The following is a 56,844-nucleotide window of genomic DNA, read 5'->3' as shown; positions in this document are numbered from 1 at the left end:
CGCGCGATCAAGTCGGGCGAGGCAGAGCTACTCATCGCTGGAGGCGTGGAAAGTATGAGCCGTGCTCCCTTCGTCATGCCGAAGGCCGATAGCGCATTTTCACGCAAGGCGGAAATCTTCGATACGACCATCGGGTGGCGGTTCATCAATCCCCTGATGAAAAAGCAGTACGGCGTGGATTCCATGCCAGAGACAGGTGAGAACGTCGCTGAAGATTTTAACGTCTCGCGGCAGGATCAGGACGTATTTGCACTTCGCAGTCAGAAAAAGGCGGCAGCTGCGCAGGAGAATGGCCGTCTTGCAAAGGAAATAGTGCCGGTCACGATCCCACAACGCAAGGGCGAACCCGTCATTGTTGACCGAGACGAACACCCGCGCGCCACGAGCCTGGAAGCCTTGGCAAAGCTGGGTACACCGTTCCGCGAGGGCGGCACTGTGACGGCGGGCAACGCTTCAGGTGTCAACGATGGCGCGGCAGCGCTCATCATCGCGTCAGAGGCGGCCATCAAAAAATATGGCCTCACGCCGATTGCCCGCATTGTCGGCGGCGCTACGGCGGGTGTTCCTCCTCGCATCATGGGTATTGGTCCAGCTCCGGCGACACGAAAGCTTTGTGCACGTACCGACATCGCGACTGATGCGTTCGATGTGATCGAACTGAACGAGGCATTTGCGTCTCAGGGGCTGGCAGTCTTGCGCGATCTCGGAATTACCGACGATGACCAGCGTGTCAACCCGAACGGCGGTGCGATTGCTCTTGGACATCCGCTCGGCATGTCCGGCGCGCGTATCGCCGGCACGGCAGCGCTTGAGCTATCTCTCAATGGCGGCAAATTTGCTCTCGCAACAATGTGCATAGGTGTCGGGCAGGGGATTGCCATTGCGCTTGAACGCGTTTGAGCGCGCATGAGTGACAAATCCGACGTTTTTTCGCTCGGATTTGTCCTCTCCTGAAAAGCGCGCTACTTTTTCATTGTCGAGCGACTACAATATTGCTCGCGACTAACGATCAAGCTAGCATACCCCCATTACAACAACGTCGGGAACAACCCGGCGAACCAAAATGGGGAACATGTCGATGAAAATTGCTCGCCTTGCCCTTATGGGCACACTTCTCGCAACCGCACTCTATACCGGGTCTGCTGCCGCTCGCGATCTGACAGTCGTTTCCTGGGGCGGCAACTATCAGGATGCACAGCGCGAAATTTACTTCAAGCCATTCTCCGAGAAGACAGGCAAGCCATTGCTGGATGAGTCATGGGACGGCGGGTATGGTGTCGTTCAGGCTAAGGTGAAAGCAGGAAAGCCCAATTGGGATGTCGTGCAGGTAGAGGCGGAAGAACTCGCCCTTGGTTGTGCGGACGGTCTTTATGAAAAGATTGATTGGGACAAGCTGGGCGGCAAGGACAAGTTTCTCGACAGCGCAGTCAATGATTGCGGTGTCGGTGCGATCGTGTGGTCGACCGCAATCGCCTATAATGCGGACAAGCTGAAAGATGGTCCGCAATCTTGGGCCGATTTCTGGGATGTGAAAAAGTTTCCGGGCAAGCGTTCCTTGCGCAAAGGCGCCAAATATACACTTGAATTCGCACTTCTCGCTGATGGAGTGAGCAAGGACGAAGTTTACGATGTTCTCTCGACACCGGAGGGTGTGGATCGCGCATTCAAAAAGCTCGATGAACTGAAGCCAAATATCGTCTGGTGGGAAGCAGGGGCACAGCCGCTGCAATTGCTGGCCTCGGATGAAGTGGTGATGGCGTCGGCCTATAACGGGCGCATCACGGGCATAAACAGGAGCGAAGGCAAGAACTTCAAGGTGGTCTGGCCGGGCAGCATTTATGCTGTCGATAGCTGGGTGATCCTGAAAGATGCGGAAAACAAGGATGCGGGGCTGGATTTCATTGCTTTTACCAGCCAGCCTGACAATCAGGTGAAATTGCCGAAATATGTGGCTTACGGTCTGCCGAACAAAGAAGCGGCAAGTAAAGTGCCTGCGGAGTTCGCATCCGATCTTCCGACAGCGGAAGCCAACCTGAAAGACGCTCTTCCGCTCAATGTCGATTTCTGGATCGACAATTCCGAAGAGCTGACGAAGCGCTTCAACGCCTGGCTTGCGCAATAATTCGCAATTATGACCCCGTCCGCGCGACGCTGGCGGGGTTTCCCTGTTTTCCGGAAGATGGAGTAATTCATTGACGGACTGCCGCATTCGCTTCGAGAATATCAGTAAATCATACGGTGATTTCAAAGTTATAGACGGTTTGAACCTCGATATTGGCAAGGGCGAATTCGTGAGCCTGCTTGGCCCTTCCGGTTCAGGCAAGACTACGCTTCTGATGATGCTTGCGGGGTTTGAAAACCCGAGCAGCGGGACGATTTATGTCGATGGAAAGGCCATCAATGCGGTTCCATCGTATAAGCGTAATATGGGCGTTGTTTTTCAGAACTACGCGTTGTTTCCGCATATGACAGTCGGCGAAAACGTCGCCTTTCCGTTGCAGATGCGTGGTATTGACAAGGGAGAGACCGGCACGTTGGTGGATAAGGTGCTCGACATGGTGCAGCTTTCCACAATGCGCGAACGCAAGCCCTCGCAACTATCCGGCGGGCAACAACAGCGAGTTGCCCTTGCTCGTGCACTTGTTTTTGAACCAAGTGTGGTCTTGATGGACGAACCGCTCGGTGCGCTCGACAAGCAATTGCGCGAACAGATGCAACTCGATATCCGCGCGCTGCACAGCCGATTGGGATTGACGATTGTCTTCGTCACTCATGATCAAAGTGAAGCGCTGACCATGTCCGACCGGATCGCGGTCTTCAACAAAGGAAAAATCGAACAGATTGGCACACCGCGTGCGATCTATGATGAGCCGCAGACACGTTTCGTCGCCGAATTCATAGGTGAAACCAATCTAGCCGAAGGAACGATTGAGCGGGTGGAAGGCGCCTCCGCCTTTATTCGTCTGAACGACGGCGGCACGCTAACAGCATCATCAAAGGGAGCGTTGGCGATCGGGCAGAAAGTCCTCCTGTCCATCCGCCCCGAGCGTATTGAGCTCGGCCTCGAGAGCGGTTCTGATAATCTGCTGCGAACGCGCGTGATTGATAGCGTCTATCAAGGGGATCATCTTCGTATTCAGCTTGATGGTAGTGCTCATGATTTTATAGTGCGCCTCGACAGAAAGGCGCGCGAATGGATCCCCGGCACCGAGGTTGTCGCCGGTTTCAATGCGGCTGATTGCTGGACTATCGCCGCATGACGATTTTATCCGGCAAAACTGTTCGTGCGATATTTCTGATCGCGCCTCTGGTTGTCTTTATAGCCCTGTTTTTCCTGTGGCCGCTTGGGGTGATGATGAAGCAAGCCGTATCCGATACGGCGGTATTGCGTGTCCTTCCTCAGACAGCCGAGGCTGTAAGTCGGTGGGATGGGCAATCGGAACCATCACCGGATATGAAACAGGCCCTTGTAGCGGACCTGAAATCCTCGACAGATCAACAGGCAGTCGGGGATATGGTTCGTCGCCTGAACAGCGCTCAATCCGGCTTTCGCACGTTGATGAGCAAAACGCTTTCAGCCATCGAAAAGGACGCCCCTGTTCCAGATCTCGAAATGATCGACAAGCGCTGGAGCCGGCCGGAGTTCTGGCGGGCGATTGCCAATGCGCTTTCCCCGACAACTGATCGCAACTTGCTCGCAGCGGTGGATATGGAACGTGACGCATCCGGTGATATTGTCTCAATGGCACCTGGTACCTCGGCCAATCGGGCGATTATGCTGCGTACCTTCTGGATCGCTGCGCTGGTGACGCTCGCCTGTGCAGCGATTGGTTACCCCTATGCCGTCCTGCTGGCATCATCTACGGGCTGGATCAAAAGCGTGCTGTTTGCTGCAGTTTTGCTGCCGCTCTGGACATCGCTACTGGTACGAACCGCTGCCTGGTTCATACTTCTGCAGGATAAGGGACTCATCAACGATACGCTGATCTGGTTCGGCATTACCGATACGCCTTTTCCTCTGATTTTCAACAGGGCAGGTGTGGTGATCGCCATGACGCATGTGCTTTTACCGTTCATGGTGCTTCCAATTTATAGTGTGCTCGTATCGATCCCGGGCAATCTCATGCCCGCTGCCGCATCTCTTGGCGCGCCACCGTGGAGAGCTTTCCTGCGGGTGCTGCTGCCATTGAGCATGCGCGGTATCGTTTCGGGCATGTTGCTCGTGTTCATGAGCGCAATTGGCTACTACATCACTCCGGCGCTAATCGGTGGACCGAGCGATCAGATGATAAGCTCGATCATCGCCTATTACGCCACCGGTTCGGCCAACTGGGGCATGGCTGGTGCACTCGGGCTCGTGCTGCTCGTGGCCTGTCTGATACTATACGCGGTCTACGGGCGGCTCACCGCCGACAATCCCCGGAGGGCATGAAGATGGGGCGCTTCGCGAGAATCATATTCGGTGTAGCTGCTGTGACCTTTCTGATCGCACCTCTGTTTGCAATCCTTCCGCTGGCTTTTACCTCAAGCGTGTTTCTCACCTATCCAGTGCCTGGCTGGTCCGCGCGCTGGTTCGAGGAGCTCGCGACAGCTGAGGTTTGGCGGCGCGCAATTGTCAACAGCCTCATCATTGGTTCAGGGACAATGATATTGGCAACCGTGCTGGGTACGATGGCTGCGCTTGGTTTGCGCAGCAGGATTTTGTTTTTTTCCGGCCCCATTAAAACGCTGTTCCTCTTGCCTATGGTCGTGCCTGCCGTTGTTCTGGGCGTCGGCATGCAGTTGCTGTTTGTCCGGCTCGGTATCGCGAATTCCTATCTCGGCGTGATTGTTGCTCACACCGTGATTTCGATCCCTTTCGTTCTCGTGAGCGTTACGGGCGCTCTGGCTGGTATCGACCGGCGTGTCGAATTGGCGGCCGAGAGCCTTGGCGCATCCCCCTTGACCGTGTTTCGAAGAATCACGCTTCCACTCGCCATGCCGGGTATCGCTTCCGGTGCGGTGCTGGCATTTGCCACGTCATTGGATGAAGTTGTGCTGACGCTGTTCGTGGCCGGTCCAAATCAGCGCACCCTGGCGCGCCAGATGTTTTCGACAATTCGTGAAAATATAAGTCCGGCTATCGCTGCTGCAGCCTTTCTGTTTATTGCTGGAACCGTGCTTCTGGGACTTGCGGCGATAACACTCCGTAGAAAGCGCACGGGCGGAGCAGTCTCCATTTGAGGCTGCCACGATATTCCTCTGGGGCGGTACTATTCCCCGTGCGTTAGCGATCAATTCGCGTCGAGAGGATGATGGACGACATTGTGCGCTCGACCCCTTCCAGCGCGCCTATGCGATCCAGAACTGCGTCGAGCTCCTGTATGGACGGAGCTTCCACTACAACGATCATATCGAAATGTCCGCTGACAGAATGAAGCGAGCGGACAGCCATCATGCCGCGCAATGCTGTTTCGACTTTTGGCGCGAGCTTGGGCAGGGCAGTCACTAATACGTGGGCGCGCACCAGATCACGCTCGAATTCCGGAGCGATTCGCACCGTATAACCCTCAATAACCCCTCGCTTTTCGAGCTTCTCGATACGGCTTTGCACGGTGGTGCGAGACACTCCGAGGCGTCTTGCGAGGTCGGCTGTCGAGGCACGGGCATTTTCGCGGAGGAGTGCGATGAGGGTCAGATCGGCTTCTGTCGTCATAATGCATATTAGATACGTCAATATGTGCAAACAAACAACGTCATATCGTCGGTTTGTATGCTTCTTTTTGCATGGAACTATGCGATTCTTGCATATCCGAATTGCATTCCAAGGGGAAATTTACATGAAAGAGATCGTTGTTGTCGGTGCAGGCAAAATCGGTGCAACCATTGCCGATCTTCTCGCTTCCACAGGCGAGTATGCCGTTACCGTTGTCGACCGCTCTCGGGCGCAGCTTGATGCACTGGAATCGGGTGCAGAAGTCAAGACACAGGCACTCGATATTGAAGATGCGAAGGCTCTCGAAGCTGCTCTGACCGGCAAGTTCGCCGTATTGAGCGCTGCTCCGTTCCATCTGACGACCCGCATTGCAGAAGCTGCGGCCAAGGCAGGCGTTCACTATCTCGACCTGACTGAAGACGTGGCGAGCACGCGTCGTGTCAAGGAACTGGCCAAGGAAGCCAAGACCGCCTTCATTCCACAGTGCGGCCTTGCTCCCGGCTTCATCTCCATCGTTGCCTATGACCTTGCGAAGCGTTTCGACAAGCTTGACAGCGTTCGTATGCGCGTTGGTGCACTGCCGCAGTATCCCTCGAATGCTCTGAACTACAACCTGACCTGGAGCACCGACGGCGTCATCAATGAATATATCGAGCCGTGCGAAGCTATCGTGAACGGCGAACTGACCGAAGTGCCCGCTCTTGAAGAGCGCGAGGAGTTCTCGCTTGATGGTGTCACCTACGAAGCTTTCAACACTTCAGGCGGCCTCGGCACGCTCTGCGAAACGCTGGAAGGCAAGGTGCGCACGCTCAACTACCGCACCATTCGCTATCCTGGCCACGTGGCGCTGATGAAGGCGCTTCTCAACGATCTCGGCTTGCGTCATCGCCGTGAAGTGCTCAAGGACATCTTTGAAAATGCCCTGCCAACCACTCTTCAGGACGTGGTAGTTATTTTCGTAACTGTTTCCGGCACCAAGAACGGCCGTCTGGTTCAGGAAACCTACGCAAACAAGGTCTACGCCGCTCCTGTTGGCAAGATCATTCGCTCGGGCATCCAGATTACGACGGCCTCGGCAATCTGCGCCGTGCTCGACATGCTCGCCAAGGGCAATCTTCCGCAGCAGGGCTTCATCCGCCAGGAAGACATCACGCTCGAAGCGTTTCTCGCGAACCGCTTTGGCAAGGCCTATGCACAGGAAGACCATTGCGCACGCATGGTTGCCTGATAGCTCCTGCCGCATGAATTGGGCCTGTTGCGCTTGTGCGCAGCAGGCCCGTTTGCGTTTTTGGTGGCGACGGTCTCTGCCCTACCAAAGTCGCAATTGAATAGGATCGCGTTTAGGCGCAAGCCCGATTCAAACTGGCGGATGGAATATGTTCGTCCGCGTGATTGTGTCCCTTTGTGCGCCCGAATTGAGTACGTTCGGGATGCGCTTTGAAGAAGTAGGAAAGTCATGTTGAAATCAGTTGTGCTGGCCGGTCTGGCCTCAGTCTTTCTCGCTTTGCCCGTTCAGGCGAAGGAATGGACGGAAATCCGTATCGCCAGCGAAGGCGCATATCCTCCGTTCAACTATATGTCTCCAGACGGCAAGCTTGAAGGTTTCGATCTCGATATAGCGAATGCGCTTTGCGAAGCGATGGAAGCGAAATGCACGATCGTCGCCAATGACTGGGATGGCATGATCCCCGGATTGCAGGCCAGCAAGTTCGATGCAGTCATTGCTTCGATGGCCATCACCGAAGAGCGCGAAAAGCAGGTGGCCTTCACGGAACGCTATTATACGACCCCGCTTGCGGTTGTCGTGCCGAAGGACTCCGATATCACCTCGCTTGATCCATCAGCTTTCGATGGGAAGACAGTTGGCGCGCAGGCTGGAACCACGCAGGGCAACTACGCGGATGACGTCTACAGCAAGGCGGGTGCGGACGTGAAGCTCTATCCGACTGCCGATGAAGCCAATGCCGATCTTGAAAGCGGGCGTCTGGACGCCATTGCCGCAGACAAGTTCCTCGCTGCCGACTGGCTGAAAAAGCAGGGCGCCAACTGCTGCAAGTTCCTCGGCGATATTCCGGGTTCCGAAACGAAGATCGCGGTTGCCCTTCGCCAAGGGGATGACGATCTGCGCGAGCAGTTCAACGCGGCTATCAAAAAGATCCGTGACGACGGCACCTACGAAACGATCCGCAAAAAGTATTTCGATTTCGACATCTATTGATGCCAAAATTTCATCGGGCGCTCTCTTGATGTCAGGAGCGTCCGGTGCTTCAGTCTCAAAACACACGAGAGGCGGAGCATTGTCCCAAATTGATAAGGCTCCAATAATATAAATATAACAAAGAAATAAAGGGAACGACCATGCTGAAAGCCATCCTATTTGCAGGCGTTGCTTCTGTCATCGCTGCTCTGCCAGTGCAGGCCAAGGAATGGAAGGAAATCCGGATCGCAAACGAAGGTGCGTATCCGCCTTTTAATTTTGTGGCCGCTGATGGTTCGCTGCAGGGCCTCGATATCGACATAGCCAATGCTCTGTGCAAGGCCATGGATGCCAAGTGCACGATTGTTGCTAACGACTGGGATGGAATGATTCCAGGGCTCAAATCGAACAAATTCGACGCAGTCATTTCGTCGATGAGCATTACGGAAGAGCGTAAAAAGGAAGTCGCGTTCACCGACAAGTATTATTCCACTCCGCTTTCTGTCATCGTGCCGAAAGACAGCACGATCACATCTCTGGATGCCGAGGCTTTCAAGGGAAAATCGGTTGGCGCCCAGGGATCGACGACGCAGGGGAATTATGCGGAGGACGTCTACGGCAAGGCAGGCGCTGATGTTAAGCTATACCCCACTGCAGATGAAGCCAATGCCGACCTGAAAAACGGGCGTCTCGATGCTGTCGTTTCAGACAAATTCCCGATCACTGATTGGATCAAGGGCGACGGCGCGGATTGTTGCAAGCTTATCGGCGATATTCCCGGTACGCGGACCGATACCGGCATTGCGCTGCGTCAGGGCGATGACGATCTGCGGGAACAGTTCAATGCGGCGATCAAGAAAATTCGCGACGATGGGACTTATGCCGCGATCATGAAGAAATATTTCGACTTCGACATCTACTGATTGCTTGTAAAAGACACAGCTCTTTGCTGTAAGCAACAACGCGCCGCCTGAAACGGCGCGTTTATTCTTTATTTTTGTGGATGCCAAAAATGCCGATTCAGCAACAAGATGTCATCGTTCTGGGTGCGGGTATTGTCGGTGTGTCCACGGCATTGCACCTGCAGGCGCGCGGTCGTTCGGTTTGCCTGATCGACAAAAGCGAACCCGGCAATGGCACCAGTTTCGGCAATGCCGGCCTGATCGAGCGTTCAAGCGTCATACCCTATTCCTTCCCGCAAGGTTTCTGGACACTCGTCCGCTATGGCATGAACCGCCGCTCGGACGTTCGCTACAACCCATTTTACTTACCGAAGATGGCGCGCTGGCTGTTTCAGTATTGGCGGGAATCGTCGCCAGAGCGGCTGAAGGTCGCGACGAACGCCATGCTTCCTTTGATTGAGGCGAGCGTTCGCGAGCATGATACCTTGGTGGCCCAGTCCGGCAGTGAGAAACTGATCCGGTCGCAGGGGTGGATCGAAGTCTTCCGGTCATCTTCGGCATTTGACGCAGCAGTGCGCCGTTTGCCCGATCTGCAGCGCTTCAAACTATCCTATGACATTCTGGATGCAGCGGCTTTGCGCCATCGCGAGGCGTCGCTTGGCGATGTGGCTGGCGGCATTCACTGGCTCGATCCGAAGACCGTCGTTAACCCGGGAGGTCTGGTCAAAGCCTATGCCGATTTGTTTATCAGAAACGGTGGTGTCTTCGTTCGTGGCGATGCCGCAACCTTGGCGCCGGATGAAAACGGCTGGCAGGTAACGACGCAAGACGGCATTGCGCATGCGCGTGACGTGGTTGTGACGCTCGGTCCGCAATCAGGCCTCGTCTTCAGGAAATTTGGCTATCCCATTCCGCTCGGCATCAAGCGCGGCCACCACCTGCATTTTACAATGAAGGATGGCTCGCGGCTCGGCCATACTGTGGTTGACGAAGAGGCGGGCTATGTCCTTGCGCCCATGGTGCAAGGCGTACGGCTGTCAACAGGCATAGAGTTCGCTTCACCTGATGCGCCCGCCAATCGTATTCAGCTCAGGAAAGACGAGAAGATTGCGCGCCGGCTGGTACCGCAGCTGGGAGACGCCGTCGAAACGACGCCGTGGCTTGGATTGCGTCCTTGCATGCCGGACATGCGGCCGGTTATCGGTGCCGCGCCGAAGCATAGGGGCCTATGGTTCAATTTCGGCCATGCTCATCATGGCCTTACGCTTGGACCTGCGACAGGGCGGCTGCTCGCTGAGATGCTCGTCGGAGAGGAACCGTTCGTCGATCCGAAACCCTATTCAGCAGAACGGTTTCTATAGTTTTGATCTAAAAATTTCGTGACAGGCTTGTCAGTGTCGGTGGAGCGGGGCTATCAATTGGCTCCACTCTCATATCGCGCAGTTGCGAACAATCGATCCGGAAAATCCAGTGAAAATGAAGCCTTTGGGCCGTACCGGCCTCACTGTCACCGAAATTTGCCTCGGCACCATGACCTGGGGCGTGCAAAATACCGAGCCGGACGCTCACGAGCAGCTAGACATTGCTCTTGATGCCGGTATCAACTTCATTGATACGGCTGAGGGATATGCCATCCCCATGAGCCCGGAAAGCTATGGCAAGACAGAGACTTATATCGGAACTTGGCTTAAGAAGACCGGAAAACGCGACAAGATTGTTCTGGCTAGCAAGATTGCCGGCGGCGGCAGGCAGAAGTGGATTCGAGATGGCGCCAGACCAAGCCGCAACAGTGTCCGGGAAGCGGTTGAAGATAGCCTGAAGCGGCTTCAGACGGACTATATCGACCTTTATCAGGTCCATTGGCCGATGCGAGCGCACTATCATTTTGGCCAGAGCTGGACCTTCGATCCTTCCACCACGAACGGCGCTGCAGAAACCGAACAGATGCACGACGTGCTGCTCGGACTCGGAGATATGGTTCGCGACGGAAAGATCAGGCACATCGGTCTTTCCAATGAGACAGCCTGGGGAACAATGCAGTGGCTTCGTCTGGCAGAACAGCATGGCCTGCCGCGCGTCGCCTCGATCCAGAATGAATACAGTCTTCTGCAGCGTCAGTTCGATTTTGACATGGCAGAATTGGCACTCTGCGAAGATGTTGGTCTGCTGGCCTATTCGACGCTGGCCGCCGGTGTGCTGACCGGAAAATATCTGGGCGGGAAGCTGCCTGCCGGTTCACGCGCAGCCATTTCCGAAGAAGGCCTCTGGCGAAACAACGTGCACTCCGAGCCAGCTGTTCGCGCCTATATCGATGTGGCAAAGAAGCACGGTCTGGACATTGCGCAGATGGCGATTGCCTTTACATTGACACGTCCGTTCATGACGTCGGCCATTATTGGCGCTACGACCGTCGACCAGTTGAAGGCGGATATTGCGGCCCACCAGGTTAAGCTATCCGATGATGTTTTCAGCGACATTGAGAAAGTGTACAGACAGTATCCACGTCCGCTTTAAGTCAATGAAAAATGCATGATAGAAGCCCGCCAACTGGCGGGCCCTTTCTATCCGGCAAGATAGATTTCGTGTTTGACGATCCATTGATCGATCGGTGTCTCGCTTGATGAACTGACGATCACCATTCGGTCGAAGCGCAGATTGCGGCCAGCAAGTGACCTTCTCAGGCGAGCCATTTCCGTTTCACGCAAAGCCTTATCAGCGACGCCATAGGCAAGCGAAACATGCGGGAGGAAAGTCGTGATGTCTTTTTCTCCGGATATGCCCAGCGTGTCTTGTTTCAATGCTATTAATGCAGGTGTTTTCTGCAATGCAGCATAGAAGGAGCGGAAATAAGCCTCGGTTCCGGTCACGTCTTCGATCCGAACATCCAGAGGTTTGCGACCGGCCGCAAGACTGAGCACCAGCTGCAGCAGTTCATCTGCTGAGCGCTTCATATCAGGTATCAGTGTCGCGTGCGGTTCAAATAGGGGTGAAGCAAAGCGGCCAGCCAGTTCAGTAACAATGGATTCAAGAAATCGGAAATCATCGAGGGCGGGACGCAGCCAGATGGAATGGAAAGTCATTGCTGGGGCATCCTCCCAATGCCGCGGTCGTTCTTGAGTGGTCTGACGCTGTTGCGCAGAATGAGCGGTAATTCGAGCATAACCATCCGAGGTGCCGCGTTTGGCGCGGCCTGGCGCTCGTCCAGCAACCGGATGATTTCGGCGGAAAGCCGTTCTGCATTCTGATCGAATGTCGTCAGCCGGTAAGCGCCCCATCGTGCCTCCGCAACATTATCAAAGCCAATGACCGAAATATCGTCGGGAATGGAGAGATTGAAGACGTCGCGCGCGCAGTCCATCAAGCCGAAAGCCATGAGATCGTTGACGCAGAAAATACCTTCGACGCGCTCTCTTTCGCCCAGAAGCAGAGAAGCCGCGCCGAAACCTCCGTCATAATCCGTCAATTCGCCACGCTGTACGCTGATGCTCAATCCGAGGCTCTTGCCTTTGGCGGTGAAGGCTTCCTCGCGTTCAACGAGATTGAGGCTGCCGACATTCGACGTTATGAGGCCCAGTTTTTTCATGCCCCGTGCCGCAAAGATCTCTACAGCGGTTTCGGCGGCAAGCCGATTATTGATGTGGATGTGGTCGGCTCCCTCTTCTGTTCGCCCGACGAGAATAAGGGTCTGGCCGTTTCGTTGGGCAAGCTCCACAAATGACGAGGAAGGCATGCCGGAAAGAACCACCGTCGCTTCCGCACGATAACGCAGCAGTGTTTCATGCGCGGCAGAGAGGTTCTCTCCGTGTTGGCCGGTTGGAATCAAAACAGGCACGCTGCCGCGCGCTGCGAGCCGACGGGAGAGTGCCGCGATCTGGCGTGAACGAAAAGGGCTATCCGGGTCTGCGGCAATCATGCCGACGATACGGCTGCGATTGGCGAGGAGGCCGCGTGCGAGGTCGTTGACCTGATACCCCAGCTTTTCTGCAGCTTTCAGCACTTTCTCCCGTGTTGCAGGCGAGACGCTAGCGCCTGGCGTAAAGGTGCGGGACACGGCGGAGCGCGATACGCCAGCCTCAAGAGCGACTTCATGAGCGCTGATAAACCGCGGCATGCTGTCCGCGATTTCCTGTTCTCGCTGGGTATCATTATCTGGCATTTCATCGCCCTACTTTTGAAAGGACATCGGCCCTGAGGAAGCGCTCGACCACGAACATGAAGGCAATCGACGGCACCAGCAATATCAATGCGCTGATCGATGCGATTTGATAATTGCCGCCGGAACTTGCTGTATAAAGCAGCAGGGGCAGGGTGGAAATATCCGGAGCGCCAACGAAATAAGTGCCGGTGAACTCGTCGAGCGATTCAAGAAAGACGAAGATCGCGCTTGCGAGGAGGCCGGGTGCGGCTATCGGCAGGGTGATGTCAAAGAATGTCTTGAGCGCTGATGCGCCCATTGAGCGAGCCGCCTCTTCAAGCTCGCGATCAATTGCTGAAAAGGCCGCCGTGGCGATCCACACCGCATAGACCAGACCGTGCGTGACATGTACCAGAACGACACCTGTAATCGTACCATTCAGGCCGAATGAGTAGAACATTTGGGCAATGTTGACGTAAACGGGCAGGTTGGGAAAAGCCTGCGGTATCAGAAGCGTCAGCAGGATCAGCCCGCGAAATGGCAGTTTCAATCGTGCGAGAGCATAACCGGCGGGAATGGCAAGGCCGAGTGAAACGATCACTGTCAGGGCTGCAATGATAACGCTTGTGCCAAGCGATGAGAGCGCATTGCCGCGAGGCGAAAACACATTTGCCCAGAATGAGAATCCATATTGAAGCGGCAGTGTGTGCGGGAAATACCAGCGCTCAGCGACAGCCCACAGGAGCAGGTTCGCGAGCGGTCCGAAGATCGCCAATGCCAGCAGGCCAAGCAATATACCGCGCGGTATCCAGCTCCAGTCGAAGAGGTTGCTCATTCAGCGTGCTCCTTCATGGTCTGGCGGAGGTAAACCCAGGCGACGAGGCTGGTCATGAGCAGTGAAATCGTACCCAGAGCATTTGCGACACCGTAATCTCCGTAGGCGTTGATGCGGAATGCCATGTTCGCCGTGATCATCGTCGGTGATTGCGCATTGATCATCAACGGCACGGACAAAACGGACATCATGGTGACAAAGCTCAGTATCAATCCAACGAGCAATGTCTGGCGGACTTGAGGAAGCACGATCTCGATGAGAATGCGCAGCCGTCCGGCACCGAGATTACGGGCAGATTCGATTGTGTTGCGATCAATGGATGCCATAGCACCCGCCAACAGCAGTGTGACGAATGGTGTCTGTTTCCAGACGAAGGCGATGACGATACCGCGCCAGTCCAGGAAGCTCATTGCCTGTAGCGGTGTGATCGCTCCGGTTTCGATGAGCAGGCTGTTCATCAAGCCGTTTTTGGCAAGAAAGGTGCGGAGTATCTGGCCAACGACGATGAAGGGGATGAAAAGCGGCCAGCGATAGAGCCAGCGCAGAACGGTAACTGCCCGCGGGTTGGAGCCGAGTGTCAGATAGCCACCGATAGCAATAGAGAACAACGCAATCAGCAGCGAAGACAGTGTGACGATGACAAAAGTGAAGATGATGTCGCTTGAATAAAGCTCGAATGCTTTGACGAAATTGCCGGTCCCCCATTCACCGGAAACATGGAAAGCTCCGGTGATTGCGCCGAAAAGCGGCACGATGAACAGCAACAGTACGATCGCCAGCGCGGGCGCGACAAGAAGAATCCCCGTCAGTCGATGCGGCATTCGAAACCTCATGAAAGTGAGCGTAGGAGCGCTCAGACTGAAGCCTCAGCCGAGCACTCCAATCAAAGTGGAGGCTTAGTTGCCTACCTGACGTTCATACGCTTCCAGAATCGCAGTGTTATAGGGCGCGATCGGGAAAGGCTTTCCAAATTTCGCAAGGTCGTCTGGTGAAATATCGGTGAAGAGCTTGTTCCAGGTATCGCCGTCCAGCTCTGCCTTGACATGATCGGCGTCGATGCCCGGATACCAGTTGAAGCGCTTGACGATGCCTTCGGCCTGCACCTTCGGGCTTGTCGCCAACGCAACAAACTTTTCGGCCAGTTCCTTGTGCGCACTCTTTTCCGGGATCACATAGTGCATCGGCTGTCCGGGCATGCCGGGTGCAGGGAGGACAAGTTTCATTTCCGGGGGCAGCTGTCCATTTGCCTTCCACGAATAGAACATGTCTACCCAGACCGGTCCCATCGCGATTTCGCCGCGGCTCAGCATGTCGAGCGTACCTGCGTTGCCCGGTGTCAGGGTGGCGTTCTTTGTAAAGTCCTTGAGCGAGGCAAATGCCTTATCCCAGTTCTTTGCTTCGCCCTCTTCAAATGGACCCTTCATAAGCTTGTCTGCGTCGCCGCCATAGGCATAAATCCAACCCATGACGAAGCTTACGCCCGAAGCGCCGCCCTTTATCCCGTTGTAGCCGAACTGTTTCGGATTTTGCTTGGCCCAGGCGACAAGCTCGTCATAGCTTTTCGGCGGGTTGGCGACGAGCGCAGGATTGTAAGCAAGAGCGGTCTGGCTGTTGAACATCGGCATGACATAGCCATCGACATCTGTGCCGAGCGCCATTTTTGCATTATCGCGGGTCACCAGCTTGCCGCTGTCGATTTTGCCACGATAATTTTCGAGGAACTTTGCTGTTACCATCGGCCCGACGAATTTCTCGTGGACGACAGCGACGTCAGTGTCCCACTTTTCCACGCCAGCTTTCGACTGGGCTTCGAAGCGCTCGAGAACCTTCTGCGATCCGGCATCGCCAGGACCGGTTCCGACCACGCGAACGGTCGTGCCGGGATTCTCCTTCTCGAACAACGGTCCAAGATACTGATTGATGTAATCGACCATGTTCTGGTCGCCTGCCGTGATGACAGTAAGTTCGTCGGCGGCGGCCGGTGCAGCGGTGAGGCCGATTGCCAGTGCCACGTTCAGGATAGTTCTCATGAAAGGACTCCTGTCTGAGACCGGGATTCCGGTCATACGATTGAAAGCAGATGCAGAGCATCCGGTGGTGATGTCGATCGGGAACGGTGGCTTTCACGGGCACGAGCCTGCCCGTGAAATCGAGCTTGAAACGGGTCTTACCCGTATCTGTATAGAAAGGAGGTCGCGACCTGGATGCACAGCCGTGCATTGCAAGGTTCATCAAAATCCCGTAGTTCATTGTTCTTGGACCCTCCAAATTCAATGACAGGCGCTGACCACGGAGCGACAGCCCGCTGATTATCTGTCGAACAGAAACAGGGCATGCTCCGGTATGCGGATTTCTACATTTGCTCCAGGTCTATGGCTCTCCTGAGCGTCGACCATGACATGCCGTTCTCCCACACGGATCATGTGCCGCCAAAGGCCGCCGGGATAACTGGTTTGTTCGACCGTGCCATTCAAGACCAGTTCGGGTGTTGGAGAGTTCCAAGCGGTCCCGGACTCGGTGAGACGCGCTGCTTCGCTGCGGAAACGTGCCGATGCCAGGCCGTCGGAAAGATTGCGGCGACCCGCGGAAATAGTGCTGGCCTTGTTGTTGGCTCCGGCTGCGATCTCTATGCGATCAGCCTTGATCTGGATCGGTACTTCGACCAGATTTTCCGCGCCCATGAATGCTGCGACGAAATCCGACGCCGGATGATTGTAAACTTCCTCTGGTGCGCCAGCCTGAGCGACTTCACCGTTATTGAGGATGACAATACGATCGGCCATAACCATGGCTTCCTCCCGATCGTGCGTCACATGAACTGCAGTGATGCCGAGGCGTCGCTGCAAAGCGCTGATTTCATGGCGAACCGATAGTCTGATGCGTGCATCGAGATTGGAAAGCGGCTCATCGAGAAGCAGGATATCGGGCTGAATGGCGAGTGCGCGCCCGAGGGCGACACGCTGGCGCTGTCCGCCGGAAAGGGCGGCAGGTTTGCGTTCCAGCAGCACATCCAGCCCCAACAGGCGCGCAATGTCTTCGACCTTCTGCTTGATAGTTTGCTTCGCCACGCCACGGATGCGCAGCCCGTAACCCATATTCTGCGCGACAGTCATATGCGGCCAGAGCGCATAAGACTGGAAGACAAGCGCCATGCCGCGCTTGTCTGGAGGCAGTCTGGTCACATCCCTTCCGTCGACCCGGATTGCGCCGCCGGATGGCATGTTGAAACCCGCAATGGCCCGCAACAGAGTTGTCTTGCCGCAGCCAGAGGAACCGAGAAGCGCGACGAACTCGCCCTTTCTGACGGACAGGTTTACGCCTTTGAGAACTTCATTATTGCCATAGCGAACGCGCGCATCCGCCACCTCCAAAAACGCTGGCATAAGCGTCTCCTCCCCAGGATCGCCGGCTGGTTTTATTTTTTCTGCACAGCCGTGCAAAATGGATTGAAGCATCTTTAAGCAACCTCGACAAGCCGCAAAACTGAAATTGCGCGGGAAAAACTGTCTCGAGTTCCATTATGGAACGCTGTTAGGACGCTATTTAGCGAGATTTCATAACAGCTGTATGACGCAAAGCCGAAGACGTGGACAGCTTTGCAAAGCTGTCCACGTCTCACGCCAGCAGGTCTGACGGAGAGTTTAGGGCCGGTTTGTTACCAGCGTTCAGTCATACTTCTTTTGCGCGCTCCTCAAATTGGCAGTTTGCCGGGCAGAATAGGCAAACGCTGCGAGGAACATCACGGTCATCAGCAGAACGATTGTAGGGGCGGGCGCGCTGTCGATGAAGAAAGACAGGTAGACGCCGAAGAAGGCTGCAATGACCGCAATCGCCGCGGCGAGCAGCATCATGGTGCTGAACTTTCGTATAAGCAGAAACGCAATTGCACCGGGCGCAATCAGCATGGCAATGGCCAGAATGATACCCACCGCTTTCAGAACGCCGACAATCGTCAACGAGATCAGGCAAAGCAGGCCATAATGCAGCAGGCGGACCGGCAGGCCGACTGCGCGTGCTTGTGCCGGATCGAATGCGTGTAGCAGGAAGTCCCGCCATTTGACGACAAGGATGCCAGCGGTGAGTGCGGCAATAACGGTCGTTTCGACCAGATCAGACAATGTTATGCCGAGCATGTCGCCAAACAAAATGTGGTCGAGATGTACCGTCGAGCGGATTGCAACATAAAGAACCAGACCGAGGCCGAACATGCCGGAGAATACAATCCCCATCACCGTATCCTGCTTGATACGGCTGTTTTCGGTGAGATACCCCGTTGCAAGAGCACAGGACATGCCCGCTACAAACGCTCCGAAGCCGAAAGGTATTCCGATGATGTAGGCCACGACCACACCCGGAAGAACGGAATGGCTGATCGCGTCGCCCATCAATGACCAGCCCTTGAGAACCAGGAAGCACGACAGCAATGATGTCGGGACTGCGATGAGCACTGAAATGGCCAGTGCGTAGCGCATGAATTCGAACTGAAACGGGGAGAATAGGATTTCCAGAGCGGTCATTGCTGGAACTCCCTAAGAGCTATTGCGGCCTTGCGCCGTGCTGCCAGCAGTCCGTGCTTCGGAGCAAGAAGGAACACGCTGAGAAAAACCAATGTCTGGAGCACAACGATGATGCCTCCCGTCGCGCCATCAAGAAAATAGCTCACATAGGCCCCGACCAAGCTTGTGACGGAGCCAATCGCGACAGCGATCCAGAGCAATCGCGAGAAGCGGTCTGTCAGGAGATACGCGGTTGCACCGGGCGTGACTACCATACAGATGACGAGGAAGGCACCGACCGTTTGCATGGCAGCGACAGTGGATGCCGACAGCAATGTGAAAAACATGATCTTCAGCAGAGCGGGCCTCAGTCCTATCGAACGCGCATGGTTCTCATCAAAGAACACCACCATCAGGTCTTTCCACTTCAAAAGAAGCAGCGACAGGGAAACGAAGCCGATAATCGCCAGCTGCAATGTATCCCCCGGGGTGATGGCGAGGATATTGCCGAGGACGATAGTTTGAACGCTGACTGCCATTGGCTTGAGCGAAATCATGAAAAGACCGAGGCCGAAGAACGAGGAGAAGATCAGGCCGATGATGGCGTCTTCCTTCAGCTTTGTCCTTTGGTTGAGGAAAAGCATCGCCGACGCCGCAAGGCCACCCGAGAAAAACGCGCCAATGGAGAAGGGCAGGCCGAGCATGTAAGCGCCGGCAACCCCAGGCACAATGGAATGGGAAAGGGCGTCGCCAATCAGCGACCAGCCCTTCAGCATGAGATAGGCCGAAAGAAAGGCACACACGCCACCCACCAGGGCGGAAACCCACATTGCATTGAGCATGTAATTATAGCTGAAGGGAGCAAGCAGTATTGTCATTGTCTTTGGTTCCCTTTGCTGACAAGGGAGGCGTCATTCTCACAAATGACGAACGGGCGCTCATCGTCTGTGATCACGGTGATCGCAGCGCGGCTCGAGCGATCACTCATGTCAAGGGCGAGATGGCGGAGTACGCCCCCGAATGTTCTTTCCAGATTTGCCTGTGTAAAGACATCAGCCGTCAGTCCATAGTCAAGAACCGTACGTTTCAGCAGTACCGTTCTGTCGCAGAATTCGGGAACACTGCCGAGATTGTGTGTCGATACCAGCATGACGCGCCCCTCGTCACGAAGACCGCGAAGAAGAACGGTGATCGCTTGTTCGGTCTTGACGTCCACGCCGGTGAAGGGTTCGTCAAGAAGAATTACCCGCCCATCCTGGGCCAGCGCTCGCGCGAGAAATACCCGTTTCTTTTGTCCGCCGGAAAGCTCACCGATCTGCCGATGGCGAAACTCGAGCATGTTCACCCGGGCAAGGGCATTTTCTACTGCTTCCCTGTCGGCCCGGCGGGGAATGCACAGCATGCCCATGTGGCCGTAGCGCCCCATCATGACGACATCTTCAACGAGAACCGGGAAATTCCAGTCGACATCTTCGCTCTGCGGTACATAGGCCACCAGATTGCGCTTCAATGCAGCTTCGACCGGCATACCAAGTATGGATATTTCGCCTTTGGCGAATTTAACAAACCCCATGATCGCCTTGAACAGGGTCGATTTTCCAGAGCCGTTAACGCCTACGAGCGCCGTAATTGTTCCGGTCGGAATAGCAAAACTGGCACTATGCAGAGCCGTGTGGCCATTCGGATAAGTGACGGTCGCGTCTTTTACACTAATTCCGCCTTCCGGCACCGATTGAGGAGTTCTCTGAATCTCTACAGGAAAACTCATTGCGTAAGTCCGTCAGCGATCGTGCGTGAGGTAACTTTCAGAAGGTCAATATATGTCGGCACGGGACCATCCGGTTCAGAAAGTGAATCGACATAGAGAACTCCGGCATATTTTGCACCGGTTTCGCGGGCTACTTGCTTCGCAGGGGCGGGGGACACAGTGCTCTCCGAAAATACGGCAGAGATGCCGTTTTTACGCACCCCATCAATCACTTTGCGAACCTGCTGGGGCGTGCCCTGTTGGTCTGCATTGATTGGCCAGAGATAGAGTTCCTTCAGGTTGAAATCCCGCGCGAGATAGGAAAAAGCGCCCTCGCTCGAAACCAGCCAGCGCTTTTCCACTGGGATTGCCTCCATCTCTGCCCGGATCGGATCGATAGCGGCCTTGATCTTTGCCTTGTAGGCTTCGGCGTTTGATGTGTAGGTAGCAGCATTGGCCGGATCGCTTTTGACAAAGGCGTCCCGAATATTATCGACATAGATCAGCGCGGCATTCGGGGACATCCATGCATGGGGATTCGGCTTGCCGCTGTAAGGTCCTTCGGAGATATCGATTGGCTCCACGCCGTTGGATACAACTGCTTGTGGAACATCCTTGAGACGCGAAAAGAATTTTTCGAACCATAGTTCCAGCCCCAATCCGTTCCAGAAGACCAGTTTTGCATCCTGTGCTTTTACCAGATCATCGGGCGTTGGCTGGTAATTGTGAATCTCGGCGCCTGGCTTGGTAATCGATTCCACGACAGCTGCATCGCCCGCAACATTCTGCGCAATGTCGGCAATAACGGTAAATGTCGTCACGGCCTTGAATTTCTCCGCCAAGGTACCGCTTGTGCTTGTGCAGAGAAGAGTTGCGCTCAAGAGGCCAAGTGAAGTTATTCGTAAAACACGGTGCCGCATATTCAACTCCTTGTTGCTAGTAATTTGCAATTGCATAAAAGATTGACGATCGAACGACAAGTGCTATTGCGAATTATTTGCATTAAGGATTGCATTTAACGTTTAAGATTCCGATTGCAAAACTCTTTTACTACACGTATAGATTGCACACATCATAATTGGTTGTGTTGTTAAGATGTTCCTTTGTTGCCGGGAGAGGCGAGGGCGCACAGTCGTCTGATGACCCGGATTTATTCTCAATTCTTAGATCGGATGAACGGGGCGAGGATGAGCTAAGTGATTGACTTATTGTTGATTATTTAAGGGGAGCAGAGCTGAAGAATGCTTGTATATGAACCACATATGAGTGGAACCAAATGGGGATTAACCTGCGCCACCACTCAGGTCGGACCAGTCAACTATCACGGTAACGGGACGACTTTCCTCGTTTTGAGAGAACATGTTGTCAATTTAAGGTGGTATTGTTTTCAGCAGACGGGCGAAAATACCAATTGCGCGGCTGGTACTGTTTTTATCATCCCGGATTCTGTGAAGCTGTCAATCTGCTGGCCCGAACCCATAGAAATATTGACAGGGCAGTTTGATGGGCATCTTCTTCGAGATGTTTCTTTTGATAATATTTTAAACCATGAGATCAACAACTTGGGGAACGTTATAAAGTTCCTGTGCAAGGATTGCTTGCCGATATCGAATATGATCTGGGACGAGATTCGCTTGCGGGGCGGGCAGGACGAATCTTATCTGCGTGCGCTTGGCTTGGTTCTTATGCATACGATAGTTCGCAGTGCGCCAGATAGTCAGGCTACCACCGACAGCAAAACCGGACTTAACAAACCGGCGTGCCATCGAATAGAAACTTACCTAACCCAAAACTTTCGTAAGCCACTTTCTGTCCCGGATATGGCCGCAGTGCTGGGGATTTCAGCCAGCCATTTTTCAACATGCTTTCGAAATAGTTTTGGACAGACACCTCATCAATATCTGATGAACTTAAGGCTTGATGAGGCCGAGCGGCTGCTTAAAAAGACGCCCATGTCGATAAGAGAAATTGCGGATCACTTGAATTTTTCGAGCCAGAGCCATCTCACGACCGCTCTGCGAAAGCATCGACTGTTGACGCCGGGTGAACTGCGCAAATAGGCCTCAAATGATTTCCCGGTCGCTGTCTCCTTGGTGCTTGCTTCGGCTTGATATCGGGGCAGCTGACGCGTCTGCCGGCTTCCGCTTCAGCCATTTACGCCAGATGTGAATTTCACTTCGGCGGCGCCAGCGACGGACGCGATGAGAATCGTGGGAAAGAACGATAAATCCGAGGGGAAGCATCCAGAAACCTAGAATTGGAAGAAAGCCAAGTGAGCCGCCGACGACGAGTGAGCCGCCAAGCATACGACGCATCATGACTGATTGGGGCATCGGGATTCGCCGACCAAGAATCACAATGGCCTTTCTTCGGGGTGTTTCGGCATATTTATCACTCACAGGGGCATCTCATAGGCTGATATGTTACAATTCACAGGCAGAAACCTCCCAGAGAATATAGGGTTTCGAAGGCAGAATGCAAAAAGATGAAAAAAATGGATTTAGCCCTTTGCAAACGCGAAATCCTTTTGCTATATGCCACCTCGCTGACGCAACGAGCACCTGTTCCCCGGTAGCTCAGCGGTAGAGCAACCGGCTGTTAACCGGTTGGTCGCTGGTTCGAATCCGGCCCGGGGAGCCACTTCAATTTGCGAAGTTGGCTAGATTTCATTCAGAATGAAGAACTTGATAATGGTGGCCTCGAAGTCGATCTGACCTCCTGCCATTAAACGTTCCAATCCTCGGTAATTGGGTTCCGCAAAGAGAAGCGCCTTTCCGATAGTTGCGACGGAAGATCGTTACGCTTGCTGAACTCTCGCACCCTCGTGCAGTCGTCCAACCAGTGGCTTGGACTGGCTTTCTCCATCTCGTTTTTGACGGTGAAGGAGCCGCGGTCTCGCTTAGCATTGTGAACCAAATCATTTTTCGTGCGTTGGTTAGCTATCCGTTAACCATTGATTGGAGAATGATAATGCCTTGGTATTTTCGTCTCGAATCCGGCTTCGCAGCTGCTTTCATCCTCGCAGTTTGTGCACACATCGTCGTTCAACTGATCCGATAGGAGTGCGAACCAGGCTGCTGGATCATGGGAAAAGCATGCGGCCCATGGCCTCATTCCGCTAATAGAGCGATCATAGAATTAGCGGAATGGGGATGAGATTGACCGAGAACATAGTTTGGTTGACTCCGTCGATGCTTGGTCGTCGGGTGGTCTCTTTTTATAATTGTGCTGCGCAGACTCCCTACAAGGAGAGGGACTGTTTGCACTTATTTTCCGTCGCCGCTATAAGCTGGAAACCGCTTTATTCGGGAGCCTCTTATGCGTCTGCTGTTCAGTTTTATTGTATTGGGTTTAACTTTAATTTCCGCATCCCCGGCTCTTGCTGGCGCTAAAGAAGATGCTCTGGCGCTTCATAAGGCTGTCGTATCGGGGATGATGACCTATATCGAGTTGGGCGAGAATTCTGAGGGGCGTTCCAGGGAACTGGGAATCGCGATGGAGGAAAAGGTGACGACTCCTGTCGCACGTGCCCAGTCTGACTGGCGACAGGTCGTAAACGCGAATGAAAGCTCCGCGGATTACCAGACCTTCCAAAGCTGTGACGTTGCTGCTAGTTCGCTTCTAAAGGTTTCACACACGATATCCGAGTATGTCAAAAGCGACAGCGCCGAAGAACCAGATTACGATCCCTTGTTGACGAAATTCTCAGAAGATCTGACTGAATGTGAAAAGAAACTCGGCGTTCCGCTGACCTTCTAGCGGCGTATCGGGAGCTTCAACCAATACAGGGAAAGGAACATTTTCACTCCGAATTCCGTTGAAACCATTATTGGTCCAACTGTTGGAGTGAAAAATGAAACGCATACTTCTTGTAGTGCTGCTTTTAGTCTCTCCGAATATGTCTTTTGCCCAGGAGTCTGGGATGCCGACACAATCGGGCACGCAGGAGCCCGAAGTGCCGGGCAATCCGCCACCCGCCCCAGGGCAGCCGCCCTCCGATCCTGACGGTGTTCACGTTCCGAAAACGTCCGAATCACAAAAACAGGACCGGGTTCAGAAGCCCAAAAAGGATGCATGCACTCGAGGGCGGGATGCAAAGAACTGTGTCGAACAGCAGCGTAACCGTAAATAACGCTCATGTTGCCTATGGCAGTGAGCAGCACCTACTTACATATGATCATTTCGAAAAAGGCTTCGGGTCGGAAGATAACTTGTCGGTCAACAGACTTAACGTATTGATGACCTGTTGCGGACAAAAACGTGTCGCAGCTGTAAAATCATCCCTGTAACGATTGGTTTATTGTTGTGAGATTTTATTTCCGACTGGGCTGGCAACTAGCCACTCTATAACGTCCTTTCTGTTCATTTGTTCAGCGTGCTCGATGAGGGCTGCATAGATGGCAGCGATGCTTGCTCTGGCCATCACGTTATTCATTTGCAGAATATCGACGGTTTCCCAGCCACATTCTTCAATTGCTGTGGCGACTTTATCGATGAGAAGAGGGTGGGCCACGTTTGAGTTCCGTTATGATAGAAAGAGCATATTTTATCATATGAAACTGGCGAAGAATTTGATTTCAATCAATTGGATAGTTGAAAAGGTGCGCGACAGGCAGGGCAGCGGGATAGGAATAAGCCGCCGGCTCTTGCGGCTTTTCATTCCGCATCGTGCGGATAGCCGGTAGAAACCGTCGCTCGGGGAGTGTGTCCCTACATTTAGCGGTTTCGAACAGATGGTGCACTTCGCTCTGCTAGCGTCATTACCGATAAAATACCGAGGTTGCCTCTTCATCAAAGAAGAGCGCAAAATGCCCAAACCCATCCAGATCATGGAAGTCACAGGGTAGGACATAGTAGGGCTACCTCGTTGGAACAACGTAGAGCGCTCACTGTTGGCGTCTAGTTGCCTCTTTGGATTCGGGTTCCAGCATTGATTGGCGTTTGAAATAAGCGTTAAAGCGGCGCTCGCTACGCATGTGCAACCAATAAGCTCCTATTGGCAGCATAATGATGCCCACACATGTTACACGAAAGATCCAGAACGCTCCCGTGGGGCCAAACAGCCTGGCGAACAAGATCCCGAGGGGCGTGTGGCCTTCAGTTGGATCGACAAAGATAAGGCTGACCAAGCCGATCGGTATAAAGAAGGCCGCGACTAAGCGAATTTTCCAAATGTCACTCATTCACCATCCTACCAGTAGCGAGCTTGCATTCTCATTTGAAACCAGTCTCGGGCGATTTCCGCCGTGCGGTCAGTACGTTCTCTCGCGCCACTAAGCACGTCTGTGATGTTATCGGGTCGTCTTGCTATGTTCTTATTTTGTTCATAGGGCGAACAGAGTCAAGCATGTTGCGTTCCATGTCGCATGGATTCGCCCGGCTTTTTTGTAACCCTTTGTAATTTATGGGAATCAGTTTGCAGTAAGATGAGACAAGGCTAATCATGTCAATGTCGACATGAAATGCTATAAACGTTTGATTTTATTGGTGAGAGAATATTGGAGGCCTCGCCCGGAATCGAACCGGGGTGCAAGGATTTGCAGTCCTCTGCGTAACCACTCCGCCACGAGGCCTTCCGTAAAGCTGTGCCAAATCACTCAGCAAAGCCTTGGCCGTTCCAATATTGATCCAGACCGATCTCGTCAAGCTGTAAGAGGTAAATGTAGAAAATTTCTCCAAAGGTTTCCACGTCCAGGAAAATCAAGGCTGTTCGTCTCGGTCTGGTGGCATTTGGGGGCGGGCGAGATTGCCCTTCGAGAAGGTATAGCCAGTTTCGACAACACTTGACCCGAATTTGTTTCTCAGCCGATCCATGGCATTCTCGGCGACCGCGCGTTTGGTGGCCTGAGTGTCAACGAGATCGGGCGGGTCGGCCCGGTCGCTTGAAGAAAGTTCGCTAACCCCAATTCCCAAGAGACGATATCTCGTTCCATCTAGTTCTTTTTCAAGAAGCTGTAATCCATAGCGGAAGATTCTGTCCGCAAGTTGGGTAGGATCGGAAAGCTGACGATTGCGGGTGCGCAATTTGAAATCGTGAGTTTTCAGCTTCAAGACGACGGTGCGTCCGGCTATGTCGCCTGCTTTCAGGCGCCGCGATACTTTCTCGGCAAGCGCACGAAGCACCGGAATGAGATCATCCGCGCCGGACAGGTCGTTATTGAATGTTGTCTCCGCTGAAACGCTTTTCATGTCATGGTCCGGCTCGACCTTGCGGCTATCCTGTCCTCGGGCAAGGCGGTAAAGGCGCTGGCCCATGCTGCCATAGGCTTTCATGAGCATTCCTTCCTCCATAGTCTGGAGCTGGCCGATAGTCCTGATTCCATCACTTTCCAGTTTGGCAGCAAAGGCTTTGCCGACCCCCCAGATCGTGCTGACGGATCGCTCCCGCAAGAAAGCCAAAGCCTCCGCTTCGCCTATTACGGAAAAGCCGCGTGGTTTTTCCAAATCCGATGCGACCTTGGCCAGAAACTTGCAATAAGAGAGCCCTATCGAGGCGGAGATGCCTATTTCATCCTCTACCCGCTTTGCGAACCGTGCGAGGACGATTGCAGGTGGTGCTTTGTGCAGGCGCTCCGTGCCGCTCAGATCCAGAAAAGCCTCGTCGATGGAGAGCGGCTCGACGAGAGGCGTCAGCTCACGCATCATCTGCCGTACTTCACGGCCCACGCGAGCATATTTTTCCATGTCAGGCTTGAGAACGACTGCCTCTGGACACGCTTCCAGCGCCTTAAACATGGGCATGGCAGACCTTACACCATGAATACGGGCGAGATAGCAGGCGGTCGACACGACACCGCGTTTCCCCCCGCCGATGATGAGTGGTTTGTCCCTCAGCTCCGGATTGTCTCGTTTTTCAACCGAGGCATAAAACGCGTCGCAGTCAATATGGGCAAGGGAGAGCTTGTAAAGTTCAATGTGTCGGAGAAGACGGGGGCTGCCGCATGCATGGCAACGCCTGCCCGAGTCCGATTTTTGCGGCGCAAGGCAATCGCGGCAAACGCCTTTTTCCGGACTGTTGGGAGCAGTGGTGGCAGCCATGAGGACGAACCGTCTGATGAACATAAAAGGAACATCCTTTTATAACATCGAAAAGCTGAAGTGCCATCGGCTTATGTGGCCTGCCGGGTCTTACACTTGACATTGCCGGGAATATCACCAAGTTTAGCAATATGAACAACCGTTTTGCATCCATACTCCATCGGGTTCATCCGATCACGGGATAGCTACCCTCGAGTTCTGCCTAGCGCAGGGGAACTCCGGGGGACGGTACGCCGCTTGTCCAAAAGCGGATTTCAAACAAGCGCTTTCACCAAAATCAATCTGAACAGCTTCGTGCCGAAACCGCACGAAGATTTATTACCTTTCAACAGCAGTGAGCACTCGCCATGAGCGGAAAGAATCGCAAGAAGCCCAATATCGTTGTCAGCGAAATCGACTATGAGCGCCTGATGGGGCTGGCCACAAACGTTTCGGAACGTCTCGAGGAGATTGCCGAGGAACTGATGGCCGAGCTCGACCGGGCAAAAGTCGTGCCTGCCAAGCGCTTGCCGCAGGATGTGATTCACATGGGTTCTACGGTCGAGTTTCGCTCCAATGACGGGCAGGAGCGCCGGGTGACGCTGGTCTATCCGGGCGAGGCGGACATTGCGCAGGGCAAGATTTCCATACTGACGCCAATCGGCACCGCGTTGATTGGTCTTGCACCTGGCCAGTCTATCTCGTGGACGGCGCGCGATGGCAAGCAGCACGAATTGAACGTATTGTCGGTTTCGAATGAAGTCGAGATTGCTACAGCAACTCCTGCTGCTGAATAACCAATAACAAAGCCCGGCTCCGCCGGGCTTTGTCGTCTGGTTTTGGAGCGTGCTGCTAGAGATGCTGGTTCAGCCCGCCAGGCAGGTGCGTGAGGGCTTTCTCTATTGTTGCCGGATCTCGGCCGACTTCTTCGCAGTAGCGCAACAGCGTCGGTTCGTGGGACAGGAAAAATTGCAAGACACCCGCGAGAAAGCCGGGTTCAAGCGCAGCCTGCCGGATGGATGCCGCCTCTATGCCGGTCAGGGCGAGAAAGCGAGGCAGCAAGTCCTTTTCTTGCGCCAGCCACGCTAAAGCTTCAATGGCAATCGCTTCCGCTTCCGTTTGGCTCATCGGCGTTCTCATGTGGCCTCTCCATTTGTTCAATGGCTTTGCCGAATGTGTAACGGTCACTCTGTCGAGGAACAACGGAATTATTTGCCTTTCATCAATGAAATGGGGTTAAACTATTCACAGTCTGAAAAAGCGGCGGCTTCTAAAACATGTCCCTCTGAAATGGGAACCGGTTTCGGGAAAAAGACATGCGGAAGAACAAAAAATTGAGCGTTTCCAGTGATTCCGGAAAATAGTACATGCTCTCGTGGTGATTTCAGTGCACTGACAGATAAGAAGATCGAACAAATGCCGGATTGCTGCAGGGAATAAGACCAAGGAATATTGGATGCCGAAAAGCGTGATGATTGTCGAAGACAACGAGCTCAATATGAAGTTGTTTCGCGATCTTATCGAAGCCAGCGGGTATGAGACCATACGGACGAGAAACGGGCTTGAGGCGCTGGACCTCGCGCGCGAGCATCGACCTGATCTGATTCTCATGGACATACAGCTGCCCGAGGTGTCCGGGCTGGAAGTCACCAAATGGCTGAAGGACGACGGCGAGTTACGGCATATTCCGGTTATCGCTGTGACGGCATTCGCCATGAAGGGTGATGAGGAGCGTATTCGGCAGGGTGGCTGTGAAGCCTATATATCCAAACCGATATCGGTGCCGCGTTTTATAGAAACAATCAAATCCTATCTGGGCGACGCTTAGCGAGAAATAGGGCGAGGGGCATCATGACTGCACGAATTCTCGTCGTTGACGATGTGGATTCCAATGTAAAGCTCCTCGAAGCAAGGCTTCTCTCCGAATATTACGAGGTCGTCACGGCTTATAGCGGCCCTGAAGCCATAGAGATTTGTCTGGGAGGGCAGATCGATGTCGTTCTCCTCGACATATTGATGCCGGATATGGACGGCTTTGAGGTATGCCGTCGTTTGAAGGATGACCCTCGCACTTCCAATATTCCCGTCGTCATAGTGACGTCACTCAATGGGGCGGAGGACAAGATCCGGGGCCTTGAAGCTGGCGCCGACGATTTTCTGTCCAAGCCCGTCAGCGATCTTCAGCTTCTGTCGCGCGTAAAAAGCCTGGCGCGGCTGAAGCTGGTCTCTGACGAGCTTTTCCAGCGGACGGGCACAGTTGCGGACGCGGAGGTGGAAACGCTGCTGGCAAGCAAGATGGGCGGAAACTATGCCGATAAGGAGGAGGTGGCCCGTATTCTCATCGTGGATGAGGATGAACTCGCAGCAGCGCGCCTTCGTGTCATTCTGGGAGAAACTTATCGTGTGGACGTGGCGAGCGATGCCAACACAGCCTTGATCCGGGCGATAGATACCGATTACGACAGCATCGTCGTTTCAGCCAATTTCACATATTATGATCCGCTTCGCCTGTGCTCGCAATTGCGAACCATCGAACGCACGCGGCTCGTGCCGATCATTCTCGTTGTACGGGAAGACGAGGGGGCGCTCGTCGTTCGTGCGTTGGAGCTCGGTGTGAACGATTACCTTATGCGTCCGCTTGAAAAGCTGGAGTTGTTCGCACGCTTGCGGACCCAGATCAAACGGAAGTGCTATAACGATCTTTTGCGGCAGAGCCTCAATCGCACGATCACCATGGCAGTGACGGACAGTCTGACAGGGCTGCACAATCGCCGCTATCTCGATACACATATGCCTGTGCTGCTGACCCGCGCCATGGGGCGGGAGCGGCCACTATCTGTCATCATGCTCGATTTTGATTACTTCAAACGCATCAACGATCAATTCGGGCACGATGCCGGTGATGATGTTCTCCGCGAGTTTGCGGCGCGTCTGCGCAAGAACATTCGTGGTATGGATCTGCTGTGCCGCTATGGCGGCGAGGAGTTCGTCGTCGTGCTTCCCGACAGCGATGTGGAGGCCGCAAGGATTGTCGCTGAGCGAATCCGGGCCGCCGTATTGGAGACGCCCTTTTCTGTCTCTAACGGCAAGCACAAGGTCAATCTGACCATTAGCATGGGCATTGCGGGATTGAGGTTGATAGGAGACAGTGCCGATGCCCTCTTCTCGCGAACTGATGCTGCGCTCTATCAGGCCAAAAAAGGAGGCCGAAATCGCATCGTCTCCTCAGCCGCCTGAAAGTTGAACAACGGGCAGGAAACGAAAAAGCCGTCTCGAAGGAGACGGCTTTTTATTTCAATCGTCTTGTCGATGACGACCGGAAACGAATTACTTGATCTTCGTTTCCTTGAACTCGACGTGCTTGCGCGCAATCGGGTCGTACTTGGTCTTTGTCATCTTTTCCGTCATCGTGCGGCTGTTCTTCTTCGTTACGTAGAAGAAGCCGGTGTCAGCGGTCGACAAAAGCTTGATCTTGATCGTCGTAGCCTTGGCCATATCGAATTACCTGCTCTGTATCTTTGCCGGAGCATGACCTTGCCGAAAACCGGTTCCCAATTCTCGGGATCATGCTCAATGGATGGAAACCTCCAGCGATTCCGGTAATCTCATCCGGCAGCGGAAATTTGGCGCGACACTACGTATTGACAGCGAAAAGTCAAGCCTGCTTCTTCCGCAAAAGCAGTCTTCCTGCTGCAAAGAGTGCATATGCGGCAAAAAACACGCCAAGAGTCATCGGGAATCCTTTGGGACCCAGCATGTCCATGCCGACGCCGACGGCCTGCGGTCCGGCAAGCATGCCGATGGCATAGCAGAACACAAACGCGGCATTTGCGGACGCCAGCTCGCGCCCTGTCAGCTCCGAACCGAGATGCGCGAGGCCGATCGTGTAGAGGCCGGCGACGACGCCGCCCCACAGGAATAGGATGGCCGCCATCAAATACCAGTGCTGCATGAGATAGGGCAGCGCGATCATGCCGATAAGGCCTGTCGTGGCGCAGAAAAGCAGGAGCTTGCGACGATCAGAAATACGGTCGCTGACAATGCCGAGCGGAATCTGCATCAGAACATTGCCAAGTCCGATCATCGTAAGCAGCAGGGCTGCATCGGCTTCCGGATAGCCAATACGCGCGCCGAAGACCGGAAAGAGGGCAAAGCCACCGGTTTCCACGGCACCGAAAACGAAAACGGCCATGGTCGCTGTTGGAACGGCGAAGATGAAAGGCAGGAAGGGAACATGTTCGCCTTCCTCGAAATCGGGGCTGTCACGCCACGCGATTGCGACCGGTATGAGGGCGATCATGATGATGGCAAAGCCAACATAAAAGGGCACGCCTCCCGTGCTTCCAATCTTTGAGAACAGCCATGGCCCAAGCGCAAAGCCCAGAGAAAGGGATGTCGAATAGATTCCAAGCACAAGCCCGCGTTTTTCCGGCGGTGCCGAGGCGTTTATCCAGTATTCGGACAGAACGAAAAGTACCGTCAGTGCGAAATGCAGAACGATGCGTAGCGCGAACCAAGCCCAAAGCGGTTGAAAAAAGTGAAAGCCGAGAAAAGCGCCGCTTCCGATGATAAGCATAAGGAAGATCGCCTTGACCACGCCAAGTCGCGCAGCGATTGGGGCGGCAAGCGGGGCGGCAACGATCGAAGCCAGGCCCGCAACAGCGGTATTGGCGCCGATCAGGCTTGCAGAATGGCCGCGACTCTCAAGAAGAACGCTGAGCAACGGGATGCCCAGGCCGATAGCTGCGCCAACCGCGCTGATTGTAGCTATGGCCGCTGCGAGCGAACGCCAGTGCATCTGGCCCTCTGCTGGCCCGCCGCCCGGTTCTTGCGGGACAAGATCGGCGGATTGAATTTCTTGATTCATGGAGTTCAGATCACTTCGCGGACAAAGCGGCCATGCCGCTTGCAATATTGTACCACCGGCAAGGTGGCAGGCAGTTCAAAGTCGGCTTCTGTCAGAAGCGCGTGCGCTTCTTTCAGAATTGCCTGGGTGATATGAGGGACGTCCAGCTTATCGATTTGGTCGATCGAAACCCAGTCCAGATCCTCCAGTTCCCCGCTTGGAACGAGCGGTTGTCCGTCAAGTTCCGGTATATGATCGCGAAATGCCATAAAAAAGCGAGTATCGAAACGACGGACATTATCCGGAGGCGTTACCGCACGGGCAAAATAACGCAGGCTGCTCAGCGCCGGAATTGTACCGTCGTCGAGGAACGCGGCCCAGTCGCGATGCGCAGGGAACGTAATCGGTGTCGATGCAGCTTGCCCTATACGAAGGCCGGTTTCTTCAAAGGTCTCGCGGATGGCGCATAGGCCGAGCGCCCGGGCACGGCGCAGCGACGCACGGGCCCCCATGCCTGCCATCAGCTTGGCAATATCATTGTCATGCAGTTCTGTAGTTGCAGTTATAGCGCCATCCATTGGGTCTGCCCGACCGCCGGGAAAGACGAACTTGCCGGGCATGAAAACAAGGCTGGCATGACGCCGGCCCATAAGAATGCGCGGCTTGCTGCCGGACCTGTCGACAAGCAGCAATGATGCGGCATCGCGTGGACGCAAAGCTTTTGGTGCTTTGGTTGGTGAGGATGGATGCTGATTCATGGCGGTTATGGTGACGCTTAAGTCACGTCGCCAAATTCGCCTTCACCTTTCCCTCCGAAACCATGCATGTAGAGCGCCCATTGCAGCCCGATGGTCGCTCCCTTGATCGGCTGCAAAAGCAGCAGCGACATGATCACGGTCAGAGGACCCCAGATCGCCATATGAGCCCAAAGCGGCAGATTGGTGGTTGCTTCAACGCCCATGAAGGCGCCGACGACCACGTGTCCGACGATCAAAATGGTCAGGTAGGCGGGAAGATCGTCAGCGCGTTGTTCCGTATAGTCTTCACCACACACGGAACATTGCGCCACCGGCTTCACAAAGGCCCGGAACAGCTTTCCTTCACCGCAATGCGGACAACGTCCGCGAAAGCCCCGCCACATCGCTTCGCCCAAAGGACGCTTTGGGTGGGCGGTTCTGGGGCTGTCGCCACCGAAAACCTGTACATTTTGCGCGGAATTGGCCTCTAGCGTGCTCATCAGCGACCTCTTCTCTTCTGACGCGGAATACCCGCGGGTTTACCCCTCCGTCCACGCATCGTCCGGCTTGCCTTGTGATGCGAGCGGGTCGACATTGGCAGAGGATGCGGTTCCGAAACCATCTCAAAACGAAGCGCGCCCGCGACGGGGAGCGCTTCTACCAGCCGAACCGTTACTGTATCACCGAGCCGGAAGCCTTTACCGCTCCGCTCGCCGACAATCGCATGGTTCGCTTCGTCATATAAATAGTATTCATGACCCAAAGTTGAAATGGGCACCAGCCCATCCGCGCCATATGTCGCAAGGTTCACGAAAAGGCCAGCCCGTGTAACGCCTGTAACGCGCCCCTCATATTCATCACCGAGATGCGCGGCGAGGAAATGAGCGATAAGACGATCTACCGTTTCCCGTTCGGCCAGCATGGCGCGTCGCTCGGTTGAGGAGATCAGCGCAGAGATTTCCTCCAGATGAGCTTCCTCGTCGGTCGTAAGACCATCGCTGCCGAGGCTCAGGGCCTTGATCAGCGCGCGATGAACGATAAGGTCGGCATAGCGGCGGATGGGCGACGTGAAATGTGCATAGCGGCGCAAATGCAGGCCGAAATGTCCGATATTATCTGGGCTGTACTCTGCCTGGCTTTGTGTACGTAGCACGACCTGATTGACCAGTTCCTGATGATCGGAGCCTTCGACGGCTTCAAGAATCCGATTGAACTGCGCTGGCTGTAATTCTGCTCCCTTGGCGAGGCTCAGATCAAGTGTGCGCAGAAATTCACGCAGGGTTTCCTGCTTGGCCAGCGCCGGGGCGTCGTGAATGCGGAAAATAAGCGGCTGACGGCGCGCTTCCAATGTTTCAGCGGCGGCGACGTTCGCCTGGATCATGAACTCTTCGATGAGCTTGTGCGCATCAAGCCGTTCGGGGACGATCACCTTGTCGACCTTGCCGTCCGGCGTCAGCAGGATTTTCTTTTCCGGCAGATCGAGTTCCAGCGGTTCGCGCGCGTCGCGCCCGCGCTTCAACACGGCATAGGCGTTCCACAGCGGTTTCAGGATGCTGTCGAGAATGGGCGCAGTCTTGTCATCCGGCGCACCGTCAATTGCAGCCTGCGCCTGCGAATAGGCCAGCTTCGCCGCCGATTTCATCATGATACGATGGAACTTGTGCGATTTCTTGCGTCCATCCGCTGCAAAAACCATACGGACGGCAAGGGCGGGGCGATCTTCCAGTTCACGCAGCGAGCAGAGATTGTTGGAGATCCTCTCGGGCAGCATCGGCACCACCCGATCCGGAAAATAGACCGAGTTGCCGCGTTTTTGGGCTTCACGGTCAAGCGCAGAATCGGGACGGACATAGGCGGCGACATCGGCGATAGCTACGATGACAATCTGACCGCCCGGATTCTCGGGATCCTTGTCCGGCTCTCCATAGACCGCATCGTCATGATCCTTGGCATCAGCCGGATCGATGGTGAGAAGTGGAATATCACGCCAGTCTTCGCGGCCTTCCATCGTCGCTGCTTTGGCGGCGTCTGCTTCACTCAACGCTTCAGCCCGGAAAACATGCGGTATTTCATGCTCGTGAATGGCAATCATCGACAGGGCTTTTTCGCTGTCAATCGAACCGACCACTTGGCGAACCTTGCCGCGCGGCAATCCCTGACGACGTGAGGAAATCAGGTCTACTTCGACGAGGTCCCCGGCTTCGGCATTTTCCAGATGTCCCGGATCGAGTTGCACTTCCGGCTGCTTGCGGTTTACCGGGTCAAGCCGCCATTCACCGTTGCCGAGCTTGCGCACAATACCGAGCACCGCATTCGTGCGATGCTCAAGGCGCTTCATTACGCGGGCGGTGTAGTCCGGGCCGTCGCGATCCTCATTGCGGAATATTTTCGCCAGAACGCGATCTCCCACGCCGACAGCCGGACCGCCTTCGGAAGCTTTGTTAAGTCGGGTGCGGCGGATCAGGACGACGGGTGGCTTGCCATGACCGGCTTCATCCCATTCCGACGGGCGTGCGAGCAAACCGCCATCTTCGTCGCGCCCGGTAACGTCAAGCACGGTGACGGCAGGCAGTGCACCGGGGCGGGACAATTTGCGGGCACGTTTTTCAACAAGACCCTCGTCAGAAAGTTCACGCAGAAGGTCTTTCAGATAGACCCGCGCATCGCCCTTGATGTTGAAAGCTTTCGCCAGCTCGCGCTTGCCCGCCCGGTCGGGGTTGTCCTCAATATATTTGAGAACCTCTTCGCGGGTTGGCAGAAACGCATCGGGATCGTTTTTCCCCTCGGCGGATTTTGCTTTGGCTGCACGCCGTTCGGTCCGTGCGGACCGACCGGTATCGGATTTGGAAAAACGGCGTGCCAATTGTTACTCCTCTGCCGCCTCGGCCTTGGATCTGGCTTTCGGCTTGGCTGTCGACTTGGCTTTTGCAGGTGCCTTCTTGGCCGCAGGCTTCTTTGCAGCAGCTTTCTTTTCCGTGCTGGCCGAAGCTTTCCGGGCAGGGGCCTTTTTGCTTTTGGAAGAACCAGCCTTCTCGGTAATCAGTGCCAGTGCTTCATCCAGTGTGACATTGGCCGGGTCCTTACCCTTCGGCAAGGTGGCGTTGACCTTGCCCCAGTTGACATAGGGTCCATACCGACCGTCGCGAACGGTGATTGAACCGCCCTCGGGATGATCGCCAAGCGTCGCCAGTGCTGCCGGTGTGGAACGCCCACGACCACCCTTCGATTGTTTGTCGGCCAGAACGGATACGGCGCGGTTAAGGCCGACGGAGAACACTTCTTCGGCATTCTCCAGATTGGCGAAAGTGCCGTCATGGCTGACATAAGGACCATAGCGTCCGATACCGGCGGAAATCATCTTGCCGGTTTCCGGGTGCTGCCCGATATCACGCGGCAGGGACAGAAGTGCAACGGCCTTTTCGTGGTCGAGCGCATCGACTGTCCAGCCTTTGGGAAGGCTGGCGCGCTTGGCTTCCTTGCCTTCGCCGCGCTGAACGTAGGGGCCGAAACGTCCCGTCCGTGCAGTGATTTCCTCACCGGTGAACGGATCCTTGCCGAGCGATTTCGGTTCATCCGCAGCCGCAGCTTCGCCATTGGCGTCACCGCCGAGCTGACGCGTATATTTACATTCCGGATAGTTGGAACAGCCGACGAAAGCACCGTATTTGCCAAGCTTCAACGACAGGGTGCCAGTACCGCATGTCGGGCATGAGCGCGGATCACTGCCATCCTCGCGTGCCGGGAACACCAGCGGCGCCAGCTCTTCATTCAGGGCATCGAGAACATTGGTGACGCGCAGTTCCTTGATGTCATCGACGGACCCGGAGAAGTCGCGCCAGAAATCGCGCAGGACATCTTTCCACGAAAGCTTGCCGTCCGAAATGAGATCGAGCTTTTCCTCAAGGTCAGCCGTGAAATCATATTCCACATAGCGCTCGAAGAAGCTTTCAAGGAAGGCCGTAACCAGACGACCCTTCGGTTCTGGAATGAGCTTGCGCTTGTCGATCGTGATATATTCTCGGTCGCGCAGTGTGGCCAGCGTGGCGGCATAAGTCGAAGGACGTCCGATGCCGAGTTCTTCCATCTTCTTGATGAGCGAAGCTTCCGAATAGCGCGGCGGTGGTTCGGTCGAATGCTGGGTCGCATCGATCTTCTCACGTGCCAAGGCCTCGCCTGAACGAATTTCCGGAAGCTTTGCGCTATCCTCGTCGTCGTCCTCTTCCTCTCGATGATCCATATAGGCGGCGAGGAAGCCATCGAACTTGGTGACCGATCCATTGGCCCGCAGCATGGCCGAACGGGAGCCATTGACCGCCTCGATGTCGACGGTGGTGCGCTCGATATCGGCAGCCTGCATCTGGCTCGCAATGGCGCGCTTCCAGATCAATTCATAAAGCCGTGCCTGATCGTCATCGAGATAGCGGCGCACATCCTTCGGATGCCGCGAGAAATCAGTTGGCCGGATAGCTTCGTGCGCTTCCTGTGCGTTCTTGGCCTTGCTGGAATAATAGCGCGGCTTTTCCGGCACATATTTTGCGCCAAAGCTTTTGCCGATGGCATCGCGGGCCGCGTTGATTGCTTCCGGAGCCATCTGCACGCCATCGGTACGCATATAGGTGATCAGACCGGCAGTCTCACCGCCTATATCAACGCCTTCATAAAGCCGCTGCGCCACCTGCATGGTCCGCGATGCGGAGAACCCAAGCTGGCCGGAAGCGGCCTGCTGCAAGGTGGATGTGGTGAAAGGCGGTCCCGGATTTCGCTTGGTAGGCTTTGCTTCGACCGAAAGCGCCTTGAAGCTTGCGCCTTCCAGCATTGTGCGAATGGCAGTTGCCTGTTCGCCATTCTTGATATCGAGCTTGCCGAGCTTCTTGCCGTCAACAGCGGTCAGTCGGGCAGTAAAACTGTCATTGCGCGGTGTCTTCAACAGCGCGGCAATGTTCCAATATTCCTCACGGATGAAGCGCTCGATCTCCGATTCGCGATCCGCGACGAGGCGGAGCGCCACCGACTGAACGCGCCCAGCGGAACGCGCGCCCGGCAGTTTGCGCCACAGAACGGGCGAAAGCGTGAAACCGACGAGATAATCCAATGCACGGCGAGCCAGATAGGCATCGACCAGAGGTTCATCGATATCACGCGGATTGGCAATGGCATCGAGAACAGCTTTCTTGGTGATGGCATTGAATGCCACCCGCTTGACCGTTTTGCCCTTGAGCGCCTTTTTCTGGTTAAGCACTTCGAGCACGTGCCATGAAATAGCTTCGCCTTCGCGATCCGGGTCGGTCGCGAGAATGATGCCGTCGCTGTCCTTGAGCGCTTTAACGATATCTGCCAAGCGCTTGGAAGAGTTGCTATCCACCTCCCACGACATTGCAAAATCTTCGTCGGGGCGAACCGAGCCGTCTTTAGCTGGCAAGTCTCGCACATGACCAAACGAGGCTAGAACCTTATAGTTCGAACCAAGATATTTATTGATGGTTTTTGCCTTGGCAGGCGATTCGACGACGACGACGTTCATTTAAAGCAGCCCAGATTCGCGTCCCATGGAGACAAAATATCTCCTCTCCGCGAGAAATTCGTTGCCTTCACATGAACAGCAGGCAGCGTTTGGTCAAGAGCAGGACAACAAAAATAACGAAATACAACTCAAGATTGCTGTTAAGTTGAGTGTAACCGGTAGTAGCATAAATTAGAACAAGAGCGATTATCCCGCGGGGAGATAGGTATGGGTGATAGGGTGAGTTTTCCAGACATGGAAGACGATGAGGATGTACAGACAGCGACTCGACACGAGACGCTGACATACATCGAGCAGATGCTGGAGCAGCTCAATTTAATGGCGAAGAATACGGATTATCTGCTGCTGTCGTATATGATCGATATGGCTCTTGTCGAAGCGCGAGAGGCACTTCACAACGAAGCCAAGACATAAGAGGCTCTATTCCAGGGGGATCAGGGCGACCTGATTGCCGGCATATCGTTGCAGGCGCCCGGCCAAGTCCAGTTCCAGGAGAATGAGCTGGACAGCGCCGGTATCCACACCCGTGTGGCGAACCAGCGCGTCGATATCGGTTGGCACGGGCCCAAGTGCATCGATAACAATGTCCCGTTGTTCCTCCGTCGCAATCGGTTCGAACGATTCTGGTTCTTCCATAGCTGGAGACAAGAGATCAGGCTGTGGTGGCGTATCCATCTGATACGCGCTTGATCCGGCCAATGGTCGGAGCGTTTCGATAACATCGTTTGCCTTCGTAACCAGTGTCGCCCCTTGTTTCAGAAGCAGGTTCGTGCCACGGGCACGAGGATCGAGTGGTGATCCCGGCACGGCGAACACTGTGCGTCCCATATCGCCAGCCATGCGTGCGCTGATAAGTGAACCGGAGCGCTCAGCGGCTTCAACGACGATCAATCCCAACGACAAGCCTGCAATGATGCGATTGCGACGTGGAAAGTCGCGTGAACGCGGCTCAGCTCCCATCGGCATTTCGCTTATGAGCGCGCCACCCTGTTCCGGTATTGCCCGGTAAAGGGGAAGGTTTTCGGGCGGATAGGGCCGATCAAGCCCGCCTGCCAGAACAGCCACGGTTCCCGTCTTCAGGCTCGCGCGGTGCGCAGCGGCATCAATGCCACGGGCAAGTCCGGAAATCACCGAAAACCCCGCTTCGCCGAGATCATGCGCCAGACGTTCGGTGAAACGTGCTCCAATCACCGAAGCGTTGCGCGAACCGACAATCGCCACGGGTGGCTTGCTGAAAACGCCAGCATTTCCCCTGATCGTAACCAGAGGAGGCGGGGCTTCACAATTTTTTAGCTGCGGCGGATAATCCGGCTCCCCCATTCCAACCAGACGGGCTCCTACGCGTTCGATGGCCTCAAGCTCGCGTTCTGCATCATCCATGGACATGACACGGATAGGACGTGAACTGCCACCTCTGATATTGAGATCAGGCAACCTTTCGATCGCGCTCGAAGCCGAGCCGCAAAAAAGAATCAGATCGCGAAAGGTAACAGGACCGATATTGTCGGTTCGGATAAGGCGCAGCCAGTTAAGCCGCTGGCGGTCGGAGAGGCGAATTCCTGTTTTTGAATTCGCGCTTTCCTTCATCCCTTGGCTCCGATCTTGCTTTCGGTGCCGTTTAAGAGGCGCGTAATATTCGCCTTATGTTTGAAAATAACAATGACCGTCATGATCGCAAACAGGACTGCGATTGCGGAATTACCCTGGAAATAAAGCGCCATTGGAACAATGATGCTGGCGATAAGTGCCGCAAGAGACGAATAGCGCGTGAGGAGTGCGGTTATGATCCAGACGGCAGCGAAGACCAGGGCACCGGGCCACGCCAAACCGATCAGGATGCCTAGATAAGTGGCTACGCCTTTGCCGCCCTTAAAGCCGATCCACACCGGAAAAAGATGACCGATGAAGGCACCGAAGCCTGCGCCGATTGCGGCTTCCAGGCCATAGCGGGAGGCGATCAGAACGGCGACCGTGCCTTTGAGGGCGTCGAGGATCAGGGTTGCCGCGGCGAGCTTCTTGTTACCGGTACGCAGTACATTGGTCGCGCCGATATTACCCGAACCGATAGACCGGACGTCACCCAATCCGGCGAGCCGGGTCAGGATCAAGCCAAATGGAATGGAGCCAAGAAAATAGCCGAAGATGAGCGCTCCCACGAGCGTCAAGCTGAGAAATCCCGATTCGGCCATGAATGTCCCCTGCTGTTTCTCGATTCCGCCTGCCCGGAATTCTCGGTTGATTGTTCCGGGTTATGCGGTGTTTTTCAAGCCGAATAAACGGTCTTTCCGGCCACTAAAGTGTGGACGACGCGACCTTGGAAACGGGCACTTTCAAAGCAGCTGTTCTTTGAGAGCGAATGCAGGTCTTCCTCGCGTACAATCCAAGGCTCTTCCAGATCGACAATGGCAAGATCGGCCTTGGCGCCCGGCTTGAGCGTACCGGCATCAAGACCGAAGATTTTCGCCGGTGCCGTGGATAGCACTTCAACCAGCCGCATGAGCGAAATGCTGTCATTGTGATAGAGCCGGAGCGCAGCTCCCAGCAATGTTTCAAGGCCGATGGCACCGGCTTCGGCATCCGAGAAGGGCAGACGTTTGGTATCGACATCTTGCGGATCGTGTGCCGAAACGACAATGTCGATGGTGCCGTTTTTCAAGGCTTCGACCATGGCAAGGCGGTCCTGTTCGCTGCGCAGGGGCGGCGAAAGACGGAAGAAGGTGCGAAATTCTCCAATGTCGTTCTCATTCAGCGACAAATGGTTGATCGATACACCCGCCGTTACCTTGGCGCCCCGATCCTTGGCGCGGCGCACGGCTTCTGCCGACATTTCGCAGGAAAGTTGTGCTGCATGATAGTTGCTGTTGGTCAGCGCCGCCAGACGCAGATCGCGCTCCAGCGGGATCACCTCCGCTTCACGCGGACTGCCGGAAAGTCCGAGCCAGCTCGCGAACAGCCCCTCATTCATAACACCGTTTGCGCCGAGGTAAGGATCGCGCGTTTCGCAGGCAATTACTGCATCGAAATCGCGGGCGTAGGTCAGCGCGCGCCGCATGAGCTGCGTATTGGCAATGGTCTGTCTGCCTTCCGTGAAGGCGACCGCACCGGCGTCGCGCAGCAGCCCGATTTCGGTCATTTCTTCGCCATGCAAGCCTTTGGTGATGGCAGCCGCTGGATGCACATTGACGACAGCCGTGTCACGCGCCGTACGCTTGACGAATTCCACCAGCGCCACATCGTCGATGACCGGATCGGTGTCGGGCATCATGATGATGGAGGTCACGCCGCCAGCAGCGGCCGCACGGCTTGCCGAGGCGATGGTTTCGCGATGTTCGGCGCCGGGTTCGCCAACAAAGACACGCGCATCCACGAGACCGGGCAATACTGTCTTGCCATTCAGGTCGATGATTTCTGCGTCTTCCGGCGCGCCCTGATTGCGGGCGTCCGCTCCGGCGGCAACAATCTTGCCATCGTGGATCAAGACGCTGCCGGTTTCATCGAGACCACGCGACGGATCAACGATGCGCGCGTTTTCAAACAGAATGGCGCTCATGCATTTTCTCCATTGCCGAGATTGCGTCGCGGATCGAGCAGGGCTTCCATCACGGCCATGCGCACCGCAACTCCCATTTCCACCTGTTGCTGGATTACGCTCTGCGGCCCGTCGGCAACATCGGAGGCGATCTCAACGCCACGGTTCATTGGGCCCGGATGCATGACGAGCGCGTCGGGTTTGGCATGTTTCAACTTTTCCTTGTCGAGGCCGTAAAAGCGGAAATACTCGCGCACCGAAGGGACGAAAGAGCCAGCCATCCGCTCACGCTGGAGCCGCAGCATCATGACGACGTCCGCATCTTTCAGGCCTTCTTCCATTGAGTTGAAGACTTCTACGCTCATATCGGCCATGCCCGAAGGCAGGAGCGTGGATGGCGCGACGACGCGCACCCGTGCGCCAAGGGCATTGAGAAGAAGAATATTGGAGCGTGCGACGCGGGAATGCAGCACATCACCGCAAATGGCGACGATCAGATTTTCGATCTGACCCTTGGCGCGGCGGATGGTGAGAGCATCAAGAAGCGCCTGCGTGGGGTGTTCGTGCGCGCCGTCACCGGCATTAACCACCGAACAGCCGACTTTCTGTGCGAGCAGCGCAGCAGCGCCCGCCGAAGCGTGACGGATAACCAATATATCCGGCTGCATGGCATTCAGCGTCATCGCGGTATCGATGAGCGTCTCGCCCTTCTTGACCGACGAATTGCCGACCGACATATTCATGACGTCAGCGCCGAGCCGTTTTCCGGCCAGCTCGAACGATGATTGCGTTCGTGTCGATGCTTCGAAGAAGAGATTGATTTGCGTGCGACCGCGCAGCACGGACTTTTTCTTCTCGGGCTGTCTTGAGACAGCGATTTCCTGATCAGCAAGATCAAGAAGGCAGAGAATGTCCAGAGGCGAAAGCCCCTTGATGCCCAGCAGGTGGCGGTGAGGGAAAAGCGGAGGGACCGTTTGATTTGTCATGGCAAGTCACCCGTATAGGACCATGGGGCAGGTCCCGCAACCGTCCTTATAATGGCTTCGGGCGATTCACCAAGAAAAACCGTGATGTCCTGACGACAAATTGCATTCGGGATGGCAAAATTTTAGCAAATCCGATGCAAGAAACGTAAGCTAGAGCATTTCCAGCAAAAGTGTGAAATGGATTTGCGTTCGGAAATGCGGCAAAAACAAATGGATAGAGCGGCTCCAACGATTCCGTTAAAACAGGAACCGCGCTAGATTGAATCACACGATACGGAACGAGCTTTTGAAAACGCACGACGTTACCAACCAGACGCCGCCCATGACGGGCAACAATGCCTATTTGGGTGATCCGCTTCTGATGCAGATTGCGGCGCGTTTCCCGAAGGAGTTGCATACCGATCTGGAGCAGACTGGCCGTTTCGTGATGTCGGCGGAAGCGCAGGACCTCGCGCGTCTTGCCAATACAGAGCTGCCGAAATTGCGCACGCACGACCGGCAGGGCAACCGGATCGACTTCGTCGAATATCATCCAGCCTATCATGCGCTGATGCGCCGTTCCATCGCGGCGGGACTCCATTGTTCCATTTGGGAAGGCAATCCGCTCGAAACTGGTCGCCGTCATCAGGCGCGTGCATCGCGCTTTTTCCTGACAGCGCAGCTTGAGGCGGGGCATCTTTGCCCGCTGACCATGACCAGCGCATCACTCGCCGCACTCATGGCGTCGCCCGAAATCTACAAAGAGTGGTCGCCAGTCATTCTTTCACGCAAGTACGATCTTTCGCAGAAACCCATATTCGCCAAGCAGGGCATTACGCTCGGCATGGGCATGACCGAAAAGCAGGGTGGAACCGATGTGCGTGCCAATATGACACGCGCCACCCGCAATGAAAACGGCACCTATACCGTTACGGGCCACAAATGGTTCATGTCAGCTCCAATGTCCGACGCCTTCCTGACGCTTGCGCAGGCAGAAGACGGTCTTTCCTGTTTTCTGCTCCCGCGTCTTGATCCAGAGGGAAGGGGCAACGGGTTCTTTTTCCAGAGGCTGAAAGACAAGCTCGGCAACAAGTCGAATGCCTCATCGGAGGTGGAATTCGATGGCGCTATCGGTCATCTGATCGGTAATCCGGGTGAGGGGGTCAAGACCATCATGGATATGGTCACGCTGACGCGGCTTGATTGCGCTGTCGCATCCGCCGGACTCATGCGTTCCGGTCTGGCGGAAGCCGTACATCACAGCCGTCATCGGCAGGTATTCGGCAAAGCCCTGATCGAACAGCCTTTGATGCAGCGGGTTCTTGCCGATATGGCGCTTGACGTTGCTGGCGCAACAGCGCTTTCCATGCGGCTGGCACGCGCTTTCGATATGGCGGCAAGCGATCGGGCAGAGGCGGCTTTTGCGCGTTGCATGACGCCTGTAGTGAAATACTGGGTTTGCAAGATCGCTCCCGCGCTTCTTTACGAAGCGATGGAGTGTCTCGGGGGCAACGGCTATATCGAGGAAGGCAATCTTGCGCGTGCCTATCGAGAAGCGCCGGTCAATGCGATCTGGGAAGGTTCGGGCAACGTAATGGCGCTGGACGTGGCGCGTGTCCTGTCCCGCGCGCCAGGGCTTTTTGACGAAGTACTGGAGTGGATCGGCGGACAGCTTGGCCAGCGCGGGCAAGGAACGCTTGATGTGCTGCGGGCGGCATTGCAGCTCACTGAAACCGATCCGGGTGTCGCACGCCTTCTGACCGAGCAACTGGCCTATGCCGCTGCCGCTGCCGAACTGCGTCAGCTTGGGGCTGACGATGTGGCCGATGCTTTCATTGAGACCCGTCTTGGCGGACAATGGCGTTCAACCTATGGCATGCTGGATGCACGCCATAATGCGGAACGCATTCTCGACCAGCTTTATCCCGCGTCGTAATCGTCAGATATCGACCGCTTGATACTGTGCAGGCGGTCGAGTGCTCCTTGAAGAATGAAGGCTGCGGCTGCCGAATCGATACGTTCGGCGCGCTTGCCGCGCGAGACATCCATGCCGATCAGCGCTCGTTCTGCAGCAACGGTCGACAGGCGCTCGTCCCAGAACACGAAGGGCAGGTCGGTCAGGGGCTGCATGGTGCGCACAAATGCCCGCGTAGCCTGAACGCGGGGACCGGACGTTCCATCCATGTTCATTGGCAAGCCGATGACGATGACACCGACCTTGTCGGCCTCAAGCGCTTTCAGCAGCACCTGCGCATCAAGGGAGAACTTCGTCCGTTTGATGACGGGACGCGGATGGGCGAAAGAAAGACCGAGATCCGATACTGCAAGGCCGATGGTCTTGGTTCCCAAATCCAGTCCGGCGATTGTATGGCCGGGCTGAAGCAGCTCAGGAATTTCCTCGATTTCAATAACAGCCATCGGTCCTCATCGGATTTTGAAGTGGTTTCTATTGCCTTCAACTTTATTGGCGTCATATCTGTTCGCAAACTGGAAATCGAGCCGGAAACAGAGATTGAGGAGAGAGTTAATGAAACTTACATGGCTTGGCCACGCCGCCTTTCGCGTTGAAACAGCAAAGGCCGTTATTCTCATTGATCCGTTTCTCAACGGAAACCCCGGCGCAAAGGGCATAGATTTCAGGGACGCGACCAAGGGCGTGACTCATATAGCGCTGACTCACGGTCATGGCGATCATGTCGGTGATACGGTCGCCATCGCCAAGGAGCATGACGCGACGGTTATCGCCAATGCCGATCTTGCAAGCTGGCTCGGCAGTCAGGGCGTCGAAAAGCTCGATCCCGGCAATACGGGGGGCACGTTGGCGCATGACGGCTTCACCGTCACATTCGTCAATGCACTTCATTCTTCCGCAATGCTGACGGAAAACGGTGTCTCGCAGGCGTTGGGCAACCCGAATGGTCTGGTGTTCCATTTCGAAGATGCGCCCACGCTCTACCATATGGGCGACACGGATATTTTCTCGGATATGGGACTTATCAACGAGCTTCACCAGCCTGAGATCGGTATCGTTCCCATTGGTGATCGCTTCACGATGGGCGGGGCGGTTGCGGCGCTCGCCTGTCAGCGTTATTTCAACTTCAAAACCGTGCTGCCGTGCCATTACGCCTCTTTCCCGATCATAGATCAGAGGGCCGACAAATTCGTGGCCGGAATGGCCGATCACAGGGAAACCAAGGTGCTGGCCGATCCTGCAGGAACGGTTCACAGCTTCTGAGGGGGCCTTGAGCGCAAGAAATGTTGCGCTTCAACAATCGCACCGTTATAGCCGGTAGGAAAACTTTTCAGGGTGGCGGTTCGCCGCCCGATCGAGCATTTGCGGAGAACAGGATGTCCGTCGATATTTCTACCGTCAAGCGTGTCGCACATCTGGCGCGCATCGCCGTCAGCGATGACGATGCCGAACGCATGACTGGCGAACTTAATGCCATTCTTGGCTTTGTCGAACAACTGAATGAAGTCAATGTCGATGGTATCGAGCCGATGACTTCCGTTACGCCGATGGCAATGCGCATGCGCGATGACAAGGTGACCGATGGCGGGATTGCCGCTGCGGTGGTCGCCAATGCACCGGTTACGGAAGACAATTTCTTCGTCGTACCCAAGGTCGTGGAGTAGATCATGGCCATTCGGGTTTCTGTAGAGACCCCTTTGCAGGACGATGTCCGCGCGCTGGTCGAAGGACTGAATGCGCATCTTCTGCCGCTGTCTCCGCCGGAGTTTCAGTTCAAGATGACGGTTGAGCAGATGGCGGGACCGGACATGACGGTTTTCGTGGCACGCGACGAGGACGGCAAGGCCGTCGGCTGCGGTGCCTTGAAGATGCACGGTGATGGCGTCGGCGAAGTGAAGCGCATGTTCACCCTTCCGGAAATACGCGGAAAGCGCGTTGGTTCTGTTCTGGTCGATGCGATTGTCCATATGGCAAAGGCCAAGGGCATTTCGCGCCTTGTGCTCGAAACCGGCACGGGGCCCGGCTTTGCCGGTGCATGGCGGCTTTATGAGAATTCAGGTTTTACGCGCTGCGGTGTGGTTCTGGACTATCCGGAATCCGAATACAGCGCCTTTTTTGAAAAGCGCCTCACTGCGGCGCACTGACAGGATTTGACGATGAGCGAACTGACCGCACTGACCATTGCCGAAGCGCGCGACAAGCTGAAGGCCAAGGCCATCACAGCGACCGAACTGACCGACGCCTATCTTTCCGCTATCGATTCCGCGAATGAAGCCATCAACGCTTACGTGAAGGTGACACACGATCAGGCGCGCTCGATGGCCAAGGCGTCGGATGAGCGTATTGCGAAGGGCGAAGCGGGCGCATTGGAGGGCATCCCGCTTGGTGTGAAGGACCTGTTTGCGACTAAGGGCGTGCATACGCAGGCCTGCTCCCACATTCTCGACGGTTTTAAGCCGGAATATGAGTCGACCGTCACAGCTAATCTGTGGGCCGATGGCGCGGTTATGCTCGGCAAGCTCAACATGGACGAATTTGCCATGGGCTCGTCCAATGAGACCTCCTATTACGGCGCGGTCAAGAACCCTTGGCGCGCCAAGGGTTCCAACGCCGATCTGGTGCCTGGTGGTTCGTCGGGCGGTTCGGCTGCCGCTGTTGCCGCACAGCTCTGCGCTGGCGCGACCGCAACCGACACAGGCGGCTCGATCCGTCAGCCGGCGGCTTTCACCGGCACGGTTGGCATCAAGCCGACCTATGGCCGCGTGTCGCGTTGGGGAACGGTGGCCTTCGCATCCTCGCTCGATCAAGCCGGACCGATTGCCCGCGACGTGCGCGATGCAGCTATTTTGCTGAAATCCATGGCTTCACTTGATCTTAAGGACACCACGTCGGTCGATCTGCCTATCCCGGATTACGAGGCCGCTATCGGTAAGTCGCTCAAGGGCATGAAGATCGGCATTCCGAAGGAATATCGCGTCGATGGCATGCCGGACGAGATCGAAGAACTCTGGCAGAAGGGCATTCAGTATCTGAAAGATGCCGGTGCGGAAATTGTCGATATTTCCTTGCCTCACACGAAGTATGCGCTTCCGGCCTACTATATCGTAGCGCCTGCCGAAGCTTCATCGAACCTCGCCCGTTATGACGGTGTTCGTTACGGGCTGCGCGTGCCAGGCAAGGACATTGCCGATATGTACGAACAGACCCGTGCGGCTGGTTTCGGCAAGGAAGTCAAGCGCCGCATCATGATCGGCACCTATGTTCTGTCCGCAGGCTATTACGACGCCTATTATCTGCGCGCGCAGAAGGTGCGGACGCTGATCAAGAAGGACTTTGAAGATGCGTTCGCCAAGGGCGTGCACGCAATTCTTACGCCGGCAACACCATCTGCTGCCTTTGGCCTTGCCGATGAGGACCTCGCGAACGATCCGGTCAAGATGTACCTCAATGATATCTTCACGGTAACGGTAAACATGGCCGGCCTGCCGGGCATTGCCGTGCCAGCTGGTATTAACGACAAGGGTTTGCCGCTCGGGCTTCAGTTGATCGGGCGTCCGTTCGAGGAAGAGACGCTGTTCCAGGCGGCGCACGCCATCGAACAGGCAGCCGGACGGTTTACTCCGGCAAAATGGTGGTAAAATCCGATCTTCTTATTCGCCGGGGTTTTCCCGGCGAATTTGCTTCTATGGCTGCATTAGCAGTCAGCGCTTGGCGGATAGCTGCGCGCGATATTGAACTGACCGCTGATCGACAACAGGCCCTTGAAACCAAATTCCTGCACGATCTTCAAGAGAATGCGGACGGTGTTCTGATTGCCGAAAGGGCTGGAGCTTTGGCGGGCTGGGGCGCGAGGATCCCGCAGAGCAATTACATTTCCGACTTGTGGATTGATCCGCCTTGGCACGGGCAGGGCATTGGTGGACAGCTTCTGGATGCCCTAATGGCGCAAATCCTGCTCGATGGCTTCGATGAAGCGCTGATTGGCACGCATGCGGACAATCTACCTGCGATCAGTCTTTATAAAAAGGCTGGTTTCCAGATCGAGTGGCAGGGAGAGGAATGGTCGCAGAGTTTCCGGAAAACAGTCGAAAAGGTGAGAATGCGCGCAAAGCTTTGAAGCCAGCTTCTCGCAACCATTGCCGAACGTTCTGTCGTGCCTATCCTTCTAGAGAGTGGATACATCAGGAGGAGGGCAAGCGATGTGGATCATGCTGACGGAAGTGAACGGTGAAAAGCTCGCCGTGAATTTCAATCATGTTCTGTGCTACAATACTTATGGAACCGGCACACGCATTGTGACGTTGAGCACAGATCAAACATTCTTCGTCAAAGAATCGATTGAAGAGATCGAAGCCAAGCTCGGTATTGATGTGAAAGCCTGAAGCTATATTTTATTAGAGGCTTAAACAGTTTTATTGAAAAAGAAATTGAACGGCATGGGGCTCACAATGCCGTTCATCCTTGAAACATAATTTAGATATCCAACTCCTCGACAAAAGCCGCACGGTCCTGAATGAAACGGAAACGGGCTTCCGGCTTGGTGCCCATCAATTCATCAACGGTGTTGCGGGTTTCGTCCACATATTCTTCGTCGACCTGAACCCGCAGAAGCGTGCGCTTCTTCGGGTCCATGGTGGTTTCCTTGAGTTGTTCGGCCCGCATTTCACCGAGACCTTTGAAACGCCCGATTTCGACCTTGCCGCGCCCGGTGAATACGGTGCGCAGAAGTTCGTCCTTGTGCGCGTCGTCACGCGCATAAGCGACCTTTCCGCCTTGGCTCAGACGGAAAAGCGGAGGCACTGCCAGATAGAGATGGCCGTTGCGGATCAGATCCGGCATTTCTTGATAGAAGAATGTGATGAGCAGCGACGCAATATGCGCACCGTCAACGTCAGCATCGGTCATGACGATGACGCGGTCATAGCGCAGATCGTCTTCCCGATAGTTTTTGCGTGTGCCGCAGCCGAGCGCCTGAATAAGATCAGCGATCTGCTGGTTCGCTGTGAGCTTTTCGCGTCCTGCGCTAGCAACGTTCAAAATCTTGCCGCGCAACGGCAAAATGGCTTGATTGGCGCGGTTGCGTGCCTGTTTGGCTGAACCGCCTGCCGAGTCACCTTCGACGATGAAGAGTTCTGCCCCGGCAGCTGCGTTTTGTGTGCAATCGGCAAGCTTGCCGGGAAGGCGCAGCTTGCGCGTTGCGCTTTTGCGAACGGTTTCTTTCTCCTGACGACGGCGCAAACGCTCGTCAGCGCGATCAATCACCCATTCCAGAAGGCGAGACGCTTCCTGCGGAGAGGCCGCGAGCCAGTGATCGAAGGGGTCGCGGATCGCATTTTCCACGATGCGCTGTGCTTCGACGGTGGCAAGCTTGTCCTTGGTCTGGCCGACGAATTCCGGTTCGCGGATGAAGACTGACAGCATTCCCGCAGCCGAAACCATCACGTCGTCGGTTGTGATAATCGAAGCGCGCTTGTTGTTGGTCAGTTCCGCATAGGCTTTCAGCCCTCGCGTCAGGGCGATACGCAGACCGGCTTCATGGGTGCCGCCATCGCCCGTCGGAATGGTGTTACAATAGGAGTGGACGAAACCATCGCCGCCATACCACGAAACGGCCCATTCCACAGCGCCGTGTCCGCCCTGTTTTTCGGTCTTGCCCGCGAAAATTTCACGCGTGACCTGGTGTTCCTTGCCGAGCGATGCTTCGAGATAGTCCTTGAGGCCGCCAGGGAAGTGAAACACCGCCTTTTCGGGCGTTTCTTTTTTGGGATCGAGCAGGGAAGGGTCGCAGTTCCAGCGAATTTCAACGCCGCCAAACAGATAGGCTTTCGATCGCGCCATGCGATAAAGACGGTGCGGATCGAGCTGTGCCGTCTTGCCGAAAATATCAGGGTCCGGATGAAAGCGGACACGGGTGCCGCGACGGTTATGCACTTCGCCGACATCTTCCAGCCCACCCTGCGGAATACCGCGAGAAAAGCGCTGGCGATAAAGGCGGCGATTGCGCGCGACTTCCACTTCCAGCACATCGGAAAGGGCATTCACCACCGAAACACCGACGCCATGCAGACCGCCTGACGTTTCATAGGCCTTGCCGTCAAACTTGCCGCCTGCGTGCAGCTTGGTCATGATGACTTCGAGCGTGGATTTTCCAGGCACCTGCGGATGTTCGTCCACAGGAATGCCGCGCCCATTGTCCGAAACCGTGACAAAGCCATCGGCATCGAAGCTCACTTCAATGAAATTGGCATGCCCAGCGACCGCTTCGTCCATTGAGTTGTCGATGACTTCGGCGAAGAGGTGATGCAACGCCTTTTCGTCAGTGCCGCCAATATACATGCCGGGACGCAGACGGACCGGCTCCAGACCTTCCAGAACACGAATGGATGATGCGTTATAGTCGTCGCCTGCCGATGAAGCAGGCGGCGCCTTGGTCGTTACCGGCTTTGGAACAGAGAGCGACGGCGCTGCCACCGGCTGGGCAACAGGCTGTGGCGACACGGGTTTTTCGCCCTGTCGTCCCTGTTCCCGTTCTCGGGCATTGTTAACTACTCTCGAGAAGAGATCGTTGCTATCGTCCATCTGTTCCGAAAAGCTCTCTATCTGAATTTCAGGAGGCCAGTGCCGAGATTGCTCGCCATCGACCGGAAAATACTGTTCGCGAATCACTTGAATGATGCCATGCGCGCTCGCGAAAGGCGACTAAAGTTCGCCTTACGTTCCGTTTGCGCACGGCTTTTTCAAAGGGTTTTGTTCAGAACGGAACTGATTTGCACCAGAAAGCGGTCGAAAGTCAAACAAGCGGGACAATTCCGAGCAAATTGGATGGAAACGCTGCGGCAGTTCGCATAGAGCGATAGCGGGGAACATTCCAGATACCGAGAGTTTGAAATGCAGAGCAGCGCGACAGGCGGCATGGAAGCGCACGTAAAAGGCATGGCGATCATGGTGCTCTCGGTGCTTTTGCTGCCGCTGATGGATGCCATTGGCAAGTGGCTCGCCATGGCAGACCATATGCCTCCGGCCACCGTTACCTTCATGCGCTTCTTCGTCCAGTGCTGGCTGATGTTTTTCATCCTGCTCATTATTGGCGGTTTTGCTGCGCTGCGAACCCAGCATCTGGCGGGCAACCTCATTCGCGGAGCGTTGATGGGGTTTGGCGGACTCTGCTTCTTTACGGCAGTCAAGTATATGCCGCTCGCGGATGCGATGGCTGTCTTCTTTGCCGAACCACTTATTTTGACGCTCTTTTCGGCCATTTTCCTGAAGGAAAAGGTAGGCTGGAGGAGATTCAGCGCTGTCGGCATCGGACTGATCGGCACCATGATCGTGATCCAGCCGAGTTTCGAGATTTTCGGCGCCGTCTCGCTTCTGCCGCTGGCGACCGCCGTAACCTTTGCGATCTATCTCATTTTGAACCGTAAATACGGTGCGAAGGAAAGCCCGCTTGTAATGCAGTTTTATGCCGGCGTGGGCGGCTGGATGTTTGCAGGTCTCGCCATGATTTTTGGAACCGCTGCGGGCCATAGTGACTTGAGTTTCGGACTGCCGCACGGCATCCAGCCCTGGCTGCTCCTACTGCTTTTGGGAACGATCGGGACCGTCAGCCACCTGATGGTCGTGCAGGCGTTCAAGCTGGCGCCCGCGTCCATGCTGGCGCCGTTCCAATATCTGGAAATCGTCAATGCTGTTCTGGTCGGCCTGATCGTGTTCGGCGATTTTCCGACGCCGTCGAAATGGCTGGGTATCGCAATCATCGTCGGATCGGGCTTCTATGTTTTCATGCGGGAACGTCGGGTGAAAGCTGACGCAGTCGCGTGATCACAGCTATTTGAGCTGACGCGGGCCGAAGACTGTCTCAAACGCTTTTCCCAAAGCGACGTCCATGTCGCCCATCGTCACTGGCAGCCCGAGATCGACAAGGCTTGTGACGCCATGTTCCGAGATGCCGCAAGGCACGATGCCGGAATAATGGCCGAGATCCGGTTCGACATTGATGGCAATGCCGTGAAAGCTTACCCAGCGCCGCAGGCGGATGCCGATAGCCGCGATCTTGTCTTCACATATACTGCCATTGGCTAGGCGGGGTTTTTCAGGTCGCGTAACCCATACACCAACGCGATCCTCGCGACGCTCGCCTTTGATGTTGAACTCGGCGAGGCTCTCAATGATCCATTGTTCGAGCGCCGTCACGAAGGCACGCACGTCCTCGCGGCGGCGTTTCAGATCGAGCATCACATAGGCGACACGCTGGCCCGGCCCGTGATAGGTATATTCCCCGCCGCGCCCCGTGTTGAATACGGGCAGGCTGTCGGGTGCCAGCAGGTCGCTCGCATTGGCGCTTGTTCCTGCCGTGTAAAGCGAGGGATGTTCAACCAGCCATACGAGTTCATTCGCAGTGCCTTCCCGAATGGCCTGCACACGCGCTTCCATGAAGGCGAGTGCCTCCTCGTAGTCCGTCAGCCCGTCTGCGACAACCCAATCTACCGGCGGCGCGTCCGACTGTTGCGGCAGAAAATGCGTCTCCAGCGCATCGCGTTCGCGCGGCTTTGGTGTGGCTGTTTCGGAAACGGGTGAAGCGGAACTATTCGTCATGATGGCAGCATATGGCGGTTTTGAAGCGTAACCGCCAGATGGCAAAATGCCTCTGCGATCAATCAATCGCGAGCGGAATTTCCTTTTCGCAGCGATTGCGGCCGCCCTGCTTGGCGCGATAGAGCGCCCGGTCAGCGGCATTGACGAGGTGGCTGTAGTCTGGATGTCCGTTGAATGCCGCAACACCGATCGACAGGGTGACGGACTGGCGTGCGCCATCGGGAAGGTTCATGGGCTGTTGGGCTATCTGCCTGCGCAGTTCCTCGCCGATTGCGAAGGCCTTGTCCTCGTCTGCTTCCACCAAAGCGACCAGAAATTCCTCCCCGCCATAGCGGAATACAAAATCGCTCGGGCGGCAGAGCGAAAGGATCGTTTCGGCCACCTGCTGAAGAACCGCATCGCCACTGCTGTGCCCGTATGTGTCGTTAATATTCTTGAAATGATCGATATCGATCATCAGAACGCTCAAATCCATTGCCTTTTGGGACGCCATGCGTACTTCGCGGGTCAGTATTGATGGCATGAAACGGCGATTGAGCGCACGTGTCAGCGGATCACGGCCCGTTTCCATGGCCGCCGCTGCCTGAAACAGTTCGGACAGCAGAAACTTCACTTCAACGATCTTGGTCTGGAACAATGACAGAGAGGCTGCGAGTTCAGCCGGGTTATCTTTGCGAGCGGTGTTGATGGCCGGAAGGAGCACTTGGTCGATATGTTCCACATTCCGACGGATGTTTTCCAAGATTGAGGAATTGGAGAACATCAGATCGGCCTTGTGCTGCAACCACAAACCGAAGTCCGAGCTTGCGAGCGTGTGAAGCGGACTGTCGGGATTGCCATAGAGGTTGAAGAGGAGCGATTGGCTCCATTCCATGAGCGCAGCGCGCTGCGATTCGCGCTCAAGCGGAAAGTCGTGGCTCAGCGTGAAGGCCCGATAGGCTTCGTCGGTCTGAGCACTCTCTCGCGCGTCCTTCACGAAGGCCTGGCTCATGATTTCAATCGCAATATCTATCGCATTGCTGACATGCACGATCAGACGCGCCAGAACCTCGCGTGTAGCGACTTCCAGCTTTAGTTGACGAATGATCTCGTTCTTGAGCAGGCGCGCGCCCTGCATGACGACATGGATCGGCACGTCGATGCGGGCATGGACTTCGCCGACCTTGCGCTGCTCACGAATGAATGCGTCAACATCGCCGGCGTTTCTTTCGAACATCTTCAGAAGCCAGTCGCTCAGGGAATTGTGCAGGCGCTCCTGAACCATTTTCTGGGATAGGAAAGTTGCCGCATCGCGATTGCTCATAAGGCGCTCGTAGAACACGCCGACAAACAGTTCGCGGTTGCGGCCAATGAGATCGCGAAGAAAGAACGAATGTTCTTCGGGCAAGCCTCCGACCAGCTCAACCCATTCGGCCTGGGTGGTGCCCAGACCGGTTTTCGCTCCCCAGGTGGTGTCGATTTTAGACGCCGAATGATCCATGTTCCTGCTCCTTGCGACAGCCGCAAAGCTCCGCCGCTACCGGTCGTGAACCGGTGCCGGATCGGCTTTGCGGATTGGAGATTCTGCGGCTTTTCCCTTGCTTCAAGGGATTGCGTGCGAATTCAATAGGCTCCTGATATCCGGATTCTCTTAAAAATACTTTTGCAAAGTTGCAGGTCGTTAGCTTTGGTTTGTTTTAAGGCGTGCGGTCGAGATTGATAGAGAACCGTAAGATTAAGTGACTTTACCAATAGTCGGTTTGGCCTACGTATTTGTGGGCAAGATTCCAATTCTGGCAACTCTGGAAAGGAAAACGGAAATGAAACTTAAGTTGGTTTCTGCGGCTCTCGCGCTCTTCGCGGTAACTGCTGTTGCTGAAGCGGCCGCGCCGGTCGCTCCGGCGCCGATTCCGGCAGTCGCTGCCGATGGTGCCGGTTCTGCCATTCAGGTCGATTATCGCTGCCCGCGTGGCGCGGTTCGCACGCGGAGTGGCCGCTGTGTTTGGGATCGCCGTTGGCGCGATGATCGTCGCGGGTGGGACCGGCATTCACCGCGTTATTATCGCGAGCGCGACCGTGATCGCCGCTGGCGCCATGACCGCTACCGTCATCGTGATCGCGTATATATCGAGCCGCGCCGTCGCGGCCCGCACAACTAAGCAAGAAGAGAGCAGCGATTTCCCTGCTCTTTTTTCTTCAGACCGACTCGGCTTGAGGACGTGAGAGACTGTCGAGTTGCGGAAACACGTCCACTGTCATAGGCGCGAGGACGTCAATCACCAGCCCGTTTGGCGCAAAGTCGATGTCGCATTTGGCCTTCAGTTCGCCCGCGAGAACGGAGTAGAGCAACCGCTGGCCAAAGCCGCGGCGGGCAGGGCGTTCGACCGCAGGCCCGCCGCTTTCGATCCAGCGCATATGAAGTTTCTGCTCGCCCTGTATTCGGACTACCTCCCAATTGAATTGGACCGTGCCGTTTTCATTGGAGAGGGCGCCGTATTTCACAGCATTGGTTGCAAGTTCATACAAGCCCAGTGAAAGAGACACAGTTACACGGTCGCTCACCACGAGCGCCGGACCATCGGTTCGGATTCGATGGCCGAACGTGCTGTTGAAAGGGGCAAGCGCGGTTTCGCAAATCTGAGTGATCGTGGTACCCGTCCAGTTGTCCCTGAGAAGCATGTCATGGGCCTGGCTAAGTGCCCGCAGCCGCTCGCTGAACAACTCATTTGCGGTCTGCGGATCGGTGGCATTGCGCAAGGTCTGATTGGCTATGGATTGCACCATCGCCATCGAGTTCTTGAATCGATGCGAGATTTCGCGGGTCACCAGCGCCTTGTCCGCTTCGGCTTTCTTGCGTTCGGTGACGTCGATGACGATACCGAGAAGTGTCGGCGACTTGCCTGTCAACGCCTTGGCCCGGGTTTCCACCCAGCGCATTTGACCCAATCGGTTGGTGATACGATATTCCAGCCGGAAAGGCTTGCCGGTCGAGAAAGATTCCTGCGACCGTTGGATCAGAGTGATCCGGTCTTCCAGCGCCACCATCTCGATGATCTTGTCGTAGTTGACCGGTTCGTCCGGGGTCAGGCCGAAAATACGTCTGTATTCCGGCGAACAGCTGATTTCGCCACTGTGATAATCCCGTGTCCAGAAGCCAACATTCGCCACTTCAATAATATATTGCAACTGATCGTTGCTGCGTTGTTTTTCAAGCGAAAGCGTTTCGCGTTCTTTTTCCAGCTCGACCAGTTTGCCAAGTTCGAGGGTCACATCGAGCTGAGACGAAACGAAGTGATGGAGTTCGCCTTCTTCGGTTTTGACAGGAGAAATGTGAAGCCGGTTCCAGAATGGTTCGCCTGACTTCTTGTAATTGAGGATATCGATATCGATCGACTGCTCCGCGTCGAGGGCTGCGCGGATCTTCTGGACATGTTCCGGGTCGGTGCCGGCGCCCTGAAGGAAGCGGCAATTTTTCCCCACGATTTCGTCAGCTTCATATCCTGTCAGCTTCTGGAAAGCCTTGTTGGCAAAGACAATGGGGTTGTCGGGCAGGCGGGGATTGGTGATGAGTATCGGCATGGGCGTCAGTTCAACTGCCGCCGTGAAAGGATCTGCTTCCGGGGAGAAGGTTGCTCCCAAAATTTTTACGGACGGCCGTGCCTTTGTTGCCAATGCAAAC

56 protein-coding genes and 2 tRNA genes (1 of these 58 only partly in view) are annotated in these 56,844 nt (G+C 55.3%); 26 read left to right on the top strand and 32 right to left on the bottom strand.

Going from position 1 to position 56,844, the window contains the following annotated elements; genetic code table 11:
• The 5 genes from pcaF to J9800_RS02315 form a co-directional block, all read left to right on the top strand.
• Positions 1-900, top strand: partial view of a 3-oxoadipyl-CoA thiolase gene (gene pcaF, locus J9800_RS02335; RefSeq protein ID WP_114214869.1) — the 3' portion only. Its footprint begins 303 nt before the window's first position; the window shows 900 of its 1,203 coding nt (coding positions 304-1,203); its start codon lies off the left edge, out of view; its stop codon occupies positions 898-900.
• A gap of 178 nt (positions 901-1,078) precedes the next feature.
• Positions 1,079-2,122, top strand: coding sequence for an ABC transporter substrate-binding protein (locus J9800_RS02330; RefSeq protein ID WP_112587544.1), 1,044 nt, complete (start codon positions 1,079-1,081; stop codon positions 2,120-2,122).
• A 70-nt stretch (positions 2,123-2,192) separates the two neighbouring features.
• A complete protein-coding gene (locus J9800_RS02325; RefSeq protein WP_114214870.1) occupies positions 2,193-3,260 on the top strand; it encodes an ABC transporter ATP-binding protein in 1,068 nt (355 codons plus the stop codon).
• On the top strand, positions 3,257-4,432 hold the full coding sequence (locus J9800_RS02320) for an ABC transporter permease (RefSeq protein ID WP_114214871.1): 1,176 nt from the start codon (positions 3,257-3,259) through the stop codon (positions 4,430-4,432). The genes J9800_RS02325 and J9800_RS02320 overlap by 4 nt, the downstream gene beginning before the upstream one ends.
• Positions 4,433-4,434: 2 nt before the next feature.
• On the top strand, positions 4,435-5,223 hold the full coding sequence (locus tag J9800_RS02315; protein WP_114214872.1) for an ABC transporter permease: 789 nt from the start codon (positions 4,435-4,437) through the stop codon (positions 5,221-5,223).
• Between the two features lie 43 nt (positions 5,224-5,266).
• Here the strand turns inward: J9800_RS02315 and J9800_RS02310 are convergent, their stop codons facing one another.
• Positions 5,267-5,695: an Lrp/AsnC family transcriptional regulator gene (locus J9800_RS02310; RefSeq protein WP_061347140.1), complete on the bottom strand. Its 429-nt coding sequence runs from the start codon at positions 5,693-5,695 to the stop codon at positions 5,267-5,269.
• A gap of 124 nt (positions 5,696-5,819) precedes the next feature.
• On the opposite strand from J9800_RS02310, the gene J9800_RS02305 reads away from it, so the two are divergent.
• The 5 genes from J9800_RS02305 to J9800_RS02285 all read left to right on the top strand — a co-directional run bounded on the left by J9800_RS02305 (position 5,820) and on the right by J9800_RS02285 (position 11,308).
• Complete coding sequence (locus J9800_RS02305) at positions 5,820-6,923, top strand: saccharopine dehydrogenase family protein (RefSeq protein ID WP_114214873.1); 1,104 nt, start codon at positions 5,820-5,822, stop codon at positions 6,921-6,923.
• Between the two features lie 228 nt (positions 6,924-7,151).
• Positions 7,152-7,913 (top strand): ABC transporter substrate-binding protein, encoded by a 762-nt coding sequence (locus tag J9800_RS02300; protein WP_114214874.1) that lies wholly within the window; start codon positions 7,152-7,154, stop codon positions 7,911-7,913.
• Positions 7,914-8,053: 140 nt separating this feature from the next.
• Positions 8,054-8,815 (top strand): ABC transporter substrate-binding protein, encoded by a 762-nt coding sequence (locus J9800_RS02295; protein ID WP_114214875.1) that lies wholly within the window; start codon positions 8,054-8,056, stop codon positions 8,813-8,815.
• 89 nt (positions 8,816-8,904) lie between these two features.
• The gene (locus J9800_RS02290; RefSeq protein WP_114215058.1) at positions 8,905-10,155 is read left to right on the top strand and encodes an NAD(P)/FAD-dependent oxidoreductase; all 1,251 of its coding nucleotides are present in this window, start codon (positions 8,905-8,907) and stop codon (positions 10,153-10,155) included.
• Between the two features lie 115 nt (positions 10,156-10,270).
• A complete protein-coding gene (locus J9800_RS02285; RefSeq protein ID WP_210845654.1) occupies positions 10,271-11,308 on the top strand; it encodes an aldo/keto reductase in 1,038 nt (345 codons plus the stop codon).
• Between the two features lie 47 nt (positions 11,309-11,355).
• Here the strand turns inward: J9800_RS02285 and J9800_RS02280 are convergent, their stop codons facing one another.
• From J9800_RS02280 to J9800_RS02235, 10 genes are all read right to left on the bottom strand, one after another.
• Positions 11,356-11,874, bottom strand: a complete 519-nt coding sequence (locus J9800_RS02280; RefSeq protein ID WP_114214877.1) for a 2'-5' RNA ligase family protein — start codon at positions 11,872-11,874, stop codon at positions 11,356-11,358.
• Positions 11,871-12,950, bottom strand: coding sequence for a LacI family DNA-binding transcriptional regulator (locus J9800_RS02275; RefSeq protein WP_114214878.1), 1,080 nt, complete (start codon positions 12,948-12,950; stop codon positions 11,871-11,873). Before J9800_RS02275 ends, J9800_RS02280 begins: the two co-directional genes overlap by 4 nt.
• Position 12,951: 1 nt before the next feature.
• The gene (locus tag J9800_RS02270; protein ID WP_114214879.1) at positions 12,952-13,764 is read right to left on the bottom strand and encodes an ABC transporter permease; all 813 of its coding nucleotides are present in this window, start codon (positions 13,762-13,764) and stop codon (positions 12,952-12,954) included.
• Complete coding sequence (locus tag J9800_RS02265; RefSeq protein ID WP_114214880.1) at positions 13,761-14,585, bottom strand: ABC transporter permease; 825 nt, start codon at positions 14,583-14,585, stop codon at positions 13,761-13,763. Before J9800_RS02265 ends, J9800_RS02270 begins: the two co-directional genes overlap by 4 nt.
• 75 nt (positions 14,586-14,660) lie before the next feature.
• Positions 14,661-15,794: an ABC transporter substrate-binding protein gene (locus tag J9800_RS02260; RefSeq protein ID WP_205315887.1), complete on the bottom strand. Its 1,134-nt coding sequence runs from the start codon at positions 15,792-15,794 to the stop codon at positions 14,661-14,663.
• Between the two features lie 279 nt (positions 15,795-16,073).
• Positions 16,074-17,147 carry an ABC transporter ATP-binding protein gene (locus J9800_RS02255; RefSeq protein ID WP_114214881.1) on the bottom strand — a complete coding sequence of 358 codons (1,074 nt, stop codon included), beginning with the start codon at positions 17,145-17,147 and terminating at the stop codon, positions 16,074-16,076.
• Positions 17,148-17,429: 282 nt separating this feature from the next.
• Positions 17,430-18,281: a metal ABC transporter permease gene (locus J9800_RS02250; protein WP_114214882.1), complete on the bottom strand. Its 852-nt coding sequence runs from the start codon at positions 18,279-18,281 to the stop codon at positions 17,430-17,432.
• Positions 18,278-19,138, bottom strand: a complete 861-nt coding sequence (locus J9800_RS02245) for a metal ABC transporter permease (protein ID WP_114214883.1) — start codon at positions 19,136-19,138, stop codon at positions 18,278-18,280. Before J9800_RS02245 ends, J9800_RS02250 begins: the two co-directional genes overlap by 4 nt.
• Complete coding sequence (locus J9800_RS02240) at positions 19,135-20,028, bottom strand: manganese/iron ABC transporter ATP-binding protein (protein ID WP_114214884.1); 894 nt, start codon at positions 20,026-20,028, stop codon at positions 19,135-19,137. Before J9800_RS02240 ends, J9800_RS02245 begins: the two co-directional genes overlap by 4 nt.
• Complete coding sequence (locus J9800_RS02235; RefSeq protein ID WP_114214885.1) at positions 20,025-20,927, bottom strand: metal ABC transporter substrate-binding protein; 903 nt, start codon at positions 20,925-20,927, stop codon at positions 20,025-20,027. The genes J9800_RS02240 and J9800_RS02235 overlap by 4 nt, the downstream gene beginning before the upstream one ends.
• A 342-nt stretch (positions 20,928-21,269) precedes the next feature.
• On the opposite strand from J9800_RS02235, the gene J9800_RS02230 reads away from it, so the two are divergent.
• Complete coding sequence (locus tag J9800_RS02230) at positions 21,270-22,067, top strand: AraC family transcriptional regulator (RefSeq protein ID WP_286167431.1); 798 nt, start codon at positions 21,270-21,272, stop codon at positions 22,065-22,067.
• Positions 22,068-22,070: 3 nt separating this feature from the next.
• On the opposite strand, the gene J9800_RS02225 is transcribed toward J9800_RS02230, so the two are convergent.
• On the bottom strand, positions 22,071-22,340 hold the full coding sequence (locus J9800_RS02225; RefSeq protein ID WP_286191547.1) for a hypothetical protein: 270 nt from the start codon (positions 22,338-22,340) through the stop codon (positions 22,071-22,073).
• Between the two features lie 232 nt (positions 22,341-22,572).
• On the opposite strand from J9800_RS02225, the gene J9800_RS02220 reads away from it, so the two are divergent.
• Together J9800_RS02220 and J9800_RS02215 are read left to right on the top strand one after the other, a co-directional pair.
• Positions 22,573-22,647, top strand: a tRNA-Asn gene (locus J9800_RS02220).
• Between the two features lie 678 nt (positions 22,648-23,325).
• Entirely contained in the window at positions 23,326-23,766 is a 441-nt protein-coding gene (locus J9800_RS02215; protein ID WP_114214887.1) for a hypothetical protein, read from the top strand.
• Between the two features lie 538 nt (positions 23,767-24,304).
• Here J9800_RS02215 and J9800_RS02210 read toward each other — a convergent pair.
• The 4 genes from J9800_RS02210 to J9800_RS02195 form a co-directional block, all read right to left on the bottom strand.
• A complete protein-coding gene (locus tag J9800_RS02210) occupies positions 24,305-24,520 on the bottom strand; it encodes a hypothetical protein (RefSeq protein WP_114214889.1) in 216 nt (71 codons plus the stop codon).
• Between the two features lie 373 nt (positions 24,521-24,893).
• Positions 24,894-25,190: a hypothetical protein gene (locus J9800_RS02205; protein WP_114214890.1), complete on the bottom strand. Its 297-nt coding sequence runs from the start codon at positions 25,188-25,190 to the stop codon at positions 24,894-24,896.
• Positions 25,191-25,506: 316 nt separating this feature from the next.
• Positions 25,507-25,580 (bottom strand) — tRNA-Cys (locus J9800_RS02200).
• A gap of 127 nt (positions 25,581-25,707) precedes the next feature.
• Complete coding sequence (locus J9800_RS02195) at positions 25,708-27,045, bottom strand: DNA polymerase IV (protein ID WP_112587787.1); 1,338 nt, start codon at positions 27,043-27,045, stop codon at positions 25,708-25,710.
• A 347-nt stretch (positions 27,046-27,392) separates the two neighbouring features.
• On the opposite strand from J9800_RS02195, the gene rnk reads away from it, so the two are divergent.
• Positions 27,393-27,821: a nucleoside diphosphate kinase regulator gene (rnk, locus tag J9800_RS02190; RefSeq protein WP_112587589.1), complete on the top strand. Its 429-nt coding sequence runs from the start codon at positions 27,393-27,395 to the stop codon at positions 27,819-27,821.
• A 55-nt stretch (positions 27,822-27,876) separates the two neighbouring features.
• On the opposite strand, the gene J9800_RS02185 is transcribed toward rnk, so the two are convergent.
• Positions 27,877-28,164 carry a DUF3572 domain-containing protein gene (locus J9800_RS02185; RefSeq protein WP_112587591.1) on the bottom strand — a complete coding sequence of 96 codons (288 nt, stop codon included), beginning with the start codon at positions 28,162-28,164 and terminating at the stop codon, positions 27,877-27,879.
• Between the two features lie 316 nt (positions 28,165-28,480).
• Here J9800_RS02185 and J9800_RS02180 point away from each other — a divergent pair, with 316 nt between their 5' ends.
• A complete protein-coding gene (locus tag J9800_RS02180; RefSeq protein ID WP_112587593.1) occupies positions 28,481-28,852 on the top strand; it encodes a response regulator in 372 nt (123 codons plus the stop codon).
• A gap of 23 nt (positions 28,853-28,875) precedes the next feature.
• Entirely contained in the window at positions 28,876-30,261 is a 1,386-nt protein-coding gene (locus J9800_RS02175) for a PleD family two-component system response regulator (protein ID WP_114214891.1), read from the top strand.
• Between the two features lie 90 nt (positions 30,262-30,351).
• On the opposite strand, the gene rpmG is transcribed toward J9800_RS02175, so the two are convergent.
• From rpmG to topA, 6 genes are all read right to left on the bottom strand, one after another.
• Positions 30,352-30,519 carry a 50S ribosomal protein L33 gene (gene rpmG / locus J9800_RS02170; RefSeq protein ID WP_002966024.1) on the bottom strand — a complete coding sequence of 56 codons (168 nt, stop codon included), beginning with the start codon at positions 30,517-30,519 and terminating at the stop codon, positions 30,352-30,354.
• A 160-nt stretch (positions 30,520-30,679) separates the two neighbouring features.
• Positions 30,680-31,822, bottom strand: coding sequence for an MFS transporter (locus J9800_RS02165; RefSeq protein WP_112587789.1), 1,143 nt, complete (start codon positions 31,820-31,822; stop codon positions 30,680-30,682).
• A 74-nt stretch (positions 31,823-31,896) separates the two neighbouring features.
• Positions 31,897-32,628 carry an NUDIX hydrolase gene (locus J9800_RS02160; RefSeq protein ID WP_162792620.1) on the bottom strand — a complete coding sequence of 244 codons (732 nt, stop codon included), beginning with the start codon at positions 32,626-32,628 and terminating at the stop codon, positions 31,897-31,899.
• 17 nt (positions 32,629-32,645) lie between these two features.
• Positions 32,646-33,107 (bottom strand): DUF983 domain-containing protein, encoded by a 462-nt coding sequence (locus J9800_RS02155; protein ID WP_114214893.1) that lies wholly within the window; start codon positions 33,105-33,107, stop codon positions 32,646-32,648.
• Positions 33,107-35,470 carry a ribonuclease R gene (rnr, locus tag J9800_RS02150; protein WP_114214894.1) on the bottom strand — a complete coding sequence of 788 codons (2,364 nt, stop codon included), beginning with the start codon at positions 35,468-35,470 and terminating at the stop codon, positions 33,107-33,109. Before rnr ends, J9800_RS02155 begins: the two co-directional genes overlap by 1 nt.
• Before the next feature lie 3 nt (positions 35,471-35,473).
• Complete coding sequence (gene topA, locus J9800_RS02145; protein WP_114214895.1) at positions 35,474-38,128, bottom strand: type I DNA topoisomerase; 2,655 nt, start codon at positions 38,126-38,128, stop codon at positions 35,474-35,476.
• 207 nt (positions 38,129-38,335) lie between these two features.
• On the opposite strand from topA, the gene J9800_RS02140 reads away from it, so the two are divergent.
• A complete protein-coding gene (locus tag J9800_RS02140) occupies positions 38,336-38,542 on the top strand; it encodes a hypothetical protein (protein WP_114214896.1) in 207 nt (68 codons plus the stop codon).
• A gap of 6 nt (positions 38,543-38,548) precedes the next feature.
• On the opposite strand, the gene dprA is transcribed toward J9800_RS02140, so the two are convergent.
• From dprA to J9800_RS02120, 4 genes are all read right to left on the bottom strand, one after another.
• The gene (gene dprA, locus J9800_RS02135; protein ID WP_114214897.1) at positions 38,549-39,715 is read right to left on the bottom strand and encodes a DNA-processing protein DprA; all 1,167 of its coding nucleotides are present in this window, start codon (positions 39,713-39,715) and stop codon (positions 38,549-38,551) included.
• Entirely contained in the window at positions 39,712-40,317 is a 606-nt protein-coding gene (plsY, locus tag J9800_RS02130; protein ID WP_114214898.1) for a glycerol-3-phosphate 1-O-acyltransferase PlsY, read from the bottom strand. The genes dprA and plsY overlap by 4 nt, the downstream gene beginning before the upstream one ends.
• Before the next feature lie 74 nt (positions 40,318-40,391).
• Positions 40,392-41,678 (bottom strand): dihydroorotase, encoded by a 1,287-nt coding sequence (locus tag J9800_RS02125; protein WP_114214899.1) that lies wholly within the window; start codon positions 41,676-41,678, stop codon positions 40,392-40,394.
• Positions 41,675-42,643, bottom strand: coding sequence for an aspartate carbamoyltransferase catalytic subunit (locus J9800_RS02120; protein WP_112587613.1), 969 nt, complete (start codon positions 42,641-42,643; stop codon positions 41,675-41,677). The genes J9800_RS02125 and J9800_RS02120 overlap by 4 nt, the downstream gene beginning before the upstream one ends.
• 286 nt (positions 42,644-42,929) lie before the next feature.
• Here J9800_RS02120 and J9800_RS02115 point away from each other — a divergent pair, with 286 nt between their 5' ends.
• Positions 42,930-44,558: an acyl-CoA dehydrogenase family protein gene (locus J9800_RS02115; protein ID WP_114214900.1), complete on the top strand. Its 1,629-nt coding sequence runs from the start codon at positions 42,930-42,932 to the stop codon at positions 44,556-44,558.
• On the opposite strand, the gene ruvX is transcribed toward J9800_RS02115, so the two are convergent.
• Positions 44,543-45,040: a Holliday junction resolvase RuvX gene (gene ruvX / locus J9800_RS02110; protein ID WP_114214901.1), complete on the bottom strand. Its 498-nt coding sequence runs from the start codon at positions 45,038-45,040 to the stop codon at positions 44,543-44,545. The genes J9800_RS02115 and ruvX overlap by 16 nt on opposite strands.
• 109 nt (positions 45,041-45,149) lie before the next feature.
• Between ruvX and J9800_RS02105 the strand changes: the two genes are divergently transcribed.
• The 6 genes from J9800_RS02105 to J9800_RS02080 all read left to right on the top strand — a co-directional run bounded on the left by J9800_RS02105 (position 45,150) and on the right by J9800_RS02080 (position 48,976).
• On the top strand, positions 45,150-45,857 hold the full coding sequence (locus J9800_RS02105; RefSeq protein WP_114214902.1) for a metal-dependent hydrolase: 708 nt from the start codon (positions 45,150-45,152) through the stop codon (positions 45,855-45,857).
• Between the two features lie 113 nt (positions 45,858-45,970).
• A complete protein-coding gene (gene gatC / locus J9800_RS02100; protein ID WP_114214903.1) occupies positions 45,971-46,258 on the top strand; it encodes an Asp-tRNA(Asn)/Glu-tRNA(Gln) amidotransferase subunit GatC in 288 nt (95 codons plus the stop codon).
• Positions 46,259-46,261: 3 nt separating this feature from the next.
• Positions 46,262-46,738 (top strand): GNAT family N-acetyltransferase, encoded by a 477-nt coding sequence (locus J9800_RS02095; RefSeq protein ID WP_114214904.1) that lies wholly within the window; start codon positions 46,262-46,264, stop codon positions 46,736-46,738.
• A gap of 12 nt (positions 46,739-46,750) precedes the next feature.
• The gene (gene gatA, locus J9800_RS02090; RefSeq protein ID WP_114214905.1) at positions 46,751-48,232 is read left to right on the top strand and encodes an Asp-tRNA(Asn)/Glu-tRNA(Gln) amidotransferase subunit GatA; all 1,482 of its coding nucleotides are present in this window, start codon (positions 46,751-46,753) and stop codon (positions 48,230-48,232) included.
• Positions 48,223-48,711, top strand: coding sequence for a GNAT family N-acetyltransferase (locus tag J9800_RS02085; RefSeq protein ID WP_114214906.1), 489 nt, complete (start codon positions 48,223-48,225; stop codon positions 48,709-48,711). Before gatA ends, J9800_RS02085 begins: the two co-directional genes overlap by 10 nt.
• Positions 48,712-48,793: 82 nt before the next feature.
• A complete protein-coding gene (locus J9800_RS02080; protein WP_006471387.1) occupies positions 48,794-48,976 on the top strand; it encodes a hypothetical protein in 183 nt (60 codons plus the stop codon).
• 91 nt (positions 48,977-49,067) lie between these two features.
• Here J9800_RS02080 and parE read toward each other — a convergent pair whose 3' ends face one another.
• Complete coding sequence (parE, locus tag J9800_RS02075; RefSeq protein ID WP_114214907.1) at positions 49,068-51,173, bottom strand: DNA topoisomerase IV subunit B; 2,106 nt, start codon at positions 51,171-51,173, stop codon at positions 49,068-49,070.
• A gap of 309 nt (positions 51,174-51,482) precedes the next feature.
• Between parE and J9800_RS02070 the strand changes: the two genes are divergently transcribed.
• Positions 51,483-52,412, top strand: a complete 930-nt coding sequence (locus tag J9800_RS02070) for a DMT family transporter (protein ID WP_114214908.1) — start codon at positions 51,483-51,485, stop codon at positions 52,410-52,412.
• Positions 52,413-52,418: 6 nt separating this feature from the next.
• Here J9800_RS02070 and lipB read toward each other — a convergent pair whose 3' ends face one another.
• Together lipB and J9800_RS02060 are read right to left on the bottom strand one after the other, a co-directional pair.
• Entirely contained in the window at positions 52,419-53,186 is a 768-nt protein-coding gene (gene lipB / locus J9800_RS02065; protein WP_205315888.1) for a lipoyl(octanoyl) transferase LipB, read from the bottom strand.
• 58 nt (positions 53,187-53,244) lie between these two features.
• The gene (locus J9800_RS02060; protein ID WP_114214909.1) at positions 53,245-54,666 is read right to left on the bottom strand and encodes a GGDEF domain-containing protein; all 1,422 of its coding nucleotides are present in this window, start codon (positions 54,664-54,666) and stop codon (positions 53,245-53,247) included.
• 319 nt (positions 54,667-54,985) lie between these two features.
• Between J9800_RS02060 and J9800_RS02055 the strand changes: the two genes are divergently transcribed.
• On the top strand, positions 54,986-55,324 hold the full coding sequence (locus tag J9800_RS02055) for a hypothetical protein (RefSeq protein WP_112587635.1): 339 nt from the start codon (positions 54,986-54,988) through the stop codon (positions 55,322-55,324).
• Positions 55,325-55,361: 37 nt separating this feature from the next.
• Here the strand turns inward: J9800_RS02055 and J9800_RS02050 are convergent, their stop codons facing one another.
• A complete protein-coding gene (locus J9800_RS02050; protein ID WP_114215061.1) occupies positions 55,362-56,837 on the bottom strand; it encodes a PAS domain-containing protein in 1,476 nt (491 codons plus the stop codon).
• Positions 56,838-56,844: the final 7 nt, after the last annotated feature.

The sequence above is a fragment of the Ochrobactrum sp. AP1BH01-1 genome (assembly GCF_018066705.1).
In the GTDB taxonomy this organism is placed as follows: Bacteria; Pseudomonadota; Alphaproteobacteria; order Rhizobiales; family Rhizobiaceae; genus Brucella.
The sequence above is the reverse complement of the archived record's forward strand: the minus strand, read 5'-3'. Positions and strand labels throughout refer to the sequence as shown.

Coding starts and splice junctions, on each gene's coding strand:
- J9800_RS02330 (WP_112587544.1), top strand. CDS start 1,079: ATGAAAATTGCTCGCCTTGCCCTTATGGGCACACTTCTCGCAACCGCA.
- J9800_RS02320 (WP_114214871.1), top strand. CDS start 3,257: ATGACGATTTTATCCGGCAAAACTGTTCGTGCGATATTTCTGATCGCG.
- J9800_RS02315 (WP_114214872.1), top strand. CDS start 4,435: ATGGGGCGCTTCGCGAGAATCATATTCGGTGTAGCTGCTGTGACCTTT.
- J9800_RS02310 (WP_061347140.1), bottom strand. CDS start 5,695: ATGACGACAGAAGCCGATCTGACCCTCATCGCACTCCTCCGCGAAAAT.
- J9800_RS02305 (WP_114214873.1), top strand. CDS start 5,820: ATGAAAGAGATCGTTGTTGTCGGTGCAGGCAAAATCGGTGCAACCATT.
- J9800_RS02300 (WP_114214874.1), top strand. CDS start 7,152: ATGTTGAAATCAGTTGTGCTGGCCGGTCTGGCCTCAGTCTTTCTCGCT.
- J9800_RS02295 (WP_114214875.1), top strand. CDS start 8,054: ATGCTGAAAGCCATCCTATTTGCAGGCGTTGCTTCTGTCATCGCTGCT.
- J9800_RS02290 (WP_114215058.1), top strand. CDS start 8,905: ATGCCGATTCAGCAACAAGATGTCATCGTTCTGGGTGCGGGTATTGTC.
- J9800_RS02285 (WP_210845654.1), top strand. CDS start 10,271: ATGAAGCCTTTGGGCCGTACCGGCCTCACTGTCACCGAAATTTGCCTC.
- J9800_RS02280 (WP_114214877.1), bottom strand. CDS start 11,874: ATGACTTTCCATTCCATCTGGCTGCGTCCCGCCCTCGATGATTTCCGA.
- J9800_RS02275 (WP_114214878.1), bottom strand. CDS start 12,950: ATGCCAGATAATGATACCCAGCGAGAACAGGAAATCGCGGACAGCATG.
- J9800_RS02270 (WP_114214879.1), bottom strand. CDS start 13,764: ATGAGCAACCTCTTCGACTGGAGCTGGATACCGCGCGGTATATTGCTT.
- J9800_RS02265 (WP_114214880.1), bottom strand. CDS start 14,585: ATGCCGCATCGACTGACGGGGATTCTTCTTGTCGCGCCCGCGCTGGCG.
- J9800_RS02260 (WP_205315887.1), bottom strand. CDS start 15,794: ATGAGAACTATCCTGAACGTGGCACTGGCAATCGGCCTCACCGCTGCA.
- J9800_RS02255 (WP_114214881.1), bottom strand. CDS start 17,147: ATGCCAGCGTTTTTGGAGGTGGCGGATGCGCGCGTTCGCTATGGCAAT.
- J9800_RS02250 (WP_114214882.1), bottom strand. CDS start 18,281: ATGACCGCTCTGGAAATCCTATTCTCCCCGTTTCAGTTCGAATTCATG.
- J9800_RS02245 (WP_114214883.1), bottom strand. CDS start 19,138: ATGACAATACTGCTTGCTCCCTTCAGCTATAATTACATGCTCAATGCA.
- J9800_RS02240 (WP_114214884.1), bottom strand. CDS start 20,028: ATGAGTTTTCCTGTAGAGATTCAGAGAACTCCTCAATCGGTGCCGGAA.
- J9800_RS02235 (WP_114214885.1), bottom strand. CDS start 20,927: ATGCGGCACCGTGTTTTACGAATAACTTCACTTGGCCTCTTGAGCGCA.
- J9800_RS02230 (WP_286167431.1), top strand. CDS start 21,270: ATGAGTGGAACCAAATGGGGATTAACCTGCGCCACCACTCAGGTCGGA.
- J9800_RS02225 (WP_286191547.1), bottom strand. CDS start 22,340: ATGCCCCAATCAGTCATGATGCGTCGTATGCTTGGCGGCTCACTCGTC.
- J9800_RS02215 (WP_114214887.1), top strand. CDS start 23,326: ATGCGTCTGCTGTTCAGTTTTATTGTATTGGGTTTAACTTTAATTTCC.
- J9800_RS02205 (WP_114214890.1), bottom strand. CDS start 25,190: ATGAGTGACATTTGGAAAATTCGCTTAGTCGCGGCCTTCTTTATACCG.
- J9800_RS02195 (WP_112587787.1), bottom strand. CDS start 27,045: ATGGCTGCCACCACTGCTCCCAACAGTCCGGAAAAAGGCGTTTGCCGC.
- rnk (WP_112587589.1), top strand. CDS start 27,393: ATGAGCGGAAAGAATCGCAAGAAGCCCAATATCGTTGTCAGCGAAATC.
- J9800_RS02185 (WP_112587591.1), bottom strand. CDS start 28,164: ATGAGAACGCCGATGAGCCAAACGGAAGCGGAAGCGATTGCCATTGAA.
- J9800_RS02180 (WP_112587593.1), top strand. CDS start 28,481: ATGCCGAAAAGCGTGATGATTGTCGAAGACAACGAGCTCAATATGAAG.
- J9800_RS02175 (WP_114214891.1), top strand. CDS start 28,876: ATGACTGCACGAATTCTCGTCGTTGACGATGTGGATTCCAATGTAAAG.
- rpmG (WP_002966024.1), bottom strand. CDS start 30,519: ATGGCCAAGGCTACGACGATCAAGATCAAGCTTTTGTCGACCGCTGAC.
- J9800_RS02165 (WP_112587789.1), bottom strand. CDS start 31,822: ATGCACTGGCGTTCGCTCGCAGCGGCCATAGCTACAATCAGCGCGGTT.
- J9800_RS02160 (WP_162792620.1), bottom strand. CDS start 32,628: ATGAATCAGCATCCATCCTCACCAACCAAAGCACCAAAAGCTTTGCGT.
- J9800_RS02155 (WP_114214893.1), bottom strand. CDS start 33,107: ATGAGCACGCTAGAGGCCAATTCCGCGCAAAATGTACAGGTTTTCGGT.
- topA (WP_114214895.1), bottom strand. CDS start 38,128: ATGAACGTCGTCGTCGTCGAATCGCCTGCCAAGGCAAAAACCATCAAT.
- J9800_RS02140 (WP_114214896.1), top strand. CDS start 38,336: ATGGGTGATAGGGTGAGTTTTCCAGACATGGAAGACGATGAGGATGTA.
- dprA (WP_114214897.1), bottom strand. CDS start 39,715: ATGAAGGAAAGCGCGAATTCAAAAACAGGAATTCGCCTCTCCGACCGC.
- plsY (WP_114214898.1), bottom strand. CDS start 40,317: ATGGCCGAATCGGGATTTCTCAGCTTGACGCTCGTGGGAGCGCTCATC.
- J9800_RS02125 (WP_114214899.1), bottom strand. CDS start 41,678: ATGAGCGCCATTCTGTTTGAAAACGCGCGCATCGTTGATCCGTCGCGT.
- J9800_RS02120 (WP_112587613.1), bottom strand. CDS start 42,643: ATGACAAATCAAACGGTCCCTCCGCTTTTCCCTCACCGCCACCTGCTG.
- ruvX (WP_114214901.1), bottom strand. CDS start 45,040: ATGGCTGTTATTGAAATCGAGGAAATTCCTGAGCTGCTTCAGCCCGGC.
- J9800_RS02105 (WP_114214902.1), top strand. CDS start 45,150: ATGAAACTTACATGGCTTGGCCACGCCGCCTTTCGCGTTGAAACAGCA.
- gatC (WP_114214903.1), top strand. CDS start 45,971: ATGTCCGTCGATATTTCTACCGTCAAGCGTGTCGCACATCTGGCGCGC.
- J9800_RS02095 (WP_114214904.1), top strand. CDS start 46,262: ATGGCCATTCGGGTTTCTGTAGAGACCCCTTTGCAGGACGATGTCCGC.
- gatA (WP_114214905.1), top strand. CDS start 46,751: ATGAGCGAACTGACCGCACTGACCATTGCCGAAGCGCGCGACAAGCTG.
- J9800_RS02085 (WP_114214906.1), top strand. CDS start 48,223: ATGGTGGTAAAATCCGATCTTCTTATTCGCCGGGGTTTTCCCGGCGAA.
- J9800_RS02080 (WP_006471387.1), top strand. CDS start 48,794: ATGTGGATCATGCTGACGGAAGTGAACGGTGAAAAGCTCGCCGTGAAT.
- parE (WP_114214907.1), bottom strand. CDS start 51,173: ATGGACGATAGCAACGATCTCTTCTCGAGAGTAGTTAACAATGCCCGA.
- J9800_RS02070 (WP_114214908.1), top strand. CDS start 51,483: ATGCAGAGCAGCGCGACAGGCGGCATGGAAGCGCACGTAAAAGGCATG.
- lipB (WP_205315888.1), bottom strand. CDS start 53,186: ATGACGAATAGTTCCGCTTCACCCGTTTCCGAAACAGCCACACCAAAG.
- J9800_RS02060 (WP_114214909.1), bottom strand. CDS start 54,666: ATGGATCATTCGGCGTCTAAAATCGACACCACCTGGGGAGCGAAAACC.
- J9800_RS02055 (WP_112587635.1), top strand. CDS start 54,986: ATGAAACTTAAGTTGGTTTCTGCGGCTCTCGCGCTCTTCGCGGTAACT.